Below are 42,534 nucleotides of genomic sequence, written 5' to 3'. Positions count from 1 at the left end.
TGACAATACACTGCTCAAAAAAAATATAAGTGAGGTTACCGAAGCCAGGGTAATGTCTAAAATACTGAGCTATGAAGAGTTTATTAAAATCTATCCAGACAATGAAACCTGTTTCAAGTTTTTAAATGACCTCAAAGAAAAAAGAGGCTTTTGTTGTAAAAAATGTAACCATACCGAGTTTTATGCCGGACACCATCCCTATAGCAAAAGATGCACTGCCTGCGATTATGAAGAATCCGTAATCAATGGCACTATTTTTCAAAATAGCCGAATACCCTTAAATAAAGCATTCTATATGGTATATATAATTTATACTACAAAAGGCAAAATATCCTCCTATAAGCTGGCAGAAATATTAGACGTTAGACAAGCTACCTGCTGGGCAAATCTCAATAAGATTAGAACAATAATGCAGGAACGCAAAAAGGAATTTAAGGGAGCGGGAGAAGACGGCTGGAACAAACTGGCTCTGATTTAAAAAAATAAGCCAAAAAATACCCTTAATTCTCAGGCGTGTTATTTTTTTTTTACACTCCTTTCCATAAGATTAATTAAGCATTGAAAATCAATACTTAAGCTCAAAATCCATCATGGTATTAATACGTATTAATTTATTTTTAATAAATTGATAATCAGAATGTTATGTAATTTTTTATTTGCTTTTCTACTTGTAATTTGAATATATTCGTCTCACTATTCAATTAACCAAGTATAAATATTTTAAACCGCTAAGATTTTGACGAAGCAAAACCTACCCTTCAGATGGTGGCTATTACCTGTGTTGGTACTAATGCACCTGTCGGCTAGTAGTGCCGATTTGTTAACCAATATTCCAGGTAGAAAAACAACCAGCCTCAATGGCAAATGGCAATACATTATAGATATTTACGAGACCGGCTTTTATGATTACAGGTATAAAGAAAGAGCCGAGGACGACCCTGAAGCCTATTGGAATACTGATGTGCCTGCAAATTCTTTGGACAGAAAAGAACATGGCTATAATGACAAATATACCTTAAACGTTCCGGGCGACTGGAACTCACAGGCAGATAAATTCCTTTATTACGAAGGCTCGGTTTGGTACAAAAAAAGCTTCGACTACAAAAAGTCCAACCAGAACAACAAACTATACGTGTATTTTGGAGCCGTAAGCTACAAAGCAGATGTTTACCTAAACGGAAAGAAATTAGGCGCACACAAAGGTGCTTTTAGCCCTTTTAATTTTGAGATTCCGGCGGCCTTATTAAAAGAAAAAGACAATTTTTTGGTTGTAAAAGTCGACAACAAAAGATATGCGGATGAAATACCTACCTTAAATACAGACTGGTGGAACTATGGCGGCATAATTAGAGATGTTTGCCTGGTAGAAGTTCCCAACCAGTTCATTAGCAATTATTTTATCCAACTGGCGAAACCAAATACTGGTGTGAACTCAATTAGCGGCTGGATTGAGGTAAAGAATGCAACCGCCAATCAAGAGGTTGTGGTAGACATACCAGAATTAAAGATTTCCCAAAAGTTCATTGTCAATGCAACAGGTAGGGCAACCGTAAAAATTAATGCCCCTAAGCTTACACTATGGAGTTTGGAAAACCCTAAGCTTTATCAGGTAAACATAAGTACCAGTGCCGATAAGGTGAGTGAAAAAATTGGATTTAGAACCATAGAAGTACAGGGTGAGAAAATTCTGCTGAACAACAAACCCGTTTTTTTTAGAGGCATTAGTATCCACTCAGAAATTCCAGACGAGGGAAGGCGTGCCAACACACAAAAAGATGCCGAAAAACTTTTGGGCTGGGCAAGAGAACTAGGCTGTAACATGGTGCGTCTGGCTCATTATCCACACGACGAGAAAATGACACGCTTAGCCGATTCACTGGGCTTGTTGGTATGGTCTGAAATCCCTGTTTATTGGACAATCGATTTCAAAAGCCAGGAAGTTTTCGAAAAAGCAAAAACGCAGCTCGATGAAATGATAGACCGAGATAAAAATAGGGCCAGCATTATTATCTGGTCTGTTGGAAATGAAACCCCAGTAAGCGAAACCAGAACACTTTTCATGAAAAACCTATTGCAAGAAGCCAGAAAACAAGACCCTACACGCTTAGTTTCGGCGGCATTAGAAGTCAACTATCATTCGGAAGAGAACATGAGGTGGATTGATGATCCGCTGGGCGCATACGTTGATGTCGTTTCTTTCAACCAATACCTGGGATGGTATGGCGGAACACCTGAAAGTTGCAGAACGGCAAATTGGGGAACACACTACAAAAAACCCTTGTTTATAAGCGAAACGGGCGCCGAAGCCGTTGGCGGATATCATGCGGATGCCAAACAGCTCTGGAGCGAAGAATTTCAGGAATGGTACTACCAAGAACAGGTAGCCATGTTAAAAAGAATGCCTGCTAATTTCGTAGGTATATCTCCATGGTTATTGGCCGATTTCAGGTCGCCGAGAAGAAACAATCCCATTTATCAACAAGGCTGGAACAACAAGGGCCTGTTCGACCAAAAGGGCGAAAAGAAAAAAGCTTTCTATGTATTGAAAGCATACTACGATGAATTAGCAAAAAAATACAAATAACATAAGATGAAGAAGCTACTTTTTATACTACTTACTTTTACAACAATCACCTCATTACAGGCTACAGATAAGTTCTTTAGCGTGAAAGGAAAAGAGATTATAGACCGCAATGGCCAGCCCTTTTTAATAAAGGGAACAAACCTTGGGAACTGGTTGGTTCCAGAGGGATATATGTTCAAATTCAAGAAAACAAACGCTCCCAGTCAGATCCATGATATGCTCAGCCAACTTATTGGGCCTGCAGAAACGGCTAAATTTTGGGAATCTTTTCTCGAAAACTACATTACACAAGACGACATTAAATTCCTTAAAAGCACAGGGATCAATTCTGTGAGGGTTCCGTTTAACTACAAGTTATTTACCATGGAAAACTATATGGGAAGAAATGATGCTTCCAGAGGATTTAAATTGCTGGACAAGGTGATTTCCTGGTGCAAAGCTGAGGGGCTATATGTGATTTTAGACATGCACTGCGCACCAGGCGGACAAACGGGAGACAACATTGATGACAGTTACGGTTATCCTTTCTTATTTGAGAACAAGGAAAACCAAAAGTTGACCATAGATATCTGGACAAAGATAGCCAAAAGGTATGCAAAAGAACCCATCATCATAGGCTATGACCTATTGAATGAACCTGTTGCCCATTATTTCGATTCTAAAACACTAAATCCATTGATCGAGCCCTTATATAGGGAGCTAACGGCCGCTATTAGAAGTGTAGACAAAAACCATATCATTTTTTATGGCGGAGCGCAATGGAATACCAACTTTAATATTTTTTCCGCGCCTTTTGACAAAAAAGCAGTCTATACATTCCACAAATACGGAGACCAGCCCAACTATGGTTCTATTAAACGCTTTATAGAGTTTAGAGAAAAATATAACGTGCCCATTTACATTGGAGAAACAGGCGAAAATACCGATGAATGGGTACAAGAGTTTCGTGAGCTATTGGAAAAGCAGAATATTGGATGGCATTTTTGGCCATACAAAAAGTTAGACAATCCCAAAAACATTAGTTCTATACCTCTTCCCGCCAACTATCAAACACTTATAGATTATGCCGAGGCCAACAGAGGTTCATTTAAAGAAATCAGGGAGATCAAAATAGATAGGGCAGAGATCAAAGAAATCTTGCACCAATTTTTAGAAAACATCAAACAAAAAAATTGCTTGCCAAATACCGGATATATCAAAGCTTTGGGCCTTAAAGCCGAACAACAAACTCAAACCAAATAAACCAAGTATATGACAATAAAATTTACACCATTTTCTTATCTCGTTTTGGTGCTGTGCTTCTGGTGCAATTTTGCTGATGCACAAGAGCAAGTATCCATTAAAGGGGTAGTGCGGGACATTGATGATAATTCTACCATTCCCGGAGCAGTTGTAAAAGTAAAAGGCACTAACAATGCTACCATTACCGATAATGATGGAAAATTTACGATCAAAGCAGCTCAATCGGCTACGTTAACATTTTCTGCCATTGGCATGAAGGCAAAAGAAGTAGCATTAAAAAATGAGACCGAGTTAAATGTACTACTATCAAAAGATGTACAAACCCTAAGTGGGGTAGTTGTAGTAGGCTACGGCGTACAAAAGAAAAGCTTAGTAACAGGTGCCATATCTTCCATTACCGCAAAAGATCTGGAAGTTCCCGGAATAATGCGGGCAGATCAGGCATTGCAGGGGAAAACCCCGGGGGTAACCGTAATGATGAATAGTGGGCAACCTGGCTCTGGCGTAAGCATCCGCATTAGAGGGGTGGGCACCAATGGGACTAACGACCCTTTGTTTATTGTAGATGGATTTCCAAGAGGAGATTTAGAGGCGGTTAACCCGCGTGACATTGAAACGATGGAAGTACTAAAAGACGCAGCTTCGGCAGCTATTTATGGTGCCCGTGGTGCAAACGGCGTAGTTATTATCACTACCAAATCTGGCAAGGCTGGCAAAAGCAAATTGGATTATGAGTATTACAGAGGCTTTCAAAACATTAGAAAATATATTGATGTTTTGGATGCTACACAATATGCCCGTATCCAAAACGAGCTTCATTTCAATTCCAATTTGGCGCTTCCCTTTTCCGAAACAGAAATCAACAAAATGGGTAAGGGAACTGATTGGCAGCGGGAGATTTCTTATTTCAATGCGCCTATACAAAACCATCAGGTTTCGATCTCTGGAGGCTCCACCAAGAATACCTATAGCTCATCGTTTTCCTACTTCTCACAATCGGGAACTTTGGCCAAAGGCAAATCTGATTTTGATAGGTACACAGGACGTATCAACACCAAGCAAAATGTAATAGAAGGCATACTAAATACGGGAGTTAACCTTAACGTTACTAATGTTAAAAGGGCGGCTATTGCTACCAATAGCGGTAACTCTGGGCCCATATTAGGTGCTATCAACATGGATCCGGTAACACCGGTAATGAATGATGATGGAGCTTTCGCTATTTCTCGCTATGTATCACAGGAAATTGTCAATCCCATTGCTAGGATATATTACACGAATGGATCTTCGGGCTACACCAGAATAAATGCCGATGCCTTTGGGGAAGTCCAAATCATTAAGGATTTAAAATTAAAAAGTAGTTTAGGTTTGGCACTGCAGAACAACGAATCAAGAGGATATACACCCATCTATGAGTTAAATGCAACAAACAAAACCATTGCTACGGGCACTAGTAAATCTATGTCGGAAAGTAGAGATTTGAACTGGGAGAACACGTTAACTTACAATAAAAAAATAAGTGAACATACTTTTTCAGTCTTATTAGGAAATACCTTGAATACCGGAAGAGGCACCAACGTATCAGCATCAAAAAATGGATTACTGTATGATGATCCCGAATATGCTTATTTAGATTTGGCCAAGGATAATACCAGCGCAACTGCAACTGGAGGTGCTTGGCACTCGGGATTAGTCTCTTACTTTAGTAGGGCAACTTACGACTTTAACAACAAGTACATGATGACCGCCACCTTTAGGGCCGATGGTTCATACAAATTTGGGAAAAACAACAAATTTGGTTACTTCCCATCTATCTCTGCTGGCTGGAACGTACACAACGAAAAATTCTTGGAGAATATACGCTTTGTAAATTCATTAAAAGTTAGAGCGAGCTGGGGCAGAACCGGAAACGACCAAATTCCAGATTATGGGTTCGTATCTACCATTAGCACCTATGCCCGCAATTATTATTTCGGCTCAGACATACAGCAAATTGGAGCTTCGCCAGCAGGCGTATCTAATCCTGATCTAAAATGGGAAACTTCTGAACAGGCCAACATTGGGGTGGATGCAGAGTTATTTAAGAATTTCAGGATAACTTTAGATCTATACCGAAAAGCAACCAAAGACCTTTTGTTGCGAATTCCTATTCCGTTATATGTAGGTAATGGGGCGCCGTCTGGCAATGCCGGAAATGTAAGAAATCAAGGTGTTGAACTTTCTTTAGGCTACCAAAAAGATTTTGGAAAACTATATATCGAAGCCAACATCAACGGTGCCTATAACCATAACAAAGTAACCCATGTGGGCAATACCAATGGCTACCTTACAGGTGGTAATGCAGGTAATCAACTAGGTGACATAGCCCGTATGGAAGCTGGGTTTCCCTTAGGTTATTTTTGGATGTACACCATGGACGGCATTTTCCAAAACCAAGCGCAAATTAATGCATACAGAGGCCCTAACGGTAGTTTAATACAGCCCAATGCTTTGCCTGGTGATATCAGGTACAAAGATTTGAATGGAGACGGGATCATTGATAGCCGCGATCGCTCTATGGTTGGTTCTCCACATCCTAAATACAACTACGGATTTAACTTTACCGCCCGTTACGGCAATTTTGATGTAAACGTATTTTTTAACGGATTAGCCGGATATCAAATTTTCAACAGCTTACACCGATGGGATTTACCTACCGCCAACTTCCCTGTAGAAATTATTAACCGTTGGCACGGAGAGGGCACTACCAACTCCTATCCAAGAGTTGCTGCCGGAGATGTAAACGGAAACTTTGCTAACCCATCTACTTTCTTCTTAGAAAATGGATCGTACCTAAGATTACGTAATGCTTCGGTTGGTTATACCTTCCGCAACCTTAAGGTAGCCAAGCTAGACAAAATAAGATTATATGTAACGGGAAATAATCTTTTTGTACTGACCAAGTACACCGGTTTTGACCCAGAGGTATCGGGCGGAGCCTTAGGTTTAGGCATAGATAAAGGCGTTTATCCGCAACCTCGAACCATTATGGCTGGAGTAACTGTTGGTTTTTAATTAATGTAAACAAGTCATGAGATATCAATATATTAGATTAACACTGCTCCTACTTGCTGTTGGCCTGGGAGCTTGCAACAAAAACATAGATTTAGAACCAATTACTTCGGATACGGAATCTAACTTTTACCGCGACCAGAAAGACTGCCTACAAGGTCTTGCTTCCGCTTATAATGTACTGCTTTGGGATGCACCACAAAACCAAAATGCACCTTTTCAATTGATTAGCGAAGTACTGGGCGACAAGTGTTTTACAGGAGGGGCATCGGCAACAGACTTGCCCTCTTTACAAAGGGTAGACAGAGGTGCAATGCGTACCGACGATTTAACCCCAAAAGCGCTATGGTATAAATACTACTCGGGTATTTACAGAACCAACATCTTGTTAGAAAAATTACCTGCTGCCACTTTTGATGATGCAATGGTAAGAGAAAGATATGCTGCCGAAGCCAAATTTCTGCGGGCCTATTACTATTTTGATTTGGTTCGCCTTTTTGGCAATGTACCACTAATTTTAAAAGTGCTGGCGCCATCAGAATACAATCAGAAACAAGCTTCGCCAGAAGATGTTTACAAACAAATTGGCGATGATTTGCTTAATGCCATTAATGTACTGCCAAGGTACAAGAATACTCCACCCGATGAGTATGGAAGAGTAACTTCTGATGCCGCGAGGGGGCTCTTAATGCGTGTTTGGCTATATTATACCGGTTATTATAAAAAAACCGAAATGCCAAATGTATCATCGCAGCAGATTTTAAACATTTCGGAAGAAATCATCAATAACAGTGGACATGATCTATTGCCAAAATTTTCTGATGTATTCATAAGCGAGGCTCCATTTAACCACAATAGCAGGGAGGCGGTATTTGAAATTCAATATTCTTCAAAGGCCAATAGCGGAAATTTTAGCTACCGAGAAGAAGCCAACGGAAATCTAGCCGTAATGCTCTGGTCAATGAGAGATCCAAATTCGGCTTCCCCATATTCGGCGGGCTGGTCTTTTGCGCCTATAGATGCTGAATTTTACAACACTTTTCCAAATGATGATTTAAGAAAGGACGCTACTTTCCTATTGCCAAGAAACCAGTCCGTTTCTTTTACCCCAGGCTATCAGAATACCGATATCTTTCCTAAAAAATGGCTCGCCCTAAAAGCAAACCAGAGTACAAGGGGCGATTTCAGATTAAATTTCCCTAATCACTTCATCACTATTCGCTTTTCCGATGTGCTTTTAATGGCAGCCGAACTGCAACTCCTACATGGTGGAAGTTCGGGCAAAGCCCAAAGCTATTTTGAAAAGGTAACCAAACGAGCCCATGCTGCTGGCTACATTCCCCCTGCGGTAACCTTAGATGTAATCTATAGAGAAAGAGAGCTAGAGTTGGCTTTGGAAGGTGTAAGGTATTGGGATTTGATGAGAAGGGGATTAGATTATGCCCAATCTAAAATAGACATTAACAGGGGCGAACCTTTCATCAGTAAATTCAATAAAAATGCCGATGGCCTGTTTCCAATTCCACAGGAAGAGATCATTAATACCAAATACGTATTGAATCAAAACAAAGGTTATTTCTAAATCAAAGAAGATATGAAGAATTTATTTTTTATAATGCTAGTGTTTTTGACAGCTATGGCCTGTAAGAAAAACATCAGTCTGGAATCCCCAATTCCAGAAAGCGATATTAATATCATTATCCAGGAAACGGAAACACCCAATGTCTATCGATTTATCAATGGACAAATAGGCAATACGGCAAAGGCGAAATGGAACTTGGGCAATAGTGTTGAGGCCATTGGCGACACTGTTCTTGGCAAATATCCTTTTAAAGGAGAATACAAGGTAACGTTATCGGTCTTTAATGGGATAAAAATTGTAGAAAAATCTGTGTTGGTAACTTTCAAAAACGACAACTTAGATTTAGATCCGGTGTACGGCTTCTTAACAGGAGGAGTAAATACCCCCGATGGAAAAATATGGGTTTTGGATTCGCTAACAGATGGACACGTAAAACTGATCAACAATGGATCTACAACACCATGGAACCGCCTGGCCAAGAAAGATAAAGGGGTTTACGATGATGAGCTCACCTTTAAACTGGCCAACAAAGAATGTTTGTATAAAAATAATGGTTCTTCCTATTGTCATGGTGGTACTATAGATGGGATTACACAGTTCAGGTTAAAGGAACTGAATGCCAATTGGGGTACCGCAAGCACTTTTGCAGCAGACGGTGGTGATTTGATCATCAACTACAGCCCCAAAGACCCTATACAACATTGGGAAATGGAAATCAGAAATGGTAAACATTACCTACAGCTGAAAGGTGGGGCTTTTTTCTTCTTTTACAGAGGCGTATCGAATGTAATTGAGTATGAAATTACCACTATCAACGAAAACGAAATGATAGTGACCCATTATGAAACTGCTCCACAATCAAGAGCTAACGCTTTATGGAGAGATCAATACACCCTAATTAGAAAAGGTTACGTACGCCCATAACCAATAAATAACAACTTTATGAAAAGTAGATCTTTTATAAGAAATTTTCCTACACTGGCCTGCTTACTGCTGCTATTGATAGGAAGTTGTAAAAAGGACAATGACAGATACTATTCTGTATCGGATGACAGGTTCCAGATTTACAATGAAAAGTCCAAACTTACAGGGAACGTAGTAGAAAATATGCCCCTTAGCGAAGCTAATAAATTTAATATGGTGTTTGTCAATCCACCAAAAAATAGCGAAGCGATAATCAGCGCGGCAGAAGTTAATGGCATTTATATTGATGAGACCAGAATTAAATTGAGCGGTACATCGGTAGATATACCTGTAAAAGGAACACCCAAATACGAAGGAACATTTAACCTCATATTAAAAGTAAACATAGACGGCCAGAGCCACATCTGTAGCACAAAGTTTTATGTAGATCAACCAAATGTATCCAGTATTTCTATAGATCTATCTGAAGATCCTCTTTTCAATGCCATAGGAGAAATCTCAAGAGAATTTAAGGTGTATCCCAGATCTACCGCTTTTGAAATTACCGTTCCCACTGGGTTAACGGCAAGTATCGAAAACATAGATGCCGATAGGAGATTATTAAAGCTGGTGGCATCAGAGGAGTTTATTGCAGGAGAAATTACAGTTAAAGCCAAGTTTTTACAGGTTCCAGAAATGGTCAAAACCATAAAGGTAACAGCTTTCTCCAACGGAGATGGAACCGCTGCCAAACCTTACGAAATAAGTGATTTTGCAAGGCTTAGTAAAATACGTTATGGCTTAACCAGCCATTACAAACTGGCTAATGATATCTCTGGCAGTACATTTACCACCATTGCGGGCATATTCTCAGGCACATTGGATGGCAATGGCAAAAAGATTACCAGCGTCGTCATTAATAGCCCAACATCAGATAATAAAGCGTTATTTAATGAATTGGGTACTACTGCAACGGTAAAAAATCTGGAATTGGCCAATGTTACTTTTACGGCGCAGAATAATGTTGCGCTAATTGCAGTAACCAATAAGGGGGCAATTGATAACATAAAGGCATCTGGAACGTTGATAGGCAAGCAATATGTTGCCGGAATTACAGCAAACAATTTTGGAACCGTGACGAATAGCGACGTAACTGCCGTTGCGATATCTGGAGATAATTACGTAGCGAATTTTGCGGCCAACACCAATTCGGGTGCAGCACAAAATGGCAATGTGCTGCTAAGCACACCTACCACTTTTCCAATAAGCATTTATGGTGTTACCGCTGTAACCACAAGTAATTTTAGTTTCAATCCTGCCGATGGTACTATAGAAGTAAAGTCTAGCCCAAGTAATTTAACTGCAGTACCTGTCGCTGGTCAGCAAAAGGTAACATTCACGCCTGCGGCTGGGTTTATTTCTGGAGATGTGGTATTAAACCTAAAAAAGGGAAATGTATCCCTAGGCAAAACCATCAAGGTATATGCCAAACAAGAAGGCTCTGCATTTGACGGAGGAGATGGATCAATAGGAAATCCATACCTCATCTCAACTGAAGACGGCCTGATTGCCATAGCACAAGCAAGCGACAAAAATTATAAAGTAATAGCCGATTTCACCTTAACGAAACTTTGGAAACCGATAGCCAATTTTTCGGGAACGCTCGAAGGTGCCGATCATAAAATTAGTGGCCTGACCATAAATAGTACCACTGCAAACGAAGGTTTATTTTCAACCGTAACAGGCCTTATCAAAAATATCCAATTTTTAAATGTAAACTGTACCGCCACACAGGCTTTTGGTACGTTGGCAGGTAGATTGACAAGCGGTACACTACAAAACATCAAAATTACCGGCGACATTAATTCTACCAATACCGGTGATATATTGGGCGGCATAGTGGGCGAAATGTCGGGCACGGCAAAAGTAACCCAGATTTATACCAACCTTAACATCAAGGCTTCCTGTGGAATGGTAGGTGGTTTAGTCGGCAGACTTACCACGCCGGCATCTGGCCTGGCCGAAATATCATTTTCAACCGTAACAGGAGGCATAGAAATAAATGGTTCCAAAAACCGTATTGCCGGTATATTGGCCCGTGCCGAAGGAACAGCTATTGGCGGTGGCATGGTGAAAAACTGCAAATCGTCGGTAAATATTTCGGCCACAGCAGGCGTAATGGCCAATGTTAATGGAGTTGGTGGTATTTTTGGGGCAGACCAAAATGCAGGCATCGTACCAATTGACCAATGTCTTTTCGATGGAACCATCGCTTGCGGTTTCTCTGTTGGCGGTATTGCCGGAGTAGGCTCTACCATTACCAATTGTGCGGTTGAAGGAGCTGGCGCTAACCAGACCACAGCTACCATTAGGGCCACGGGAACACCAGCTACCGGAAACATTGGCGGTATTGCAGGTACAAATAAAGTAAAGTTAGAAAACTGTGTGGTCAAAAATGCCACATTTAGAGCGACCATATCTACTGCCGCCCTACCAGTTGCGGGTATTTCAAGTACCTATCAGAACAATGGCTACACTGCCAATAGCTTTGTGGTCAATACTTCTTTGGAAGGTTCTAACACCTTGCCTAATGCCAATAATGTCTTCCGTATTTCGGGTACAGCAGCCAATGGAACAGGTGCCAACAAAAAGAATTATGTAGGCCCGGGCATTGTAATTCCTGTTAGGGATGTACCTTTTGTTGAAGATGCAACAGGCTTAGACGGAGCTACGGCACCATCAACCAACCAGGCATTTTTCGAAACCACTTTAGGATTCAGCTTTACCATTTGGAAAATAGGAACTGATGGCTATCCTACCCTAAGAAACGTAGGATATAATGGCACCTATTAATCATGATAAAAATTAGACAGATGAAAACAATCAAGATATTATTATTGGCAGGTACGGTATTCTTCGGCTGTGCCAAGAGTAACGAGTATATTCCCAAAAAGTCTACAGTACTTCAATACGAAGTAAAGGGGAAAAAAGGTGCCGATTTCAGCACCAACACAAAAAATGGCACATGGTGGGGCAATACCATTAATCTGCAAAGCCATTGGTTTTATACCTGGGGCCTGACCATTCCTTTTGAGCTGGCTCCACAAAATGCAGAGTTTGTGCCCATGTTCTGGAGCAAATCGTCGGTTACAGATGCCAATATAGCCCAAATAAAAACTTTAAAAACACAAGGCAGGGTGAAATATATATTGGGATTTAATGAACCCGACCTGGCCGACCAAGCCAATATGAGTGTTCAGGAAGCCTTAAACCTATGGCCACAACTAGAAAGCATTGGGCTACCTTTAGGTAGCCCCGCTGCCTCTTGGCCAACAAATCAATGGATCTATGATTTTATGGATCAGGCCATTGCCCAAGGAAAACGGGTAGATTTCATCTGTGTACACATGTATGTAGGTACAGATGAAAATCACTTCGTAAAAATACTTCAAGATTTATACGACAAATACCACAAACCCATTTGGATCACTGAATTTGCTACCGTACATGATAGGGCAACCACCATGGCAGAAAACCCTTATACCCCCGAAATGGTACTTGCATTTATGCAGCGGCTATTACCAAAGTTGGAAGCTTTGAGTTTTGTACAGCGCTATTCGTGGTTTTCAGGCTCGCCCACCAGTGCCCGCCTTTGGCCGTCTGCTTTAATAGACGCCAATGGCAACCTGACCAAACTGGGCCAATGGTATGCAGACTATAAACCCAATACAGAAATAAAAAGATAAAATACTTAAAGGTTTAAAATACCAGAGCACTTTTATCCATCCTTTATTAACGCTAATAAAAAAATTATTATGAAAAGAATTTTTACCCTACTGATCATTGTTTTGGCGGCTCAACAGCTACTTGCCCAAAATTTTACCAAAGGAAACATTGTGGTATCAAGGCTTGGGAATGGCGTTAATTCCCTTGCTTCTGGCGCCCTCCCGGTCTCTATCGTGGAAATCAACCCCGTTACAAAGGCCGTTACAAAAACAGTAGATATTCCTTCTACCACAACAGGCCAACGTCTTTTAATCAATGGCAATCCTGCCGCTGGTTCAAACGAGGGTGGCATATCACTCTCATCAGATGGCAGATATATTGTAATTGGCGGTGCCGATGTTGCACTTTTTGATAATGACACCGGTCCTGACAATAAAAGTTTTGCAAGGGTCAACGTGTTGGGAAATGTAGATTTATTTACGATAAACGGCAATTTCTTTAGCGGCTTTATCCGCGCTACCACAAGCGCTAATGGGAGTGCTTTATGGTTTACCACCAATCAAGGCACCGCCTATGTGGCATGGGGAGCTACAGGCACATCACGGTTTACCACAACTGGCTCAAGATACATCAGTGTTATAGGAAATCAATTGTATACTTTAAGCGGTACCAATCCAGCAACCATATTAAGTTTTGGCACTCCACAAACAGATGCCACCACCAATAATGGTACAGCGTTAGCTGGTACTTCCAATAGTACCGTACAAAGTGGTTACGGATTTGCCATGCTCGATATGGACAATGCCATAAGCAATGCCATTGACGGAAATGATGTCCTTTATATAGTAGATCAAACAGTAGCTTCTCCAGGAATTGTTAAAATGGCATATAATACGGCCACTTCCACTTGGGAATATATAGGCAAATTGACAAGCACCGTTCCTTTCTATGGATTAACAGCCAGAAAAAACAGTCAAGGATATGTTGAATTGTTTACCGTAAGCAATGCTGGCGCAAACAACGATATCGTATCCATACTGGACGAAAATACACGCACTACATTTAATACCGCATTAACCACCAAAACAACTTTGGCCAGTGCAGGCGCAAACTACGTTTTCAGAAGTGTTGCATTTTCTCCATATGATAGCGCTTTACCCTTAAATCTGATATCTTTTGCAGGTAAATCCTCTTTTAATGCGGCAAAGTTTAACTGGCAGACCAGTAACGAAGTTAACGTTAATAGCTTTGTTCTAGAAAGAAGTGTTGACGGCAAAAACTTCAGTCCCATTAAGACCATACAGCCCAAAAATACAGGTGGTGTACACAACTATCAATCAGAAGACCTTGCCCTACTACCTGCCACCTATTATTATAGGCTAAAAATTATCGACAACGATGGTACCATTGCATTAAGCGATGTCGTAACAATTAAAGCCTCAGCCATTGTAAATTTATATCCTAATCCAGCCCAAGACCATATTTCGATAAATTTGGCTACATCTGAGAAAAAAAGGGCATTTATAGTCTATACCCTTGATGGAAAGCCTGTAAAAACAGGAACTATTGCCCCTTATGCTACTTATGTAAATATTGATTTAGCCCCGCTTAAGAGCGGCACCTATATATTGAATATCGACTCATCCAACCAAACCTTTATAAAAAAGTAGCTACCCTAAAAATTTCGGCAGCATATTCCATTTAAAGTAACTTAGCCGCTATTTGAAATGGAAAAAATTTTGGCAGTTAGGGTTTGGTGAGCTTGCCAAACCTTAACCACTCAACTATGGGTACCTCCAACTGTTTAGGTATTTTTATTCATTGAACGTTAAACGAGTTTCTAACTGACCAAAAAATAAAAACTAAAATATTTAGCTATTTTACTACATTTGTTAGTAAAATAGCTAAATATGTCTGATCGGTTAAGAGACAAACTAAACATACTGGCTGATGCTGCCAAATATGACGTTTCCTGTTCTTCTAGCGGAAGCGACAGAAAAAACACCAATAAAGGAGTTGGAAATGGCCATCAATCAGGCATATGCCATACCTATACCGAAGATGGCCGGTGTGTTTCCCTACTAAAGATTCTACTCACTAATCATTGCATTTTCGATTGCGCCTATTGCGTATCCAGGCGAAGCAATGACATTGAACGTGCAGCCTTTACCGTTGATGAGGTGGTAGAATTGACCATGAACTTCTATCGCAGAAATTATATTGAAGGTTTATTTCTAAGCTCAGGTATTTTCAAAAATGCCGATTTCACTATGGAAAGGCTAGTTCGTGTGGTAAAAAAGCTCAGGCTCGAGGAAAACTATAATGGTTACATACACTTAAAAACCATTCCTGGTGCCAGTGATGAATTGATGACCGAGGCTGGACTTTATGTTGACCGAATGAGCATCAATCTGGAAATGCCTACGGAAGTAGGCTTAAAACTACTCGCTCCAGAAAAAAGCCACAAGGACGTAGTAAAACCCTTAAATTTTGTAAGAAACCAGATCATACAATTTAACGAAGAAAAGAAACTTATTAAAAGTGTTCCCAAATTTGTGCCTGCAGGCCAAAGCACTCAAATGGTGATTGGTGCAACCGCAGAAACTGATAAGGAAATTATGCACACCGCAGCAGCCTTTTACCAGAACTTTTCCCTGAAACGGGTTTATTACTCCGGCTATATCCCTATTAGCAATGACAGCCGTATGCCAATATTGGGCACGCAGCCTCCCCTATTACGAGAAAACAGGCTTTACCAAACGGATTGGCTCATGCGCTTTTATGGCTTTAAGGTAAATGAATTATTAAATGATGCCAATCCCCATTTGGACACCGACATAGATCCGAAGTTGAGCTGGGCCTTGAGGAACCTGCACCACTTCCCTATTGATACTAACACTGCCGATTACCAGATGATCTTGCGCATTCCCGGCATTGGGATTGGTTCTGCCCAAAAGATTGTACAGGCCCGTAAATTTGGCAAGCTCTATATACATCAGCTTAAAAAAATTGGAATAGCCTATAACCGGGCCAAGCATTTCATCACTTGCGCAGATACACCTTATCAGCTCAATGATTTTCAAGCGCACCAAATTAAAGGGTTTATTTTGGCCGAGAGCCAGAGTAAATATTTAAAAACGGCAAACAACCAATTATTGCTTTTTTAAATCAGTTTGCAGTTCCCAACCTTACAACTTTAGAACTTTACGACCATTAAAAAAGCTCACCAAACCATGATCTACATTTTCGACGGAAGTTTAGAAGGATTGTTCTCTGCTGTTTTTGAATGGTTTGAAAGAAAGCCCGGAGAAGTAAGCCTAGTTACAGTAAAAAGGTATCAACCCGATGTCTTTACTCCTGCTCTGCAAATTATCACCCAAAGGGAAAAGGCTGATAGGGTTTGGAAAGGGCTTGCAAAAAAGTTGGATAGCACTTGGATGCGCAGATTATACACGGCCTATCTATCGGAAATCGATGAAGTTTATCATGATATTTTTCGCTTTGCGATCTATATTTTCAGCCATCCAGCTGGTGCCGAAAAAAACTACGGCAATGCACAGGTATTGCACATTGCACAAACCAGTAGAAAAGTAGAAAGAGAAAAACATAGAATGGAGGCCTTTATTAGATTCCAAAAAACGGCTGATGAAATATTTTACTGCGGTATAGACCCCGATTATAATGTGCTTCCCCTACTCATCAACCATTTCAAAAACCGCTATGCAGACCAAATGTGGCTCATTTACGACCTAAAAAGAAATTATGGCATTTTCTACAATTTAGAAAGCGTGGAAGAGGTGGAGATGGGCATTGATGTAAGTATGCTCAAGAAACAGGAAAAGCAACTTTTAGACGAGAGAGAATCCTTATACGCCGAATTATGGCGTAATTATTTCAAAAGCACCAATATTGTTGCCCGTAAAAACACAAAACTGCATACCCAACATGTACCCAAACGCTATTGGAAGTACCTTACTGAAAAATTATAACACCGTATTTAACATTATCTTAACTTATTAGCCGTAATTTAGCAACATGAAATTTAGTGTATTGGTTTTAATTACGGCTTTGGCGGTCGGTCTCTCTATTAGTTTAGTGAACTACCATTTTCAGGGAAGCTGGTATTATATGCTTATTTCTTTCGGCATTTCCTTTGGCACAAGTTTTCTGGTCTTTTATTATCTATTGGAAAAATATATTTATAGCAAGATAAAGCTCATCTATAAACAAATCCACAATTTAAAACTTGGAAAAGACCTAAAAGAAGCATTGGGCGAATATGTAAGCTCTGATCCCATTAATGACGTACAACAAGAAGTACAGGAATGGGCAGGAGCGAAAAAGAAGGAAATCGAGTTGCTTAAAAAACAGGAGCAATTTAGAAGAGAATTCTTGTCGAACGTATCACATGAATTTAAAACGCCTCTTTTTGCCATTCAGGGTTATATAGAAACACTAAAAGACTGTATTACCGATGATCCCGAAATGGCCATAAAATTTTTAAACAAGGCCGAAAATAATATAGAAAGGTTGAGTTATTTAATTACAGACCTTGACTCGATTTCAAAGTTGGAAACCGGAGAAATGCCTATTAACTACCAACGTTTTGACTTTGTTCCGTTGGTAAAGGAAGTAATAGATATACTGGAAGATAAAGCGCTTGCCAACAAAACCAAGCTTATCTTCAAAGAAAAGTATGCGTACCCTACCATAGTTCGTGCCGACAGAGAAAAAATTAGGCAGGTATTAATTAATCTTATTCAGAATTCTATTAAGTACGGTAAAGAAAACGGTTCCACCTCCATTAAGGTTTTTGAACTGCACGACCAATTTTTAATAGAAGTGACCGATGACGGTATGGGTATAGAGGAAAAACACCTGACCAGGTTATTTGAACGCTTCTACAGAATTGATTCGCATCGCTCACGCAAAGAAGGCGGTACTGGACTAGGCTTAGCTATTGTAAAGCACATCCTTGAGGCACACCAGCAAACCATTTCGGTAAGAAGCACGCCCAATATCGGTACTACCTTTGCCTTTACCCTTCAGAAAGGCAATTAGCCCTTATAAAATTTAAAGAAAAATATCAGCACAATAATAGACCATTGATTAATGGTTTGGCCTGTTTTAAACTACAACGTGCACAAAATCATTTCTTTTAAAGCTTACGCATATTAAAATAGTTAACAAAGTTAACATTAACTTAACATTGCGGTTTTACTTTTGCATCATATTTAAATACGAGTATGAATAATATATTTAGCTTCTTCACACCTAAAGACAAAAAATTCCAGCCTTTATTTGAACAAGCGGGAAGCAACGTTAGGAAAATTGCAGAAGCATTACTTGTGGTGGTTACCACTGACGATCTTGAAAAAAGAAAAGAAGCCATTAAAGAAGTTGAACGCCTTGAACATGTAGGCGACGATATTACCCATACCATTTTCATTGAATTAAGTAAAAACTTCATTACCCCCTTTGATAGGGAAGATATCCACTCCCTAGCTAGCGCTGTAGATGATATTGCCGATTATATCCATGCTTCTGCTGGTAATATTGAGCTTTATAACGTGGTGCATATTGGCGAGCCAATGGTAAAACTTGCCGAATTGCTGGTAGAAATGTGTACCGATCTTGAAAAAGCAATCAAAGAACTGAGAAGCTTTAAAAACATTCGGGTAATTGCCGATGCCTGCGTAAGAATAAACAGCGCAGAAAATCAAGCAGATCATACCTGTAACCTAGCTATTGCACGTTTATTTGAATTTGAAACGAATGCTATTGAATTGATCAAACAAAAAGAGGTTTTACAAACATTAGAAATCGCAACCGATAAATGTGAAGACGCCGCCAATGTTTTAGAATCTATTTTGGTTAAAAACGCATAACACAAATCATGACATTAACCTTACTTCTTGTAATTATTGTTTTAGCCTTAATTTTTGATTATATCAATGGGTTTCATGATGCAGCCAATGCTATTGCAACCATTGTCGCTACAAAAGTACTCACCCCTTTCCAGGCTGTTGTTTGGGCTGCTTTTTTTAATTTCTTGGCTTATTGGGTTTTCGGGTTCGGCGTAGCCGACACTGTAGCCAAAACAGCTAACACCATGGAAATCAATCTCGTGGTGATTTTGGCTGGTGTAATTGCGGCCATCATATGGAATCTGCTCACCTGGTGGTTTGGCATTCCATCTAGCTCCTCACACACCTTAATTGGTGGTTTTGCTGGGGCAGCCATTGCCCATGCCGGTATAAATGTAGTGAACTGGTACAAAGTAGGTAAACCTGGAGAAATGCCAACAGGTGTTTTGGTAATTATCGGATTTATTGTACTCGCTCCGTTTATTGGTGCAATTGTCTCTTATTTCATTTCTGTTTGGTTGCTTCATTCTTCCAAAAAGAGTATCTGGCCTAAGATCTTCACCTTATCTTTGATGACTGTTACCGGTATATTTATTTATAAAGAGATGCTATTTTACAGTGAAATAGCCCATCCAAGGTTTGAATCCAAATTCTTAAGTGTGATTTTAGAATCGCACAATATCAAATGGCTATTGGTAGGTTTCATTATTTTCTGCATCAGCTTTTTTTGCCTGATCTTTAGCAGCTTAAACCAAGTGCAGTCTACAGCTTGGCTAAGAAAAATGCAGCTTCTATCTTCAGCTTCGTTTAGCTTAGGTCATGGTGGTAACGATTCCCAGAAAGTAATGGGTATTATAGCGGCCGCAGTAGTCGTTTATATACACCAAGCTGGCGTTACGGTAGAAAGCTTACCTTCATGGCTACATGTGGTACTGCCCTATAAAGATGCCAACGGAGCAGAAGTTTCTGGTCATATGCCTCCTTGGATTCCTTTGGCCTGTTATAGTGCCATTGCTGCGGGTACTTTAAGTGGCGGATGGAAAATTGTAAAAACAATGGGCTCTAAAATTACCAAGGTGAGCCCTTTCGAAGGAGTAACTGCAGAAACAGCGGGAGCATTAACCTTATATTTTACTGAGCATTTAAAAATTCCGGTAAGTACTACACATACCATTACCGGTTCCATCATTGGATCTGGATTAACCAAAGGGGTATCTGCCGTAAAATGGGGCGTAACCGTAAAACTGGTTTGGGCATGGGTATTAACCATACCTGTATCTGCTGCATTAGCCGCCATTATCTATTATATCCTAAGCATTTTCATCAAGTAGAGCAATCAATTGTTAGCTATAAATAAAACATCCAATAAAGTTCTGCCTTCATTCACATAGCCTATTCCGATTTTAAGGAAAAACGAAAATCTTAAAAAGTGCTACGGAGTAAACCTCATTGCTTTGTAATATTCAACGTTGAATATTGCTTTAAGATCCTCGACCCTGTTTAGGGCAGGCGCATCGGTGATTTTTGATCCTTTTTTTCATGAAATTGCATATAGCAATCTTGAGTACAATAAAAAATGATAGATAAACAACGAAAAAACTAGGCCCACCTGTCATTTAGACGAAATAATTGTAAAAACCTCGGTTCGAGCATTATTTGACTGATTACCAACAACTAACTGCAGAACCTAACATTCGTTTCACTTTAAGATTGCTTCATTCTTCACAAAGACGGCTTCTGTTCTCCTCTTTGCGAGGGAGGTACGACGAAGCGATCTCATTTTAGGCTACGCAAAGGCAGGGTTATTAATTAGTAAACAAAATAGTACTTTTTCACTTCGTTTAACCTAGAATCACATTAAATGACCTGCTATTTTTGCAGATTCAAAACAATCCCGACTGTTCTAAAATAAAATACCACAGCGCAGTGGTCAAAAAAGAAATCACAATACCTACCCCAATAATCAAATTCGACAATTTAGGGTTAAGGTTATATTGATCTGCAATAATTCCGGATGTGAGCAAGGTGGGCATGGCCGCTTCAAAAATGGCAATTTTCGGAATGTTTCCCTTCAACCCTAAAACAATGGCGAACAGGGAGACGATAATAGGTGCTAATAGCAATTTATATAACAATGCAAAGCTAATGTGCTTCATCTCACCAAACCAGCCTCCAAATTTCAATTGTAGTCCTATAGAAAAGAGCGCCAATGGGCCAACGGTGCCTGCCAATTTATCAAATAGGGGATCTAAAGCACTAATATCCATATATCTTGGCATACTAAGTGCCAGTACACAGCCCCATATAGGTGGGAATGAAAGTACTTTCTTAAGCACTGCCCTGGCCTCGAGCTTATAATTTTGTGAGGAACGAATAGCCACCACAATACCTATGGTAGACAATAATATAAAATTTACCTGATCGCTTATAATGGCAATGCCCAATTCCTTTTCAGAAAAGTAGGCAATAATCAAAGGAAAACCCACAAAGGAAGTATTGCTTAATCCCGTGGTAAGTTTCAACCCGCCTAGCGTAGCCTTACTTACTGGATTATATTTGGTATAAACATATACATACAGCCATGCACAGCACCAGATCAATAATGGGGCCATTGCCGGAAATAACAATTCAGAGGTAAATGCTACATGTGGCAAATATTTAAACGATACTGCAGGTAAAGCAATATTAATGATCCACGCATTTATTCCCTTATGCGCATCTTTGGGCAGCTTTCCGCTTTTTCGAAAAAACACCCCCAACAGGATACAAATGGCAATCAACAAAAAGTTCGACATCTTCTATCTATAGCTGCTGCTTGGCTTTAATGGCCAGGTAACTATTTACCACATTTACCGTAAGATTTTGAGGTGCCGTAAGTAGGCTTAAAATGCCGTGCCTCGTCAGCTCTTTTACAATTAGGCGTTTTTCATAGGCAAATTTCTCGGCTATGGTTTTAATATAGATCCCCTCTACATCCTTTGCCCCTTCCTCACTAAGAGTCCTTAGTGTAGTATTCTCAAAAAACACAACCAATAGCAAATGGAATTTGGCTATACGCTTCAGATAAGGCAATTGTCGTTCCAAGGCAGACATGCTCTCAAAATTTGTAAAAAAAACAACCAAACTACGCTGCTTTAAGGCGCTTCTTATACTTACATATAAAGCTTCCATATCTGTTTCTAGATACCTTGTTTTTTCATTATACAACACCTCCATAATCTTTTGGAGTTGCGTAGACTTGCGGTCTGCAGGCACTATCTTTTTGGTCTTTTCGGCAACGGTGATCAGACCTGCCTTATCTTGCTTTACCAGGGCCACACTCGATAATATCAGGCTGGCATTAATGGCATAATCAAGCAAACTTAATCCATCGAACGGCATTTTCATGGCCCTTGACTTATCGATCACACAATAAATATGTTGCGATTTTTCTTCCGTATAGGAGTTGACCATCAAGTCATTTCGTCGGGCAGTTGCTTTCCAATTTATGGTTCTGATATCATCACCAGCCACATAGTTTTTCACCTGATCAAATTCCATACTATGGCCTACCCTTCTTATCTTTTTTATACCTACATCCATCAAACGGTTGGATATGGCCATCAGTTCATATTGTCTTAATTTAAGGAAGGAAGGGTAAACAGGAACTGTATTTTCGCCTGCCACATTAAACCGCCTACTGACCAAGCCGAGCGGCGAACTGACAAATAACCTGATCAGACCAAATTCATAGGCTCCCCTTTTGGTAGGCCGCAGCAAATAACTGATCACTTTTTGCTCTCTTACCTTTAAATGGGCCTTAAACCACAGGTCACGTTTTTGAAACTGAAAAGGAATCTCATCAATAATACCAACAGAAACTTGAAAAGGATAAAAATTCTCTAGGTAGATTTTAAGCTCGTTATCATCGCCGTTGCTCAATCGTTCTGGCACATCCCTCCTTAAAAAAACACCTTTCCTAGAACTGAAAAGCAAATAAATATCAATAATTACCAATAATAATAGGGCAAAAAAGAGGAGATACGGCAAATCGCCGAGAACAGGCAAAAAGAAGGCAAAAAGAAACAGGGCCGAGCAAAGGCCCAAGGCAATGAAAAGTCTATTCTCTAGGAACAGATTGGTATAGAATTTTTTAAAGAGTTCTTTCATTATTTGTTATTGCCGCCTTTACCATTATTTTCCTCCCCTGCCCCTCAAAAATGGGGATCGCGATATCGCCTAGGCAAAGTGCTTTATAAGACTTATCTCGGCACTTCAATTTTCTTAATAATCTGAGTAATGATATCTGCAGTAGTCAACCCTTCCATCTCCTTTTCGGGGCTCAGCATTACCCGATGTCCCAGCACGGGAATGGCCACCTTGATCACATCATCAGGCGTTACAAAATCCCTACCTGCAATTGCCGCAATTGCCTTTGAACTATTCACCAAAGCCAGTGAGGCACGTGGAGAAGCGCCAAGGTACAATGATTTATGTTGACGTGTTTCATGTACAATCTGGGCAGCATAGGCTAAAAGTTTAGGCTCAACAAACAATGCCTTAATGGTTGCCCTTAAAGCATTGATCTGCGTTATATCTAAAATAGGCTTGATCTCATCAAGTTGATGCTGAATTTGCTGTTGGTGCTGATTGGTCAAAATCTCTATCTCTTCTTCCAAAGTTGGATATTTAATTTCCACCTTAAACAAAAAACGATCTAACTGTGCCTCTGGCAACCTATATGTTCCTTCCTGTTCAACAGGGTTTTGGGTAGCCAATACCATAAAAGGTTCTTCCAGTTGATGGGTATGCCCATCAACGGTAACCTGTCGTTCCTCCATAGCTTCGAATAGGGCCGACTGGGTTTTAGCAGGCGCACGATTAATTTCATCAACCAAGATGATATGTCCAAATATCGGACCTTTCCTAAATTGAAATTCTGCTGTTTTGGGACTAAAGACAGCCGTGCCCAATACGTCAGAGGGCATGAGGTCTGGTGTAAACTGTATTCTCGAAAAGCTTGCCGAAATACTTTTGGCCACCAACTTGGCACTCAATGTTTTGGCTACACCCGGTACACCTTCTAACAATAAGTGGCCATTAGAAAGGAGACCCGCAATCAATAAATCAATGGTATCATGCTGTCCCACAATGATCTTGCCCAAAGTTTCCCTGATTTCGGCAACAGCTTGGCTCAGCTGGCTTAAATCGGTACGTTGGCTAAATATTTCCTGTTCCATAGCTATTGGTCTTTTTTTTATTAAATGTCAAAATCATTTATACTCTTTATTCTTTTATGAACCACATAGGCACATCGTTAAATATAAGAGACTAATCATATTTTATGTGTCTATATGCGGTTACATTATTTATTTTTTCGAACCACATAGGTATCTTATCTGACTATCTGGTTACCATCACTGGTCTTTTTTATAAAATTGTTCAATAAGCTTATTCAGTTCGATAAGGTCATGATCACTTACCTTAACTTCTTTGCCAAGCATGCCAATAAGCCCTATCAATTGTGCAATCAGATTCTGGTCCACTCCCGATAATTTATAAAGTGCTTCCATAAATTCCTGATTTAAAACGGTAGTTTTCAACCTGTACTTTGTTCTTAGGTAAGCCAAGAAATAATTGATTTTCTTTTCTACAATATCCTTATTATTTCGTTGTTGATAATAAACCCTGCCCACTACCTGTGCAAATTCAACAGATGAATTTTTTAGCGGATCAGTAATGGGAATAATGCGTTGCCTACGTTTCATTTCATAAAGTACAAAAACAACCAGGCTCAGCAAGGCGATATAATAGGCCCAACGTAGCTGATCATATTTAAACAACACCCGTAAAATAGACTGATCCTTTTGCGGGGGATGTGTATAATATTCATCAACAACTAGCTGCTGCACTTGTGGCAAATAAGACAATGCTTTTGCTGCATATTCGGCGCCATTCTCATTGAGCAGACTGTAATTGGTAAGCAATTGTGGATTAGGAAGGATAAACAAAGAGCCTTTGCCAAAACGATACTGAACAAAATTAGCTTTTTGTTCATATTTTCTACCCAATACTATGGCCTTTGCAGTATCGATCTTACTAAAATATTGTGCACTGATGCCCCGCTCGAAATAAAAATCCATCTCTCTTTTCAATAATGGATTAACAAAATTAATGGGGTATTTGGTCCTGTTCTGAAATTCGAAATCAGATCCTATTTCCAGCTTTAATCTTTTATTGATTTCTCCGTTCAGTTCAAATGCTGCAATAAAGATATGGTTACCTGCCTGCATATACTTTATCATTTCGGCAAGATCTGCCTTGTCAATTTTTACCCTCGATGCAATGATCAGATAATTGGAGCTCGGGGCAGTCGCTTCTTCCTTTAGCGCATTATAAATAGGCGTATGAGCCGTTCTAACCACCGCATTGGGGAATAGATCTCCTATTTGTTTTCGCAAGATATAGGTACCATAAGGTATCTTATCTTCAGAAAGATAGGTAGGTGTCCAGTTAATTGGTTTTGGCCTGGTATACTGTGCGACCAGATAAGCCGTCAGCAATACCCCACAAATTATCAAATACCACCTCAATCCTTTCATATATTAGCCTGATTAAATTGATGAAAAGCATGTTCTATTTGTAGAAATGATGACCTATCAATATTAAAATCACCATACCAAATATATTCAAATTGATGGGTAAGGGCCACAAAGTCTTTTTCTAGCCTGGTTTCTGCCAGCTCCTTTACATAGGCCTGATTAGTTTTATCGGGCTGCCAATCTATCAATTCCCTATCGGCCAGAAACTTTAACGTTTTTAGGTATAGCAACCTAACGGTAAGCCTGTAGTTTGCCTTTTGTAGCGCATCTTCTATTTGCTCATCGAAATTAATTTCATGTATATTTTCTAAACTTTCATCATAGGGCACCTCAACTTCTTTCGACTTTCGGGCGAAAATTTTAAAATCGACCCCAATAAGTTTAAAAACCACGAATACAATCAGTGCCATACAAATGGCCATCAAGCCGTATTTAAGAACTCCATTCCAGAACGAAGAGCTTGTTTTTTCCCCACTGCCAGCAAACAGGCGATCGAGCCACTGCCAGAAAGCATGCCATATCCGTTCCCAAAAACCTTGATTTTTAGGCTTCAGATCTTCGTATTGAAATTCTTTATTTTCTTTGTATTCCTGTATTTTTCTGTCGTCGAACTTTCTCAGCTCAACCTTGGCACTATCCAATATTAGGCCTGTAATCCTTTTTACGGAATCTGCTTTTTTTACGGACTGTGCCTGTACACCTAAACTAAAAAACAACAACAGAAAAAGTAGGAATCGTTGCATACTAATATTCTTCCTCCGAATGAAATTGGGGATCTGCAGAATGACCAAAGTTTTCAATACGGGCCAGTAGCCCAGTACTTTCCTTTCTTTCTACCAAATTGAAGTGAATAAGTGCCGAAGCCACAATTGGAATAATAAAAAACACCTGCGACAAATATTGCAATACATATACGATGATCTGGTACCATTGCATCATTTCGTCTCCTTTGTGGGTGAAAGCAGCAATCATTAACACCAAATATCCGGGCAGCTGAATAACGGTCGTAAAGGTAATGGTAATAATGAGTACTATCAATATTGTGGCCATGGTAACCCACCAATTGTTTTTGGGCAATTGGTAAGATCGGTTAAAAGCATCTGCCCAATTCGTATTTTCAAGCACCATAATAGAATAGATAATAAAGAATGCTGGCGTTATATAAATTCCAGGTATGATACAACATACAAAACATACCGTCCAAATGATAGAGGTTAGTATTCCGCCAAACATTATTCTTAGAAAGTAGAATTTAAAATAACTCCATACTTCTTCCAGGTTAGGTGCAGCATTACCTTTTACTATATATAAGGCAATATAGCTAAGCACGGTAGTATATATGGCTGTATAATTTAAAATCATAAACAAAATCAGCAGAATATATCGCCAGGTGAACAGTAGATTCCAAGTAGAGACATTTGCCGAATAATTACCATTATCAAAATCCGACTGTAGGCCACTAATCTGCATTTGGGTAAATACAGAAGTAATAAGCCCAGCAATAATAAACACTCCACAAAAGCAGCCAAATGATTTAAGCAAAGGCTTAAAATTTTGCTTCACAAACAGAAAACTATCCGAAATAATTTCACCAAACTCCCTTACTTTTCTAAATTCTACCTTATCTTTCATTACCTAATTCTTAATCTGATGTCGTTTTTTTTACGGTGATTTTATGATGTTCTAATTTCTTTACGTTTGGCCAGTTGATGAGGGTATATAACCACATACCAAACCATAAACACAAGCGAACCCGACAAGATAAACAGGCTTAACCATAGCGGCATATTTGTATGTCTCGTAACAAAGCTTTCGAAAAAAGCGGCCAGTAATATAATGGGAATTATACCTAAGGCTATCTTTGTCGCATCTTTGCCACTATTTTTCAAGGCTTGTAAACGCGTATAGGTTTTAGGGAAAAGCAAGCCATGGCCCAACACCAAACCTGCCCCGCCTACTACTACAATAGACAATATCTCCAAGGTTCCATGAATCCAAATGACCAATATAGATTGCGCACCCAATCCCTTACTAAAGAAATAATATTCGAAGGCCCCCAACATAATTCCATTTCTTAATAAAAAGAACACAGGCCCAATAGATAGGAAAAGTCCACTGGCAAACATTAGAAACGACACCCACGAATTATTAATAGCAATCATAAAAAACATCGACACTTCACTATCTTTTTTATATACGCCAAACGGATCGCCCTTGGCTATATTTTCATTGGTCATATTTACATAACTATCTCCCAAAATAAGCCGCACAAACCTATCGTCATACTTGGCAGACAGCACCCCAATGCTGGCCGCTATAACGAAAAAGATAAAAGCATAAAGCAACTGCCTCCTATACTGATGGAACAACAGTGGCAGCTCATATTTCCAATACCTGAAAAACCTCCCCTTTTCTTCTTTTTTATTTCGATAAATTGCCTGATGAAGAACAGAGGCCAAGCCATTTAAATAGGCCGTTGTCTTTGATTTGGGATAAAAGGTTTTGGCATAGGCCAGATCATTGGTAATATCTATGAAACGATGGGCAATTTCGTCTGGATTATCCGTCTTCAGCTGCTCATAGCTCTTCCATTTTTCGGTGTTTTGCTTTACAAAAAGCGCCTCTCTCATAAATAGTTTACGTTGTTTCCAGATATTTTCTGTTAAAATAAAACAAAATTTTAATTAGTCAACAAAAAATAAAAAAGCCTATTATATTTGAAGCTATGGAAACCGTTAGAGTAAATACCAGTCAACATGTTGACATAGATTATCCGGTAGCTGGACTGGGAGAACGTATAGGAGCCCACCTTATCGACACGGCCATTTTCATTGTCGTTTATCTACTGGCTTTATTCACCTTTGGAATTTCTGGTTTTGCAGCTCAATTTAACGGAACTTTCATTATTGTATTGATCATTATTTATGCGGGTTGCTATGTTTTCTATGATCTGGTTGCCGAAATCTTTTTTAACGGCCAAAGCTTTGGCAAACGTTTATTGAAAATAAAGGTCATTAGCATAGATGGGGCCCAACCCAGTATTGGCCAGTATTTCATCAGGTGGATCTTTAGGATTGTAGACTTTGTGCTCACTTTTAAACTGCTTGGCTTTATCTGCATAGCTGTTTCCGACGACAAACAGCGCATAGGCGACATTGTAGCAGGCACTACCGTCATCAAGACCGCTCCTGCTACCAAAATTGAGCATATTGCTTTTCATCCCACAGCGGATGACTATATTCCAATGTTTCAGAACGTGGCCCTAATGAGCGATAGGGATGTAGAGCTCATCCACGAAGTGGTAAGAACTTACTACATCACTAAAAACCCAGATTTGATCTATAAAATGGCAGAAAAAGTTTCTTCTTTTTTGGGGGTCACTATACCCGAAAGCATGAACGAGATGCAGTTTCTAAATACGGTATCTGCCGACTATGTACAGATTACCTCGAGAGCTGTTTAGTCTTTCTGTACATCCAAAATACATCTGACCAAACTAAATTTAGTCTGGTCAGGTGGATAAGAGCATTTAAATTTAGATCAAAATTCCTTTAGAAGTCTTCTTCTATAGTTTAATAACTTTTTTAACTTCCTTTCCATTCTTGCCTATAAGGGTAATGAGAAACATGCCTTTAGGATATGGTTTCAGATCAACAAGAAAAACACCTCTAGCTATATTAATGTTGTGCTGCTGCAATACCGCTCCCGTCATGTCGGAAATGATTAACTTTTGGTAAAGCCCTTTTTCAAAAGCTATCTCTAATTTTCCATAGGTTGGATTTGGATAAGCAGACAAAGAAGCTACAGATAGCTTGAAATTGACTACCTCTATGCCTATATCGTTTACTTTACCATCTCTGTCTACCTGCTCTAGCCTATAATAGTTTACCCCACTTAGCGGACTTCGGTCAGTGTAGGCATAGTTAATAACAGTTGATGAATGTCCTGCTCCCGCAACTCTTCTTAGTTCTGAAAAGTACACTCCATCTGCCGAGCGGCTTAAAACAAACGCCTTATTGTTCTGCTCGGAAACAGTAGTCCATTTTAAGTTGACCTGATTGCCGTTCAGTTTGGCTGTAAAACCCAACATAATTACCGGAAGCACGCCTCCATCGTTAATGATCCAATTTTTATTGTTCGTTAAAATATCGTGGTATGCTTGTGCTCTTGTGGCATAGGTTAAACCTACTGCACCTAAAGTTCTATTAGTAGGCGTATTGGCGTTTTCTGCCCAGCCTTTTAAGGTAAGCCCATAGGTAGCAGGCTTTAGGCCCGAATTATCAAGCATATTGGTTAAGTTCACATCGTTTTTTAACGTCCAGTCGCCCAAATTTTGATTAAAAGCGCTTGCCCCGCTAAACATTCTCGACATATCGCTTACCTTACTTACGTCCCATCCATTAATATTCTGATTAAAGGATGTTGCACCCGTAAACATGACCGACATATTCGTTACGTTGCCTACATTCCAATGGCCAATATTTTGGTTAAATAATTTTGCACCACCAAACATAAAGGACAAATCGGTAATCTGGCTTAAATCGGGTGCATTTGCGGGCAAAGAGCTTAGGTTTTCACTAGCCAAAAATGCCCCCATCAAATTTGTCCAAGCAACATTCCCCCAACTTTCAACGGCTGTTAGTGCTTTGGCCTGGGTAGCATGTCCATAGGTCTGAAACCCGGTAAATGTACCGCTTCCAGCTTTGATATATAACCTGTAGGCACCCGTTCCCGAAACGAACTGTGGAAGAACCAGACTCTGTGTGTTGGTATTGACCAGGTAAGTTCCGGAATTGGTATTGGTCTCATCACCTATTTTTTCCCAGTAATATTCATAATTGCTTCCCGTTGTATTGAAAGACACATAAGCACCATTTGGCAGCTTACTGGTATCCCAAATGGTGGCAAAGGCACCGGTATGGTCATTAGATAAAGCTGGACCAGTATGATAAATGGCAAAACCCCAAACAATGCTACTACCGGCTATACTAAAACCACCACCCACATATAAACCAGCACTTGAAATACCAATAGCAATAGGATACGAATTTAACCCGGAACCTAGACTATTCCAATTATTTCCATCCCACTTGGCTATGTTATTTACCGTAATGCCACCTGCCTTAACAAAGGAACCACCAACATATACTTCGTTGCCAAAAATTGCTATCGCAGAAACACCAGCGTCTACCCCCGTGCCCAAACTATTCCAGCTGGAACCATTCCATTTGGCCAAATATTTAAGATTAGCATCGCCACCTACTGAAGTAAAAGTACCACCAACATATACATTAGTACCCGATACAGCTATAGCATTAACCACATTATCTACTCCTGTACCCAGGCTGCTCCAACTACTACCATCCCATTTGGCAAGGTATTTAATATTGGCATCGCCACCAACAGAGGTAAAGTTACCACCTGCATATACATTAATACCTGATGCAGCAATGGTTTTAACCACATTATTTACCCCAGTGCCCAGGCTGCTCCAACTACTACCATCCCATTTGGCAAGGTATTTAATATTGGTATCGTTCCCCGCAGAGGTAAAGCCGCCACCCACATAAATATTGTTACCGGATATAGCGATAGCATTAACTCCATTATTGATATCGGCACTATACACGCCAGCACCCAAAGCACTCCAATTGACACCGTCCCATTTGGCGATACGATTTACTGTAAGGCCACCTGCTTTTGTAAAACTGCCTCCTACATATATATTACCACCTGAAACGGCTATAGCCGAAACCAGCCCATCTACACCTGTACCTAAGCTACTCCAGCTGGTCCCATTCCATTTGGCAATGTACTGGGTGTTAGACGTACCAGGTATGTTACCAAAAAGACCGCCTACATATACATTGGTACCAATAACTGCTACGGAACGAACTGCAGCATTTAATCCCACACGTAAGGTCCCCCAAGTACTGCCATCATATTTGGCAAAATAGGGGTAAGCTGTATTACCTCCCGCCTTATCAAAGTTGCCTCCTACATATACATTAGTGCCCAATACGGCTATACCGAACACTTCTACATCTGAACCGTAACTTGTCCCTACACCAATGCTACTTCCAGTACCCAAAGCCTTCCAACTGGTGCCATCCCATTTGGCTATACCGTTTACCGTAGTGCTACCTGCTTTAGCAAATAAACCGCCTACATATACATTGGTGCCCGATACAAAAATGGCATTAACCCTTTTATCTACAGTTGTTGACGCAAAGGTGCTCCAAGCATTGCCATCCCATTTGGCTAAATACTTAATATTAAACTGACCTGCTACCGAAGTAAAACTACCTCCTATATAGATATCCGTACCCGATACAGCAATGGCGTTAACCGCACCATCATCTATCCCTGTACCTAAAGCACTCCAACTGGTACCATCCCATTTGGCTATACGCTTAATCGGAGTACTTCCCATGGCGGTAAAATCTCCACCTACATATACATCTGCACCCGATACAGCAATGGTGTAAACATAACTATTAGGTTTCATATTTGTACCCAGACCGCTCCAGGTACTACCATCCCATTTGGCCAGATATTTAATAGCCGTATTACCACCCGCCGATTCAAAAGTACCTCCTACATATACATCAGTACCTAAAACTGCTATAGAACGCACTGTACCGTTTCCTCCTTCTACCCCTGCCCCCAAGGCGCTCCAACTGGTACCATTCCACTTGGCTATACCTTTTGCTGCAACACCGCCAACGGCAGTAAAATAACCGCCTATGTACAAATCATTACCCGAAACCGCTATAGCCCGAACAGTAATATTTATACCGCCACCCACAACATCCCACCGGGTACCGGTCCAGCGGAAAATACCGTTTGACCCAACATAAATGTCTGCACCATTTACTGCAACTGCATTAACAGTACCGTATATATAATTGGAAGCGCTGTTATCCCAATTATCATTGTCGGTTGGAGCAGCGACACTAAAAACGGGCTGTCCATTTTTACCTTTACCAAGGGCAAATCCCTGTGCGTTAAAACTACCGTTAATACCTTGTTTTAAAGTTCCATCGGGGTTTAGCACTTCCGATAGTGAACGTTGGTTGTGGGCTAGCGAGTCGATGGCAAAAGCACCATGAATGCTCAGCAACAGCGCCAAAAAGAGGATAAATAAATGTTTTGATCTGTAAAATTTTGTCATAATTGGGTTAATTTGATTATTGGGAATATGCCCCAAAAATACCCCACTTGCACACACCTGTAAATAGACCCCGGGGTTCTATTTTCAACCATGTACGTTCAATTAGTTAGGAGAAATGCCTTTTATTACTGATTTTTACAACATGCATATACTAAAAGAACTTTTAATACGTATCATCCTCCCGCATGTGTAGATTTTTACTCAAGTTGCTTTTGTTAATGGGGGGCATTTCTTTGAAGCTTGCTGCACAGCCGTTGGTTAGTTTTGGCCCAAACCAAACTGCACTAAACCTAAAACCTTATTTTTACGTTGTCGAAGGGCATAACTATACCCCAAAAACCTTGCTTGACCAACCCCAACTATTTATTCCCCTTTCTGTCTTCAAATACAAAAGACCAGATGATACCTTTTGGTTAAAAACAACCCTAATTACCAAACAGCATACCCATGCCATTATTTCTTTTAGGCACCTTACCCATGCCGAGCTCTATTTGGTGGCCAACAATTCCAATGCTCAGATGGTTTACCAAAAAGCTGGTGCTTTTAGGCCCATCAATGAAATCAATAAAGGCGATAATCGATTTCATTTCTCCATAGCGCTCCTGCCTAATATTCCCTATACGTTATTGATTAAAAGCACCCACATAAAAAAATACAAGCCAATATTTGACTTTGAAATAAGCCATCAAAATAATTTCATTGTTAAAGAACATCAGAGCGAATTGCTGGACCTTTGGCTACAAGGCGCTTCAGGATTGCTCATTCTGTATGTTTTTTTATCTTGGTTTTCTACCCGTTATCGGCCTTTTTTATGGCTTATGCTTTTTGCCTTAGGTTTTCATTTTTACGATATTGCCCTTAACCGGTATTTTATTGATTGGTTCTTACCCAACTCCCCTCAATATGGCTGGTTGTTTGTCCAGCATTTTCTCCATTTAGGCTTAATAGGGCTATTTTTGCTCCTTATCGACTCATGGAAGATCAAGGACAAGAACATAAAGCTTTATCATTATGGAAAACTGGTAGTGGCCTCCATTGTCATCATTGCCATTATCTCCTTTCTCATCAACTTCTTTAGTACCAATTATAGGTTGTCTACCCAAATCAACATCTTCTTTTCATTGGTATTTTTGGCTTATGCCATAAGCACCCCCCTAATACTTTGGCGCAAATTAGATAAACAAGAACGTTATCTGGCCTATGGACTGGGCCTATACGTAACCGCAACGATCTTCTTTAATATTACCATTAGCCTATGGGGCGAACAGCTCTACCTAATTACGCCTATAGCGACCAAAATTATCTCTATATGTGTAGTATTACTTTTTCTCATGGGCCTTAATGCCAGATTAAGGCAGAACGAAAAAGATAAAATGCGCTACCTCAATGAGCTAAACTTATTACAGAAACACCAGAACGAAATATTGGAAGAGAGCGTTGCTCTAAGGACCGTAGAGCTAGAACAGCGTAACCAAAGAATAGAAACATTGATGAATGAACTTAACCATAGGGTAAAGAACAACCTGCAGCTATTATACAGCCTAAACAGTCTGCAATTGCCCAATGCCTCCGATGTGGCAACTTCTCATTTGATCAAAGATAATATTGCCAGAATTAAGGCGATGATGCTGGTTAACGAAGGGTTGAATCCTAATCAAACCACCGAAGAAAAAAAAATCTCTTTATATGAGTTCATCACCGAAATTACAACCCATTCAAAAAAAATGTTCCAATCGGAACGAACGGTCGAATTTAAGATCGATATAAAAAAACAATTAACACTTGACTCTAGGATAGGTCTTTCATTAGGCATTATCATTTCAGAACTGATTACCAACTCCTATAAACACGCTTTTTCATCACAGCCCCTGCCGCATATTACCATCAGTATTTCATTATCAGATGCCACTTGGCACATGAGGTATGCCGACAATGGAATAGGCATGAAAGTGAACAAAAGCCATAGTTTAGGACTTAGCCTGATCAGTGACCTTACCAGACAGCTCAAAGGAACTTTTGAAGTAATGAATGATAATGGGCTGGTTTATTTGTTTAATTTTCCTTCTGTTTCTTAAATGCGCATCCTAATCATTGAAGACGAGATCATCATTGCCCGATTTATCGAGCAGCAACTAAAGGCTAACTTTAATTGCGAGGTGACCATTGCCCTTAACCATCGTGAGGTAAAAAGGGCTATACCCTCTTTTATACCCCATCTCATTCTCTGCGACATTAACCTACATGAAGAAAACGACGGGATCAACCTTATACAGGAACTTCAGAAAGAGTACGCTTTTGGGGTGATCTATATCACATCCTATCAGTCAAAGTCAATTATAGAGCGGGCCCTAACCACAAGGCCCTTAAATTACATCATCAAACCTGTTGACGAATCCAACATTTTTGCAGGCATAAAGTTGGTAGAAAGTGCCATCAGCTCCCATACCACATTTGGTATGCGCAAGTTAATGAAGCCTACCTTCAATCATATAGAAAGTAAGATCATCTATCTTATCCTACAAAAGAAAAATACCAAGGAAATTGCCACTTTACTGTTCTTAAGTCCCTATACCATTAAAAACTATCGTCATCGTATTTGTAGAAAGCTGAGCCTTAAGGATGAAAACAATGCCCTGCTCAAGTGGGCCCTGCAAAATGAAGATTTAATCGATTGAGTTTGTTTTCGTTCCCAACTATTGTCCCTAGGGGATGGGAACGCTATCTAGGCTTACTAAGCTTAACTGGTAAAACCAAGGGAAACTTCATAAATCTGCCTGTTCTGCTCTTCGCTTTAGATTCCTCTCCCAAAAATCGGGATCGAAATGACAAAAAAGCGATGCCACACCTTAGCTTACTAAGCACAGGCGGGCGGTGACGCCCCATCCATATGTGCTATCTGTTAAAATTTCCAAAAACCTGTTGCGCCAAAAGACCTGCCCATTGGCCATACATTTTACCCGAGGGGTGTAAACCATCATTGGCCGTCAGTTCGGGTTCATCTTGCCTGGAAATTGGCGTGATATCTATATAAGAAACTTGCCTCAACAAGGTTTCCTGCCTGTTGATCTCGTTAAAAGCATCTATTTCCCCGCTAATGGTCTTTAAATTTCTGCCATGCTGTTTGGCATATTCAGTTACGCCCCAATCGGGAATGGAAAGTACATATACCCGTTCCTTATTGCCACCGGCAAAATCAATGGCCATTTTTAATAGTTCGGCAAATTCCTTTCTGTATACTTCTTGCGAATATCCCCTATACTGGTTATTTACCCCTATCAGCAAGGTGACCAGATCAAATGTTTGCTGCACATTCTTTTCTTGTATAGCCTGATACAATTCATCGGTAGTCCATCCTGTTTTCGCTATAATTTCGGGATTTACCGCTATAGGCAAGCCTCTTTCATTGAGCAATGCAGAAAGCTGATAGGGAAAAGATACTTCCTGTCCTACGGCCTCTCCAATGGTATACGAATCGCCCAATGCCAAATAAGATAGCGGTTTTATCATAAAAAATACTTAATGTAAGTGATGAAATATAATTTTGTAAATATAATTGACCATCATTACAAATCCAGTAAAAAAATACATGGCCTTTAACCATTTTTCATATCGGTTTAGGTTAAACCACCATGTCGCAACACCTGCTACAAAACTGAGCAGAAAGGGAATGGTAGGCGGATAAAGCCGAAAGCTTTGCATAAAATGTCCCATAAAAAGAGCCCATGCAGAACGCTGAAAACCACAGCCCGGACAATCGAGCCCGGTAAGGTATTTGAACGGACACGGCAGTAAAAAAATATCCGCTTTTCTTACCAACAACAAAGCGGATAGATCAATGATATCCAATATCAAAAACAATTAATACTGATTTTGTGGAGGTTGGTTAAACGGATCGTTAGGGTTGTTGAACTGCTGATTTCCAAAAGCCCTGTTCTGGGCTTCCGCAGCCGAAGGGCCTAGGTACTTGGCACTGCCAAAACCCAGTATTGGCCAAAAGATAAAGCCCAAAAAGAACAGCCCTACTGTAAAGCCTTCTTCTTTTCCAAAACTTTTACTTACAAGATTAAGTAGCCAGATACAGAACACAAAGTTAACACAGGGTAAAATACACCATAACAGCCAAATACTAGGTTTGCCCACAATCTCGATCATCACATAAATATTGTAAATGGGTATAATGGCCGCCCAGCCTGGTTTCCCTGCTTTTTCAAAGGTTTTCCACATTCCAGCAATAGAAATAATGCCTAGCACAATAGAAACGATCCAAATAGTAAAGAAAATGCCGGCAAATATGCCCATGCCAGTTGAGGAGTAATCTGAGTATTGTGAATATTCCATAGTTAATTTGATTTTAGTTTATAGTAAAGTTAATCTTTATCCCTAAAAATCAAAATGTTGCTTAAAAATTTCTTGACATTTCTCTATTAGTCTATCATTTCAATTGTAACTTTTACCAACATACCTACCCCGCTTTATAGAAGCTTTATTCTATGGTCTTGCTCCTTGTTCTTTGCTCCTTACTCTTTATTCTTTACTCACTGCTCTACAAACACTTACAAAATAAATTATGGATAGCTTTTTACACAATAGCAAGGAATACTATCTTTATAGTTTAAATCTTTTAATTTTATGATCAAATCTTTTAACAAACTCTCACTCTTCTTATTAGCCATAGCGCTAATATTAGGGATTAATGTTTCCGCACAGGTTACCGTTAGCACAGTAGCAGGCAACGGTACTGCGGCCTTTCTAGATGGAACCGGCACTGCAGCACGCCTTTGGACCCCGTGGGCCGTAGTAGTGGATAGCCAGGGAAATGTCTTTGTTGGCGAAGAAGGCGGCAAACGAATTCGTAAAATTACACCCACTGGGGTAGTTACTACACTTGCAGGTAATGGTACCAGTGCTTTTTTAAACGGTACGGGCACGGCGGCAGCTTTTTTTAGTCCACTAGCAATGGCCATTGATAAAAATGACAATCTATATGTATGCGATATAACTCGGATACGTAAAGTTACGCCCGCTGGGGTAGTCACCACATTTGCGGGTAATGGGGTTGCCCAAATTATTGATGGACCGGCTGCCCAAGCCTCATTTAGCAATCTTTCGGGCATTACCATAGATGTGGATGGCAACTTATATGTTAGCGACAATTATATTAGCGAATCTGGTGATAACGAGATTACATCAATCCGTAAAATCACCCCTGCGGGTATGGTCAGTACTTTTTCTACCGCTGTTTACTATCCAGCTAATTTAACCACAGATGCCTCAAAAAATCTTTATGTCGTAGATGGGGATGATCAGATCATAAAGATTACACCACTAGGTGTAGCAAGCACCTATATAGCCTCTGGGACCTTTGGCACCCCCCTTGGTCTGGCCATGCATTCTTCGGGAAACTTGTATGTATCCATTTCAGGGAACAACCGCATTTATAAAGTGAGCCCTACAAAAGTAGCGAAGCTTGTTGCGGGCACTGGGGCCGCTCTTCCATTTACTGATGGATCTGGCACTACAGCTACATTCAACTATCCAACAGGTTTAGCATTTAATGCCTCTAGCGAGCTCTATGTAGCAGACCCTTTTAACCACAGGATACGTAAAGTTATAGACCTATCCGTATTACCTGTAGCTTTCACCAGCCTTAATGCCCAATTAAGCGCCAGCAATCAATTGCAGGTGCAATGGCAAACCACAAGCGAAGCCAACAACAAACAATTTGTGGTGCAGGCATCTGTAAATGGCAGCAGTTGGACCAACCTGGGCACGGTAGCTTCCAAAGCGGCCAATGGCAACTCTTCCGAAGTTATCGCCTATACAGCTACTTACCAATTGGGCCAGTTAGCACTTGCCGGTATTGGTTTTTTGGGCTTCCTCTTTTTACCAGTGGTTAGAAACAGAATGGCAAGGTTGGCCATGATAGTGCTGGTAGTGGCCATGGCGGCTTCATGTGCCAAACAAAACGATAGTTTTGCCGATTTGAAAGTGCAGTCAAAAGCCGGCCAATCCATTTATGTAAGAGTAGCACAGGTAGATTATAACGGAACAACTACTTATAGTGATCCAATAGTGGTCAAGGGAAAATAACAAAACAACCCTATACCAAAGCCCGAAGTGGTGAACTTCGGGCTTTTTTATTAAAACGGTCCCGTCCTGAAATAAGTTGACCCCCGGTCTGATACGGCTTTTCCTTGAGTTCCTCTGGATAATCAAATCTTGCGATTGCTTGTTCTTTCATCTTCAGTTAAGGGTTTATCCAAAAACTGTAAAGTTATAGGCGTATAAGACCCAAAACCGGAAAACCAATGCATCTTGCATATCCAAAAAATCCAGTTTCAATTGGTGAACACATAAAAAGGCAAAGAATGGATCTAAAGCTTTTTCAGAGTGATATCGCGAAGATTTTTAACGTAAGTACTGATTGCGTGACCTACTGGGAAAACAACAGAAGTACCCCGCAGATTATCTTCTATCCGAAAATTATCGAATTCTTGGGCTACAGTCCATTATGCTTTAACGAAACAACACTTTCTGGACGAATTAAGGCCTACCGTTACAGAAATGGAATCACTTCCAAGAAGTTTGGAAATCTCCTGAAAGTTGACCCGTCAACGGTAACAGAGTGGGAAAATGGTATCCGTGTTCCGACTCCAAAACATTTGCTAAAACTTGAAAGTTTATTGGATAAATAAGAAAAATAAATTCTCCTAGCAGTGCCTACAGGGCATCATAAAGTATGACTACCAATGGTTTGAATGGATTATTTCACGAAGTGGAGCTCCTTTGATTTATTTACCGTATATGCTTTTTTAAAAATCTTTTAAAGAAATCGGACTTCTGCCTAGTAATTGTTTTATATCACTTTTGCTGGTTTCGAACTCTCCTCTGGCTATCGCTCCAGCGAACCTTGATAGATACGCTGCATCATCGTCAGGAACGCCTTGCTGTACAAGCTGCGCAACATATGACTGTTTGGTTATAAGCTACCGTTGCCCCTGTGATTTCTGATACTAGGTCAGCAATCTCCGGTTCAAGATTTCTTTTCTATGACAAAAGCTTTCAATTCTGCGATTTTTCCATTTTCGAAGCGCCAGACGTCACAATAATCATAGTGGTTATAGGTTCCATTTGCAGCCTTCAAGGTGATTTCACCTGTCACGGTTACATAGCTACTATCCTCAATGGTATTTTCGACGGTAAATACAGGCGGTTCCAAATAGAATTCTTTCATATACTCCCGTACTTTATCTCTCCCATCAAGGATACGTTCCCCTACAAAAACCCATTTGGTATCCTCTGTACAATAGACTAGAAAACTTTCATAGTTTCCCTTTTTAACGAATTCGTTGGCTTTGTGTAATATCGTTGCGTTTTTCATTTTTGTTTGTTTTTGAATGTGAATAGATTCAGTAATGCTTGTGTCTGGCGTGCTTCCATATAAGTTTATAGCTAAGCTGTCTCCGTTATAAATTGCGTCGCAGCATTGGAATTATAAAGATCAATGGTCCATATTTCGTCATTCCAGTTCCTCATATTTTGAGGATTTACAACAGGCTGAAATGTATTTTGATTAGGAAGGTAACTTACCGGTTGTGCTATGGTTTCGATACCGACTGACAGTAAGATGGATGTTGTTAATGTTAGTTTTTTCACGTTATTATTTTATGATTAAGTTCTACAAACTTTCCAAGGTTTTCTCAATTATTTCAATTCCAAATTCTTTTAAGCGGTTACTGATATTATGACTTGGGACAATAGTTTCTGGAAGGTATAAACCTCCAATTTTATTTTCAGGCTGTCCATTAAGACCTAATATCTTTTCTGCAATCAAGTATACGCCAACAGCTGTTAGATGGGAATTTCCTCTCGGGCCGGATACGATCGTGCTGAGTTTTCTTTTTTCGCCGGATAGTAGGGTGCCTTCAATAGTAATGTATAAATCATGAGAAGCCTCCAGGCCTTTATTACTCCCCATTGATTCCCCTATGATAAAGTCAAACCGAATATTTTTCGCACTCGTAAAAGCGGCTATACTCGGAACATCCAGCGTGCTGAGTGGGTAACCTATTGCTGATGAATGATTGTGCAAATCAATAGTTCTCGGGTTTTCTTTTGCTTGTAATGATAGCCAATTTCCTTCCTTTCGGATCAGAGCATCACCAACAAAACCACTGACTTCGTTTGCAACTAGCGGCCCAACACTATCCTTTGGGTCAAATAGCCCGGCAAGTTCGATAGTTTTTATATGGCTGAATTTATTCGCTAGTTGTTTAACCACAAGGGTTAATATTCCTGCTTGCCAATGACCAGCATATACAACTGGCGCAACAATTTTTTTGTGCAGGCCTAGAAATGCCGTGGGAGAAATTTGATCAGCTAATTCGCTTACAGCAATACACGCTACGCCATCTAAGATAGCAGTCTCTCTTATTATATTACTCTGATCATCCACTGCTGATATAATCAGATCAATTTTCTGAAAGTGACTTAAATCGAAGCCTTCTTCAAGATTGATATAAGCTGTTTCTGAATGTTTTAATTCCTTCGATAAGGATATTCCGTTTTGCGGATTTCTACCTGCAAGAATAAGTTCGATGCTCTGATCAGCTTGTCTGATTAGTCGTGCGATATTACTTCCAACCATTCCATAACCACCCACAATTAAGATTCGTTTTTTCTGTGATTCCATGTTAATTTTTTTAACTATATAATTTTATATTTTTCATTTTAAGTGTGAAGTCGTTCACAATTCATCCAGAAATGCTGAATATGATCTTCAACAAGTGCGATGTTGCTTTCAGATGCATGAAGTCCAAGCCGCTAATCAAGCCATTTTTTATCAACACAGACTTAGTAATATGAGGATGTACCACAATTGTCAAAGTTTTCATATTTCAATTATTGATTTATTGAAGGCAAAGTTAGGGTTCCACATGATATTTTGTATATTGCCGGCTAATTGTTAGGTACTATAAATAATGTAAGTAATGAGTGAGATCAAGCAAACCTCAACAAACTTCTCAAATAAGCTTGCTCTGAGCGATGAATGTTCGGAAGCATATGCCACAAATATCATCGGCGGACAATGGACATTGGTAATATGTTCATGGTTATTAAGTGGAAAACTTAGATTTGGAGAACTAAAGAAGAAATTACCTGGTATTACTGAAAGGATGTTGACCTTGCAACTGCGTAAGCTCGAGGAGAATAAAATAATCAGCCGGACTGTTTATGCAGAAGTACCGCCACGTGTAGAATATGAGCTGACTGAAATTGGATACGCATTGAAGTCAGTGATCATGGAATTAGAAGTTTGGGGCACAAGCCATAAAAATTTGATCGGTAAGCAACCTGTTTAAATTTACTGAAAATAAAATACTGTTTGGCAAATTCGCGGCTGAATTATGATACAGCCTCTTCATAAACTACAAGATTTGAATGCAAAAATCGGCAACCTAACAAAAAGAAGTTGGTTTAATTATCTTTTTATTTTACTTATTTCTGAATGCTTTGTTTCTGAAATTAATTGTTGTCACTCGGTATCGAATTCTTCAGGCTAGCTTAGTAGAAAAACTTGTCAATGCAACGTTTCAAGCGATCTATTTGTAAATTTATTGAATCTGAGATAGCTTCTCTGGATTGAAAATTCAAACATCATATCCATCTTTCTTAGGGGGACAGCTTCATGCAAAACGACAAGGATTCATCGAAGCGACCAGCATAAAACTGGAAGGGTATTCTACCGAAAATTTTGCCCGGGAAATGCTGACCCTTCTATCTTCCAAGGGTTGGCGCATTACTTCCAGTACCGTACGTTTAAA

Annotated in this window: 32 protein-coding genes and 2 pseudogenes; 20 read left to right on the top strand and 14 right to left on the bottom strand. The window is 39.9% G+C overall.

Features of this window, described 5'->3' with window-relative positions:
- The 14 genes and pseudogenes from JHD79_RS15655 to JHD79_RS15590 form a co-directional block, all read left to right on the top strand.
- A pseudogene (locus tag JHD79_RS15655) lies at positions 1-478 on the top strand (chromosome partitioning protein ParA); the annotation flags it as partial.
- A gap of 258 nt (positions 479-736) precedes the next feature.
- Positions 737-2,584 (top strand): glycoside hydrolase family 2 protein, encoded by a 1,848-nt coding sequence (locus JHD79_RS15650; protein WP_233164737.1) that lies wholly within the window; start codon positions 737-739, stop codon positions 2,582-2,584.
- A 6-nt stretch (positions 2,585-2,590) separates the two neighbouring features.
- The gene (locus JHD79_RS15645) at positions 2,591-3,826 is read left to right on the top strand and encodes a glycoside hydrolase family 5 protein (RefSeq protein ID WP_199120239.1); all 1,236 of its coding nucleotides are present in this window, start codon (positions 2,591-2,593) and stop codon (positions 3,824-3,826) included.
- Between the two features lie 9 nt (positions 3,827-3,835).
- Positions 3,836-6,880 carry a TonB-dependent receptor gene (locus JHD79_RS15640; RefSeq protein ID WP_199120238.1) on the top strand — a complete coding sequence of 1,015 codons (3,045 nt, stop codon included), beginning with the start codon at positions 3,836-3,838 and terminating at the stop codon, positions 6,878-6,880.
- A gap of 16 nt (positions 6,881-6,896) precedes the next feature.
- Positions 6,897-8,459, top strand: coding sequence for a RagB/SusD family nutrient uptake outer membrane protein (locus tag JHD79_RS15635; protein ID WP_199120237.1), 1,563 nt, complete (start codon positions 6,897-6,899; stop codon positions 8,457-8,459).
- A 12-nt stretch (positions 8,460-8,471) separates the two neighbouring features.
- Positions 8,472-9,383: a hypothetical protein gene (locus JHD79_RS15630; RefSeq protein WP_199120236.1), complete on the top strand. Its 912-nt coding sequence runs from the start codon at positions 8,472-8,474 to the stop codon at positions 9,381-9,383.
- Positions 9,384-9,401: 18 nt separating this feature from the next.
- Positions 9,402-12,215, top strand: a complete 2,814-nt coding sequence (locus tag JHD79_RS15625; protein WP_199120235.1) for a hypothetical protein — start codon at positions 9,402-9,404, stop codon at positions 12,213-12,215.
- Positions 12,216-12,235: 20 nt separating this feature from the next.
- On the top strand, positions 12,236-13,108 hold the full coding sequence (locus tag JHD79_RS15620) for a glycosyl hydrolase (protein WP_199120234.1): 873 nt from the start codon (positions 12,236-12,238) through the stop codon (positions 13,106-13,108).
- Positions 13,109-13,177: 69 nt separating this feature from the next.
- Positions 13,178-14,758, top strand: coding sequence for a T9SS type A sorting domain-containing protein (locus JHD79_RS15615; RefSeq protein WP_199120233.1), 1,581 nt, complete (start codon positions 13,178-13,180; stop codon positions 14,756-14,758).
- Positions 14,759-14,998: 240 nt separating this feature from the next.
- Positions 14,999-16,255, top strand: a complete 1,257-nt coding sequence (locus tag JHD79_RS15610; RefSeq protein WP_199120232.1) for a putative DNA modification/repair radical SAM protein — start codon at positions 14,999-15,001, stop codon at positions 16,253-16,255.
- 66 nt (positions 16,256-16,321) lie between these two features.
- Entirely contained in the window at positions 16,322-17,077 is a 756-nt protein-coding gene (locus JHD79_RS15605; RefSeq protein ID WP_199120231.1) for a TIGR03915 family putative DNA repair protein, read from the top strand.
- A 46-nt stretch (positions 17,078-17,123) separates the two neighbouring features.
- The gene (locus JHD79_RS15600) at positions 17,124-18,149 is read left to right on the top strand and encodes a cell wall metabolism sensor histidine kinase WalK (protein WP_199120230.1); all 1,026 of its coding nucleotides are present in this window, start codon (positions 17,124-17,126) and stop codon (positions 18,147-18,149) included.
- A 185-nt stretch (positions 18,150-18,334) separates the two neighbouring features.
- Positions 18,335-18,976 (top strand): DUF47 domain-containing protein, encoded by a 642-nt coding sequence (locus tag JHD79_RS15595; RefSeq protein ID WP_199120229.1) that lies wholly within the window; start codon positions 18,335-18,337, stop codon positions 18,974-18,976.
- 8 nt (positions 18,977-18,984) lie between these two features.
- Positions 18,985-20,286 (top strand): inorganic phosphate transporter, encoded by a 1,302-nt coding sequence (locus tag JHD79_RS15590; RefSeq protein WP_199120228.1) that lies wholly within the window; start codon positions 18,985-18,987, stop codon positions 20,284-20,286.
- Positions 20,287-20,838: 552 nt separating this feature from the next.
- On the opposite strand, the gene JHD79_RS15585 is transcribed toward JHD79_RS15590, so the two are convergent.
- The 7 genes from JHD79_RS15585 to JHD79_RS15555 all read right to left on the bottom strand — a co-directional run bounded on the left by JHD79_RS15585 (position 20,839) and on the right by JHD79_RS15555 (position 28,166).
- A complete protein-coding gene (locus JHD79_RS15585) occupies positions 20,839-21,750 on the bottom strand; it encodes an AEC family transporter (RefSeq protein WP_199120227.1) in 912 nt (303 codons plus the stop codon).
- 7 nt (positions 21,751-21,757) lie between these two features.
- Positions 21,758-23,104, bottom strand: a complete 1,347-nt coding sequence (locus JHD79_RS15580; RefSeq protein WP_199120226.1) for a DUF58 domain-containing protein — start codon at positions 23,102-23,104, stop codon at positions 21,758-21,760.
- A 92-nt stretch (positions 23,105-23,196) separates the two neighbouring features.
- Positions 23,197-24,174: a MoxR family ATPase gene (locus JHD79_RS15575; protein WP_199120225.1), complete on the bottom strand. Its 978-nt coding sequence runs from the start codon at positions 24,172-24,174 to the stop codon at positions 23,197-23,199.
- Positions 24,175-24,351: 177 nt separating this feature from the next.
- Positions 24,352-25,536 carry a DUF4350 domain-containing protein gene (locus tag JHD79_RS15570; protein WP_199120224.1) on the bottom strand — a complete coding sequence of 395 codons (1,185 nt, stop codon included), beginning with the start codon at positions 25,534-25,536 and terminating at the stop codon, positions 24,352-24,354.
- Positions 25,533-26,279, bottom strand: coding sequence for a DUF4129 domain-containing protein (locus JHD79_RS15565; protein ID WP_199120223.1), 747 nt, complete (start codon positions 26,277-26,279; stop codon positions 25,533-25,535). The genes JHD79_RS15570 and JHD79_RS15565 overlap by 4 nt, the downstream gene beginning before the upstream one ends.
- A gap of 1 nt (position 26,280) precedes the next feature.
- A complete protein-coding gene (locus JHD79_RS15560) occupies positions 26,281-27,168 on the bottom strand; it encodes a hypothetical protein (protein ID WP_199120222.1) in 888 nt (295 codons plus the stop codon).
- Positions 27,169-27,209: 41 nt separating this feature from the next.
- Positions 27,210-28,166 (bottom strand): stage II sporulation protein M, encoded by a 957-nt coding sequence (locus tag JHD79_RS15555; protein WP_199120221.1) that lies wholly within the window; start codon positions 28,164-28,166, stop codon positions 27,210-27,212.
- Between the two features lie 95 nt (positions 28,167-28,261).
- Here JHD79_RS15555 and JHD79_RS15550 point away from each other — a divergent pair, with 95 nt between their 5' ends.
- Entirely contained in the window at positions 28,262-28,999 is a 738-nt protein-coding gene (locus JHD79_RS15550) for an RDD family protein (protein ID WP_199120220.1), read from the top strand.
- Between the two features lie 102 nt (positions 29,000-29,101).
- Here JHD79_RS15550 and JHD79_RS15545 read toward each other — a convergent pair whose 3' ends face one another.
- Positions 29,102-32,710: a BspA family leucine-rich repeat surface protein gene (locus JHD79_RS15545; protein WP_199120219.1), complete on the bottom strand. Its 3,609-nt coding sequence runs from the start codon at positions 32,708-32,710 to the stop codon at positions 29,102-29,104.
- A 218-nt stretch (positions 32,711-32,928) separates the two neighbouring features.
- Here JHD79_RS15545 and JHD79_RS15540 point away from each other — a divergent pair, with 218 nt between their 5' ends.
- Positions 32,929-34,785, top strand: coding sequence for a histidine kinase dimerization/phosphoacceptor domain -containing protein (locus JHD79_RS15540; protein WP_199120218.1), 1,857 nt, complete (start codon positions 32,929-32,931; stop codon positions 34,783-34,785).
- Entirely contained in the window at positions 34,786-35,385 is a 600-nt protein-coding gene (locus JHD79_RS15535) for a DNA-binding response regulator (RefSeq protein ID WP_199120217.1), read from the top strand.
- Between the two features lie 217 nt (positions 35,386-35,602).
- Here JHD79_RS15535 and JHD79_RS15530 read toward each other — a convergent pair whose 3' ends face one another.
- From JHD79_RS15530 to JHD79_RS15520, 3 genes are read right to left on the bottom strand one after another with little or no spacing between them, the layout of a single operon-like run.
- A complete protein-coding gene (locus JHD79_RS15530; RefSeq protein WP_199120216.1) occupies positions 35,603-36,217 on the bottom strand; it encodes an SGNH/GDSL hydrolase family protein in 615 nt (204 codons plus the stop codon).
- A 9-nt stretch (positions 36,218-36,226) separates the two neighbouring features.
- Positions 36,227-36,568: a DUF2752 domain-containing protein gene (locus JHD79_RS15525; RefSeq protein WP_233164736.1), complete on the bottom strand. Its 342-nt coding sequence runs from the start codon at positions 36,566-36,568 to the stop codon at positions 36,227-36,229.
- A complete protein-coding gene (locus tag JHD79_RS15520) occupies positions 36,569-37,048 on the bottom strand; it encodes a DUF5684 domain-containing protein (RefSeq protein ID WP_233164735.1) in 480 nt (159 codons plus the stop codon).
- 291 nt (positions 37,049-37,339) lie between these two features.
- Here JHD79_RS15520 and JHD79_RS15515 point away from each other — a divergent pair, with 291 nt between their 5' ends.
- Positions 37,340-38,800 carry a hypothetical protein gene (locus JHD79_RS15515; protein WP_199120215.1) on the top strand — a complete coding sequence of 487 codons (1,461 nt, stop codon included), beginning with the start codon at positions 37,340-37,342 and terminating at the stop codon, positions 38,798-38,800.
- A gap of 278 nt (positions 38,801-39,078) precedes the next feature.
- Positions 39,079-39,405, top strand: coding sequence for a helix-turn-helix transcriptional regulator (locus tag JHD79_RS15510; protein ID WP_233164734.1), 327 nt, complete (start codon positions 39,079-39,081; stop codon positions 39,403-39,405).
- 338 nt (positions 39,406-39,743) lie between these two features.
- On the opposite strand, the gene JHD79_RS15505 is transcribed toward JHD79_RS15510, so the two are convergent.
- A complete protein-coding gene (locus JHD79_RS15505; protein WP_199120213.1) occupies positions 39,744-40,091 on the bottom strand; it encodes a nuclear transport factor 2 family protein in 348 nt (115 codons plus the stop codon).
- Positions 40,092-40,388: 297 nt separating this feature from the next.
- Positions 40,389-41,402, bottom strand: coding sequence for a hypothetical protein (locus JHD79_RS15500; RefSeq protein ID WP_199120212.1), 1,014 nt, complete (start codon positions 41,400-41,402; stop codon positions 40,389-40,391).
- Between the two features lie 298 nt (positions 41,403-41,700).
- Here JHD79_RS15500 and JHD79_RS15495 point away from each other — a divergent pair, with 298 nt between their 5' ends.
- Positions 41,701-42,072, top strand: a complete 372-nt coding sequence (locus tag JHD79_RS15495) for a helix-turn-helix domain-containing protein (RefSeq protein ID WP_199120211.1) — start codon at positions 41,701-41,703, stop codon at positions 42,070-42,072.
- A gap of 336 nt (positions 42,073-42,408) precedes the next feature.
- Here the strand turns inward: JHD79_RS15495 and JHD79_RS15490 are convergent.
- Positions 42,409-42,534: pseudogene (locus JHD79_RS15490) on the bottom strand (ATP-binding protein); the annotation flags it as partial.

The organism is Pedobacter sp. ASV28, from assembly GCF_016428855.1.
Lineage (GTDB): Bacteria > Bacteroidota > Bacteroidia > Sphingobacteriales > Sphingobacteriaceae > Pedobacter.
This window is presented reverse-complemented; position numbering and strand designations above follow the sequence as displayed.

Excerpts from the sequence above, each read along its gene's own strand:
- JHD79_RS15645 (WP_199120239.1), top strand. The coding sequence starts at position 2,591 with ATGAAGAAGCTACTTTTTATACTACTTACTTTTACAACAATCACCTCA.
- JHD79_RS15640 (WP_199120238.1), top strand. The coding sequence starts at position 3,836 with ATGACAATAAAATTTACACCATTTTCTTATCTCGTTTTGGTGCTGTGC.
- JHD79_RS15635 (WP_199120237.1), top strand. The coding sequence starts at position 6,897 with ATGAGATATCAATATATTAGATTAACACTGCTCCTACTTGCTGTTGGC.
- JHD79_RS15630 (WP_199120236.1), top strand. The coding sequence starts at position 8,472 with ATGAAGAATTTATTTTTTATAATGCTAGTGTTTTTGACAGCTATGGCC.
- JHD79_RS15625 (WP_199120235.1), top strand. The coding sequence starts at position 9,402 with ATGAAAAGTAGATCTTTTATAAGAAATTTTCCTACACTGGCCTGCTTA.
- JHD79_RS15620 (WP_199120234.1), top strand. The coding sequence starts at position 12,236 with ATGAAAACAATCAAGATATTATTATTGGCAGGTACGGTATTCTTCGGC.
- JHD79_RS15615 (WP_199120233.1), top strand. The coding sequence starts at position 13,178 with ATGAAAAGAATTTTTACCCTACTGATCATTGTTTTGGCGGCTCAACAG.
- JHD79_RS15610 (WP_199120232.1), top strand. The coding sequence starts at position 14,999 with ATGTCTGATCGGTTAAGAGACAAACTAAACATACTGGCTGATGCTGCC.
- JHD79_RS15605 (WP_199120231.1), top strand. The coding sequence starts at position 16,322 with ATGATCTACATTTTCGACGGAAGTTTAGAAGGATTGTTCTCTGCTGTT.
- JHD79_RS15600 (WP_199120230.1), top strand. The coding sequence starts at position 17,124 with ATGAAATTTAGTGTATTGGTTTTAATTACGGCTTTGGCGGTCGGTCTC.
- JHD79_RS15595 (WP_199120229.1), top strand. The coding sequence starts at position 18,335 with ATGAATAATATATTTAGCTTCTTCACACCTAAAGACAAAAAATTCCAG.
- JHD79_RS15590 (WP_199120228.1), top strand. The coding sequence starts at position 18,985 with ATGACATTAACCTTACTTCTTGTAATTATTGTTTTAGCCTTAATTTTT.
- JHD79_RS15585 (WP_199120227.1), bottom strand. The coding sequence starts at position 21,750 with ATGTCGAACTTTTTGTTGATTGCCATTTGTATCCTGTTGGGGGTGTTT.
- JHD79_RS15580 (WP_199120226.1), bottom strand. The coding sequence starts at position 23,104 with ATGAAAGAACTCTTTAAAAAATTCTATACCAATCTGTTCCTAGAGAAT.
- JHD79_RS15575 (WP_199120225.1), bottom strand. The coding sequence starts at position 24,174 with ATGGAACAGGAAATATTTAGCCAACGTACCGATTTAAGCCAGCTGAGC.
- JHD79_RS15570 (WP_199120224.1), bottom strand. The coding sequence starts at position 25,536 with ATGAAAGGATTGAGGTGGTATTTGATAATTTGTGGGGTATTGCTGACG.
- JHD79_RS15565 (WP_199120223.1), bottom strand. The coding sequence starts at position 26,279 with ATGCAACGATTCCTACTTTTTCTGTTGTTGTTTTTTAGTTTAGGTGTA.
- JHD79_RS15560 (WP_199120222.1), bottom strand. The coding sequence starts at position 27,168 with ATGAAAGATAAGGTAGAATTTAGAAAAGTAAGGGAGTTTGGTGAAATT.
- JHD79_RS15555 (WP_199120221.1), bottom strand. The coding sequence starts at position 28,166 with ATGAGAGAGGCGCTTTTTGTAAAGCAAAACACCGAAAAATGGAAGAGC.
- JHD79_RS15550 (WP_199120220.1), top strand. The coding sequence starts at position 28,262 with ATGGAAACCGTTAGAGTAAATACCAGTCAACATGTTGACATAGATTAT.
- JHD79_RS15545 (WP_199120219.1), bottom strand. The coding sequence starts at position 32,710 with ATGACAAAATTTTACAGATCAAAACATTTATTTATCCTCTTTTTGGCG.
- JHD79_RS15540 (WP_199120218.1), top strand. The coding sequence starts at position 32,929 with ATGGGGGGCATTTCTTTGAAGCTTGCTGCACAGCCGTTGGTTAGTTTT.
- JHD79_RS15535 (WP_199120217.1), top strand. The coding sequence starts at position 34,786 with ATGCGCATCCTAATCATTGAAGACGAGATCATCATTGCCCGATTTATC.
- JHD79_RS15530 (WP_199120216.1), bottom strand. The coding sequence starts at position 36,217 with ATGATAAAACCGCTATCTTATTTGGCATTGGGCGATTCGTATACCATT.
- JHD79_RS15520 (WP_233164735.1), bottom strand. The coding sequence starts at position 37,048 with ATGGAATATTCACAATACTCAGATTACTCCTCAACTGGCATGGGCATA.
- JHD79_RS15515 (WP_199120215.1), top strand. The coding sequence starts at position 37,340 with ATGATCAAATCTTTTAACAAACTCTCACTCTTCTTATTAGCCATAGCG.
- JHD79_RS15510 (WP_233164734.1), top strand. The coding sequence starts at position 39,079 with ATGGATCTAAAGCTTTTTCAGAGTGATATCGCGAAGATTTTTAACGTA.
- JHD79_RS15505 (WP_199120213.1), bottom strand. The coding sequence starts at position 40,091 with ATGAAAAACGCAACGATATTACACAAAGCCAACGAATTCGTTAAAAAG.
- JHD79_RS15500 (WP_199120212.1), bottom strand. The coding sequence starts at position 41,402 with ATGGAATCACAGAAAAAACGAATCTTAATTGTGGGTGGTTATGGAATG.
- JHD79_RS15495 (WP_199120211.1), top strand. The coding sequence starts at position 41,701 with ATGAGTGAGATCAAGCAAACCTCAACAAACTTCTCAAATAAGCTTGCT.